Origin of the sequence: Cylindrospermopsis raciborskii Cr2010, from assembly GCF_003367075.2 — a bacterium.
In the GTDB taxonomy this organism is placed as follows: domain Bacteria; phylum Cyanobacteriota; class Cyanobacteriia; order Cyanobacteriales; family Nostocaceae; genus Raphidiopsis; species Raphidiopsis raciborskii.
Genome location: NZ_CP065936.1, coordinates 1,094,356 through 1,152,026, shown reverse-complemented (window position 1 = coordinate 1,152,026; position 57,671 = coordinate 1,094,356). Strand labels below are relative to the sequence as shown.

Genomic DNA, 57,671 nt, shown 5'->3' with positions numbered 1-57,671 from the left:
AATAATACAATGCCTGCTTATACTTAGCTATTTACAGATACATCTCAACAACCTCGTATAAAAACAGACAAAGCCTTCCAATAGGAAGGAGCTTGGGTGGGTAGTCCAGCCAATTATGCTCGTCATGCCATATTGATTGGTTACTCGTTTTAGTTTAAACTTTGAGACCACTGTTTAGGTGAAAAAATCAACTGAGTTATTATAGAGGAAAAAGCAATCTTTAGGAAAGCTAAATTTCCAAATTCCAGTCCCTAGCTTAAGACAGCTTAATTATGGCCATAATCTCGTCAAAAAAGGAGCCCTCCGAATCTGGGGGAAAGCCGAAAAAGCACCGAGGAGTAGCGAAACCGAGGGTAGAAAAAGTTTCCTCCGAGGAAAAGATTCTGCAACAGGAAGCAACCGTGGGTGAAGATGATAAACAGGAGGATAGCATTCGTCCCCGACGTTTTGCAGATTACATTGGACAGCAGGATTTAAAAGATGTACTAGATATTGCCATTAAAGCGGCTAAATCTAGGGGTGATGTGATGGATCACTTGCTATTGTATGGTCCTGCGGGTTTAGGTAAGACCACTATGGCTATGATTTTGGCTTCAGAGATGGGGGTAAACTATAAAATTACTAGTGCGCCAGCTTTAGAGCGTCCCAGAGATATAGTGGGGTTATTGGTGAACCTGAAACCAGGGGATGTGTTATTTATTGACGAAATACATAGACTTTCTCGCATGACTGAAGAAATTTTGTACCCAGCCATGGAGGATTATCGTTTAGACGTGACCATTGGTAAAGGATCCGGAGCCAAAGTACGAACCATACCGCTATCAAAATTTACCTTGGTGGGAGCCACAACTCGCGTGGGAGCTTTAACTTCTCCCCTGCGAGATCGGTTTGGACTGGTGCAAAAACTGCGCTTTTATCAGGTAGAAGAACTGAGTCAAATTGTTTTGCGTAGTGCAGAGGTTTTACAAACTATAGTGAATTTAGAAGGGGCCACGGAAATTGCTAAACGCTCCCGGGGTACACCGAGAATAGCCAATAGATTACTCAAGCGAGTGCGTGATTATGCTATAGTTAAATCCCGTCCTCAAATTGATCAACCTACTGCTGCAGAAGCATTAACCCTATTTCAAGTAGATCCCTGTGGTTTGGACTGGACCGATAGAAAAATGCTCACTGTAATTATTGAAAATTTCCATGGTGGTCCTGTGGGTTTAGAAACCTTGGCCGCTGCTACGGGGGAAGATACACAGACTATAGAAGAGGTTTATGAACCATATTTAATGCAAATAGGGTATTTAAGTCGCACACCACGGGGGAGGGTGGTTACAAGTGCTGCATATCAACATCTTGGTTTCCAACTGAATAGTGAACAGTTATCATTGTTATAACTAGGGAGGCACAATTATTTGTAGGATGGGTTGAGGGTAGGGTAACCCATGGGGGCGTTGGGTTTCATATTAAACTCAACCTGCGTTGATCTTATATTTAATTCCACCTACCCACTTAGATCCCGGTCAACATATTATTGATTTATTGGCAGTGTTGTATATGACAGAAAATTAAATGACTAAGAAAAAGAATACTATTTTGAGTCTGTTAACAATTTTGTTGGTAAGCTTATTACTAACTCTAAGTAATTGCTTACCAGTAGTAGCAGAAACAAGTCACATTACAGCACAAGAGTTAGAGTTGGGAGATGAGTTAGCAACCCAAGCATTTGCTGCAACTGACAAGGGTGATTTTGCCACCGCTGAAAAATATTGGACTGAAATTATTGAGAGATTCCCCACCAATGCGGGTGCATGGAGTAATCGGGGTAATTCCCGGGTTAGTCAAAATAAATTAGAAGCAGCATTAACTGATTATAATCAGGCCATTAAATTAGCTCCCAATGTGACAGATCCTTACCTAAATAGAGGTACAGCTTTAGAAGGATTGGGCAAATGGCAAGAGGCGATCGCTGATTATAATCATGTTTTAGAATTAGACCCCCAAGATGCTATGGCATATAATAATCGCGGTAATGCTAAAACAGGACTAGGAAAATGGCAAGAGGCGATCGCCGATTATCAAAAAGCCACACAAATAGCACCTAACTTTGCCTTTGCTCGTGCAAACTATGCTTTAGCCATGTATGAAATTGGGAAAAAAGAGCAAGCGGAAAGAGAAATGAGAAATATAGTTCGTAAATATCCCCGATTTGCTGATATGCGTGCCGCTTTAACCGCCACCTATTGGGTAGGGGGTAAAAAAGGGGAAGCAGAAAGCAACTGGGTAGCAGCTTACGGATTAGACACCAGATATAAGGATATTAACTGGGTGAGAAATATCCGCAGATGGCCACCAAGTTTAGTAGCAGCGTTGGACAGGTTTTTAAAACTGGATTAGGGCTGGATTAAGTTTAAGTTAGGGGGGAATGGGGAAAAAGGGTTGATTGCAAATCCTCATAACTGCCTTCAAATACGCACTTACCATATAATGGACATCGAGAACAATATACTCCTTTTGTATAGCGTTCTAGATTTTCTCGATTAAAGAAATAGGGCTTGTGACTGAAAGTACTAGCCACCCATTGCCAAGACATATTATTACTTGCTGGGTCTCCATCTAACAAATGCTGCAAAAACCATTTAGCTCCCGCTTGCCATTGAATTTTTCTCCAGTGAATAATATAACTTGCCAACCACATTCTGATATGATTGTGGAGATAACCTGTCACTCGTAATTCTTGACTAAAACTATCAATACAGACCAGTCCAGTTTTACCTTCCTGAATATCTTCCGGGAGGGTATGGGAGTAATCTCCCCTGTGATAACCCGTTTTGTATTCTTCTTGATTTTCCCAAATACCCTTGCCTAACTTCATGTATAATCTTTGCCAGTAGTCCCGCCATCCCAGTTCATTAATTAACTTGCTTCCATCTTCTGAATTTTCCACTGTGTTAAGAATATACTCCCTCACTTCTCGCAAACTCAAAACACCATGACGAATATAGGGTGATAACCTAGTTACTGCTCCAGTCAAGTAATTGCGTGTTTTTGCGTACAATACAGCATTTACCTTTTCTAGTTGTTCCACTGCTGCTTTTCTACCCCCAGAAGTTCCACTGATATAATCACCTGTTTGTGCAGCTTGAGGGAATTGTTCCCGTATATAAGTTACTAACTCTTCTCGATTAGCGAAGTCCCGTAACATAGTTTTTGCCTACTCATTTTGCTTAATTATCCACCATGAGTGATATTCCTCAAATTGGAAAACCCGCACCTGATTTTGCTAAGCTAGACCAAGATGAGAACCTAGTTAGCTTATACCAGATCAATCAGTGGGTGGTTCTATATTTTTACCCGAAAGATGACACCCCGGGATGTACTATGGAAGCCAAGGAGTTTACCGAATTGGCATCAGAATTTATTGATTTGGATGGGAAAGTTATAGGAGTCAGTCCAGACTCCAGTAAGTCCCATTGTAAATTCATCACCAAGCATAACCTGGCAATTACCCTGTTAACAGATCCTGAACATCAGTTAATAGAAACCTACGGTGCGTGGAGAATGAAGAAATTCATGGGAAAAGAATATATGGGGGTTGCTCGTTCCACCTTCTTAATCGCACCCGATAAAATCATTGCCTATTCCTGGCCAAATGCTAAGAGCAAGGGTCATGCCCAAACAGTATTAAAAAAATTGCAAGAACTCAAAAACTAAGACCCAATTTGATGTAGTTTGATTTAATTAATCGTTGAGAGAAAATATGTCCATTCGTCCCATTTACCTGGATTCCCATGCTACTACTCCCCTAGATGAAAGAGTATTAAATGCTATGATTCCGTACTTTACAGAAAAGTTTGGTAATCCTGCTAGTAATAGTCATGTTTACGGTTGGGAAGGTCAAGCAGCAGTAAAAAGGACCAGAGAAGTTTTGTCTACCGCAATTAACTGCACTCCTGAAGAAATAGTCTTCACCAGTGGTGCAACGGAAGCCAATAATTTAGCGATTAAGGGTGTAGCAGAAGCATACTTTTCTAAAGGTCAACATATAGTTACCGTTGCTACAGAGCATAAAGCAGTATTAGACACTTGTGAATATTTAAAAACCATAGGTTTTGAACTAACTATTCTTCCCGTCGAAAAAGATGGACTAATTGATTTAGAAAAATTAGAAAAGTCTTTACGTGCCGATACTATATTAGTGTCTGTTATGGCTGCCAATAATGAAATTGGGGTTTTACAACCATTAAGTGAGATTGGGAGGATTTGTCACCAACAGGGAGTGATATTTCATACTGATGCTGCACAAGCCATTGGCAAGATTTCCTTAGATGTGGAAGCATTGAATATTGATTTAATGTCTTTAACCGCTCATAAGGTTTATGGTCCCAAGGGAATTGGAGCTTTATATTTCCGCAGAAAGAATCCTAGGGTAAAACTAGCACCCCAACAGCACGGTGGAGGTCATGAAAGGGGGATGCGTTCAGGAACCCTCTATACACCCCAAATAGTGGGTTTTGGCAAGGCTATAGAAATTGCCCTGGAAGAACAGGAAACAGAGAATTTTCGCCTGGAAACCCTTAGAGAAAGACTATGGAAACAGATATCTAAAGTGGGGGGAATTCACCTGAATGGACACCCCAGCAAAAGACTAGCAGGAAATTTGAATATTAGTGTGGAAGGTATTGATGGAGCAGCACTGTCCTTAGGACTCCAACCAGTAGTAGCTGTCTCTTCCGGTTCTGCTTGTTCTTCCCATCATGTTGCACCTTCTTATGTTCTTACCGCTTTAGGATACCCGGAAGAATTAGCCCATGCTTCAGTGCGATTTGGTATTGGTAGATTTAATACGGCAGAACAGATAGATGAAGTAGCAGCTCATTTTTTGAAAACTGTGGAAAGTTTAAGATTTAACTCAGTAGTAACTTGCTAAGACTTAAGTGGGTGGGTAGACCCATAAATTATAAAAGCCCCTGTTTTTCAACAAGGGCTAACACTTCAGCTGACACTTCAAATACAAAACTAGGAAATTCTAGTCAAGATCATTCATGTAGTATGCTGGTTCGTTTTCACGGTCCAGTCCTTTCTCAAAACCACCAGCAGCTGCACGAGCGCGTCCTGCGTGCCACAGGTGACCAATGAGGAAGAAGAAACCTAACACAAAGTGAGAAGTAGCCAACCATGCACGAGGAGATACATAGTTAAAAGAGTTGATTTCAGTAGCTACGCCACCTACAGAGTTCAAAGAACCCAAGGGAGCATGGGTCATGTATTCAGCAGCACGACGAGCTTGCCAAGGCTGAATATCATTCTTGATCTTCTCTAGGTCAAGACCATTGGGACCACGAAGGGGTTCTAACCAAGGACCACGGAAATCCCAGAAACGCATGGTTTCACCACCGAAGATGATTTCACCAGTGGGAGAACGCATCAGGTACTTACCTAAACCTGTAGGACCTTGAGCAGAACCTACGTTAGCACCTAACCGTTGGTCACGAATTAGAAATGTTAAAGCTTGTGCTTGAGAAGCTTCAGGACCTGTAGGACCGAAGAACTCACTGGGGTACGCAGTGTTGTTATACCAAACCATAACAGAAGCAATAAAGCCCATCATGGATAAAGCACCTAAACTGTAAGACAGGTAAGCTTCACCAGACCAAATAAAAGCACGACGTGCCCAGGCAAAAGGTTTGGTTAAAATGTGCCAAATACCACCAGAAATACAAATAAAGGCAATCCAGATATGACCACCGATGATGTCTTCCATGTTATCTACGCTGATAATCCAACCTTCACCACCAAAGGGAGCTTTGATTAAATAACCAAAGATCACCGCTGGATTAAGGGTAGGGTTAGTAATTATGCGTACATCTCCACCACCGGGAGCCCAAGTATCATAGACTCCACCAAAGAACATGGCTTTCAGTACCAACAACAACGCTCCACATCCGAGGATGATCAGGTGGAAACCAATGATGTTGGTCATTTTGTTCTTGTCTTTCCAGTCATAACCAAAGAAGGAGGAATACTCCTCTAAGGTTTCAGGACCGCGTACAGCGTGGTAAATACCGCCAAAACCCAAAACAGCAGAAGAAATTAGGTGCAATACCCCAGCTACAAAGTAGGGGAAGGTATCTATAACTTCACCACCGGTGGTCACACCCCAACCCAGGGTAGCTAGGTGAGGTAACAGAATTAGCCCTTGTTCATACATGGGCTTTTCTGGGACAAAGTGAGCAACCTCAAATAAGGTCATTGCTCCGGCCCAGAATACAATCAAACCAGCATGGGCCACATGGGCACCAAGTAGTTTACCGGAAAGGTTGATTAAACGTGCATTACCTGACCACCAAGCAAAACCGCTGCTTTCTTGGTCACGGCCAGCACCTACAACGGATCTATTAGAGAGCGTTACCACGTGGTAGTACCTCCTCTGGGAATACGAACTGTTCGTGGGGTTGGTCTTGAGGCGCCATCCAAGCTCGGATACCCTCGTTTAATAAAATGTTCTTGGTATAGAATGTTTCAAACTCTGGATCTTCTGCTGCCCGTAGTTCTTGGGATACGAAGTCATAAGCTCGCAGGTTTAATGCTAAACCTACAATCCCTACAGCACTCATCCACAATCCGGTAACGGGTACAAACAACATGAAGAAGTGTAACCAGCGCTTGTTGGAAAAAGCAATCCCGAAAATCTGTGACCAGAAACGGTTTGCTGTCACCATGGAGTAGGTTTCTTCCGATTGGGTAGGATTGAATGCGGGGAAGGTGTTGGAACCTTCGCCATCTTCAAATAGGGTGTTTTCTACTGTTGCACCATGGATAGCACATAGTAAAGCTCCACCTAAAATTCCTGCTACACCCATCATGTGGAAGGGATTTAAGGTCCAGTTGTGGAAACCTTGGAGGAATAATAAGAACCGGAATATGGCTGCTACGCCAAAACTGGGTGCAAAGAACCAGCTGGATTGTCCCAATGGGTACATCAAGAAAACGCTGACAAATACGGCAATCGGACCGGAAAATGCCAGGGCGTTATAAGGACGAATACCTACTAGTCTAGCAATTTCAAATTGACGCAACATGAAGCCAATTAATCCAAAGGCACCATGTAAAGCAACAAAGGGCCACAAACCACCTAGTTGACACCAGCGGGTAAAATCACCCTGAGCTTCTGGACCCCACAGGAATAATAGGGAGTGTCCCATACTGTCTGCAGGGGTGGATACTGCTACTGTCAAGAAGTTAGCTCCTTCTAAGTAGGAGGAGGCTAAACCATGGGTGTACCAAGATGTAACAAAAGTAGTACCGGTTAACCAACCGCCTAATGCTAGGAAGGCACAAGGAAACAGTAATACTCCTGACCAACCTACAAATACAAAGCGATCGCGTTTTAACCAGTCGTCTAGTACGTCAAACCACCCTCTAGAGGGGGCGCGTCCAACTGCGATGGTCATGGAAAAATCCTCTTGTTTACTAAAATTGCTACGTTTTTAAGGATGCTGTGGGAAGGGTTATTTCCTCAGCATGGTGAATTAAACGTTTTTTTAGAGTCTTGACTCTACCAGTATACGGTAGAAATTATGAGATTGAACCATTCAATTTGGGTGTTTCTCATAAATTATGCCAGGACTGTTGCCACTACCTGGTTATTTAGGTGATGACAACTTAATGATTCTTAACTTATCACATTATGGAAAATTTTGGGTTGAAAATTTTGTTTTTGATATTGGAGCAATAGGTGGGACATACATAATTATTGTCAGTCGTTGTGTTAAGATGTTTTGTTGGTGAGTTCTGGAAACTGAGCACCTACGTGAGCAACTAGCTTTAAGTATTTCAAATGACATCATCAACAGTGACTGACAAAGGTGAAATTTCCCTACATCAAAACGTTCTCGGTTCCCGACGATTGAGTAATTACTCCTGGGCAACTATTGTTACTTTAGGAGCATCCGGCTTTTCATTAGCCAGCATTTCTAGCTATTTAAAAGTTAATCTACTGATTGTCACTGATGCAACTGAGCTAATATTTGTCCCTCAAGGACTAGTGATGGGAATATATGGAATAGCGGGTATGCTTTTAGCCTTATATTTATGGCTAGTAATTTTGTGGGATGTAGGTGGTGGTTATAATGAATTTAATCAGGAAACTGGTAAGTTCAAAATCTTTCGTTGGGGGTTTCCTGGCAAAGACCGCCAAATTGCCATTGAAAGCTCTATACGAGATATACAGTCTGTTCGCATTTCTATTAAAGAAGGTCTCAATCCTCAACGAGCACTTTATCTCAAGGTCAAGGCGAGAAGGGATATTCCCTTGACTCGTGTTGGTCAACCCCTATCCTTATCAGAGTTGGAAACTCAAGGGGCCCAATTGGCTCGTTTTCTGGGCGTTCCCTTGGAAGGACTCTAATTATTCGTCCTATACTCATACCTTATATATAGTTGAGTTAGTGTCAATGCACTTTCAAATCCCCCAATTTAAATCTTTCAAGTTTCTGTGGTTAGCACTCATCCTTAGCAGTGTCTTATTTACGGGTTGTTCCCCCAGTCAAATAGCTTCTAGTGCTTCCCCAAACTATACAAATTTACCTCGTTTGGTGGGTAAGGCCACTGTGGTAATGACGGTTAAGGGTTCACCTATTACTATTGAAGTGGATGGTGATAACGCTCCTATTACTGCTGGGAATTTCCTAGACCTGGTTCAAAAGGGTGTTTACAATGGACTAATGTTTCATCGCGTTGTGCGTGACCCCCAACCCTTTGTGGCCCAAGGTGGTGATCCTCAAAGCAAAGATCCCAACTTTCCCCAAGCTAGATTGGGAACTGGTGGGTATATGGATCCCCAACTGAACATTGAACGTCTCATCCCCCTGGAAATTAAGCCCCGAGGCCAAAAAGAGCCAGTCTATGGCAAAACAATTTCCGAAAAACCTGTTTTGACCCATAAACTGGGTGCCATAGCTATGGCTAGATCTCAAACTCCTAATTCTGCTTCATCTCAATTTTACTTTGCTTTGGCTGATTTAGGATTTTTAGATGGTGCCTATGCAGTTTTCGGTTATGTCACTGATGGTATTGAGGTGGTTAATCAAATTCAGCAAGGCGATAGAATTGACCAGGCTGAGGTTACAAAGGGATTGGCAAATTTAAAACTTCCACAGTAGTTATTAATATCTCAAATTGCTTAGGGTTTTTGTTACCGGTATTGGTTTAGTTTCCTCTCTGGGTATGAGTTTGCAAGAAAGCTGGCAGAATCTACTCTTGGGTAAAAGTGGCATTCAATTACACCAGCTCTTCCCAGAATTGGCACCTGTTCCCTTGGGTTTAATCCATCACCAACCACTATCTTTGAATATTTTGACCCCCCAAGTTGTAGATCAGGCCCTCAAGGATGCTAAATTGTCCCCCCCTTTACCTGATTGTGCGGTGGTTATCGGTTCTAGTCGCAGTTACCAAGCATCTTGGGAAAAGTTGGCACAACAAATGAATGACACTCCGCCATGGTCAAATCTGGAACATTGGTTGGATAGTTTGCCAGTGATGAATGCTATCACAGTTGCTAGACAAATTTCCTGTCTGGGAACTGTTTTAGCCCCAATGGCAGCCTGCTCTACCGGTATTTGGGCGATCGCTCAAGCTGTAATATTGATTCAAAGTGGTCAATGTCATCAGGCGATCGCCGGTGCTATTGAGTCTCCAATTACACCGTTGACTATTTGTGGATTTCAGCAAATGGGAGCTTTGGCTAAGACGGGTGCTTACCCCTTTGATATTAATCGAGAGGGTTTAGTTTTAGGCGAAGGGGGAGCAGTGTTTGTCTTGGAATCTCAAGAGTCAATAGAACAGCGTCAGTTAACCCCAGAAAATATTTACGGAGAAATCCTAGGTTTTGGCTTGACAGCAGATGCTTTTCATGGTAACAAACCAGAACCACAAGCTAAAAGTGGGATGTTAGCCATCAAGCAATGTTTAGAACGTAGTAATTTGACCGAGGTAGATATAGACTATATTCATGCCCACGGTACGGCCACCAAGATCAATGATCAAATAGAGGGTAAAATCATACAAGAGTTATTTCCCCCCCAGGTAGCGATTAGTTCCACCAAGGGTGCCACTGGTCACACCTTAGGAGCATCAGGGTCATTGGGTGTAGCTTTTTCCCTAATGGCCATCAAAAATCAAATATTACCCCCCAATGTGGGACTAAAGCACAGAGAAATGAACTTAAACTTGGTCACAGCAGCAAAAAAAAGTCGGGTAGAACATGTTCTATGCTGTAGTTTTGGGTTTGGAGGACAAAACGCGGTGATTACCTTGGGAAGGTGGAATTAAATATAAGATGAACGTAGGTTGGGTTGAAGTATGAAACCCAACGCCCCCATGGGCATCCTACAAATAATTGTGCCTCCCTACTTAGTTATTTATGTTATTTATTTAGATAGATGGAGTGAGAAAACTTGTTAGCAGCTTTACTTTACGGAAAGGAAGACATAAGATTAGAGGAGATACCAGACCCAACCCCCGCATTGGGAGAAGTGGTAATTAAAGTGGAGACTGCCACCACTTGTGGTACAGATCTAAAAGTGTGGCGACGTGGCGGTCATGCGCGAATGTTGACACCTCCCACATTATTCGGACATGAAGTCGTGGGTACCATTGTCGCTATTGGATCTGGTGTGGATAATTGGCATGTAGGAGAGCTGGTGGTGGCCAATAACTCCGCCCCCTGCATGAAGTGTTTCTTTTGTCAACGACAAGAATACTCCCTTTGTCCAAATCTTACCTGGAACAATGGTACTTTTGCCCAGTATTTAAAAATACCCGCCCCCATTGTTCAACACAATATGCTGGGAGTCCCTGCAGGATTACCCTTGGCCCTAGTTTCCATGACTGAACCTTTGGCCTGTGTGCTTCATGGATTAGCTCGCTCCCATATTAAACCCCATGACCGAGTGGTTGTTTTGGGTGATGGAGCTATTGGATTGATGTTTGTAGGGGTTTTGGCCCGGGAATTGCAAGCCCAGGTATTTCTCTGGGGTGGCAATAATCACCGTCTACACATTGGTCAACAATTGGGAGCATCCCGGATTTTTAATTATCATCAGGTCACGGATATTCCCACTAAGGTGAGGGAACTCACGGATGGATGGGGAGCAGATGTAGTCATAGAAGCTACTGGTGTTCCCAGTGTGTGGGAAACTGCTATTTCCTGTTCCCGTCCCGGTGGAACCGTTAATTTATTTGGTGGTTGTCCTAAAGACACTAGCATTAATATCAATACCGAACAGCTTCATTATGATGAATTAACTGTAAAAGGTGTTTTTCACAATACTCCTAAATATGTTAGGGATGCTCTCTCTCTTATAGAAAGTCGGAGAATTGCTTTTGAGTTATTAATTAGTAACCAAGCTCCCCTAGAAGATTTAGAACAGGCGCTTAACGATATGAAAGCACGTCTGGCAATTAAGGTAGCTATTGTCCCCCATTGACCTCATTTTTTGGTTTCCCATGTACCGGAAAATATACTTTCAACTGCTAGGGTAATTCTTTGCAAGTCCTCTTTTAACAGTGGGGGCCATTCAGTGTCAGATTTTAGCTCCATTGTCAATATTTCTAAACACTTACTGCCTAGTTTATGCAGTGACCAGGCTAGTTCTTTATCTATAGTATTGACATCCTTTAAGGATTCAAATACAAGTTTTAATGCTAACAAAATAGATGTAATTTGACCCGGTATGGGCAATTTGCCCTTTTGGAGACGGTTTAAGACGGTATCCCGAGCAGTTTCTGTTTGATCTATTAATAGTTTACGTGCTATTTGGTAGTTCATTGGGATATTTGATTGTGGTAGTTGAGAAAAAAGCTCACACTGCAAGAGCATGAGCTGGTATTATCACAAATTACTGCTACAGTTGGGAATTAGTAGCGGTTACGCCCACCACCATAACCACCTCCTCGTCCACCACTACCACCACGATCTTCCTTAGGTTTAGCCTTATTCACTTTTAAATCACGACCCATCCATTCTGCACCATCAAGTGCTTCGATCGCCGCAGTTTCTTCTGCTTCTGAATTCATCTCCACGAAAGCAAAACCACGAACCCGACCCGTTTCCCGATCAGTGGGGATTTGAACCCGTTTAACCGATCCATATTCCGCAAACACAGCTGTCAAGGCATCCTGTGTAACTTCGTAAGAAAGATTTCCTACATAAACCGACATGAATTATATCTCCAAAATCATTAGTTTGTAGAGATTTAGATTTCGGAGAGGAGTCTGTAAATACCACAAGTAAAAAAAGCCTGTCAATACTAACAACAAAATACTAATCGCCGAATTAAGTCTCTTCTTTATCATGACATAGAAATTAATTTTTGGGGTAGTTTGGAAAAGTTTTTTTTGATTTCCTCAAATACATGAATCTAGCTATAACTCTAATTATAGCGCTTAGTAACAATGGGACTAAACTCGTTTCTCTAAGTACTGCCCTATTGTAAGAGGTTTTCCATCACGAGAGATGATGGTTTGTCTTGTGCGGTACTTATCACCGATTAGTTTTATTTCTTCTTCAAAAACTGCGCGGTTGTATTCTGTTCGTAAGCATAGGGTATGAGCTTGGGAAATAATATAATCAGCGGTTACTGGTTTGGTTGTGGCAAACCCCTTGTCTCGATATAAGATTTTGCCCAAAGCACCAAATATGGTTTGACCGTGCACTTTTTTTTCTAGGTTTTCCAAATCCACACTTTGCCAACTGACCTTTGCTCCACAGCTCAAACTATCTAGGTTTGGTAAATTATGTAGTTGGGCCAATGTCAGCAATTCCTCATCCCCTTTGGGTAGAAAATCAATGGTAATCATACTGACTAGTTCTTGGGTTTTTCCTTCTGGTAGGGTATAGTAGCGTCTTTCAGAACGCCATGTACCTGCAGAGTCGCGGAAAAAATCGGCAATCTCTTGCTCATCAGCAATTTGAGTAGTTTTTACCAAAATTGTCATTTTTTGCTTACCTCAAATCGGGAAAAAACTTACGATATCTTTACTATTCTTAATATACAGGAAAAATTTTTTTGGTGATGGTTATTAATGAACATTCTTATGCCAATTTTTACCATAATTTCACAATTCCCGGAAATGTCAGTAATAATTAATATGTAATAGCATTTATAGTGACCTAAAAAAGTAAACTTATGGTTTTAGTCCCAAATGAGTCACGAATAACAGTAAAGGTATTAAGTATCATACCATCTGGGTCATGGCTGAGCCAAATCAGCCATCATAGAGACAAGATATTACTGGTGTCTGTTTTGTTTCTGGGAATTTTGGCAACTGGCTGTGTTTCCACGGTTAAAGAATCAGCAGAAGCTCAATCTCAAAATTCATCCGGAAAAAGAAGTGCTAAACCAATATCCGTAGATGTGGCGATCGCCCGAACGGACTCCCTAAATCAGGAGTTAATTTATACAGGTAGTACAGTTCCTAGGAAAATAATATCCGTGCGATCGCAAGTAGAGGGGAGACTAATTGGTTTAGATTTAGAGATTGGGGATAGGGTAAGCAAGGGACAGAGGGTTGGTAGACTAGATGATATTTTGTTGAAGACGGGATTAGAGCAACAGGAAGCGGAGTTAGGAAATCGTGAATCAGAAGTAGAGCGAGCCAGGATCCAGGTAGGAAATATAGAAGCGGAGGTAGAAAAAGTTAGATTAGAACTGATGCAAGCGAAATCTGACTCAGACAGACAGCAGAAACTATTACAAGAAGGGGCGATTTCCCAACAAGCTGCCCAGCAGGCTGTGACAAAAGTTAAGACATATCAACAGATTTTGAAATCAACCATAGAAAAGCAAAGAACAGAAAACAAAGCAGTAGCAGCGGCGCAAAATAGAGTCTTAGCCCAGAGAGCAGTAGTTAAAGCAGCGAGAGAGCGTCTTTCGTATACTGATTTAATTTCTCCGATTACAGGCGTAGTAACAGAAAAAATCACAGAACCAGGGAACCTTTTACAATCAGGGAACGAAGCTATAAAAATTGCCGATTTAAGTCAGATCAAAGTAGTGGTGAAAGTCTCAGAATTAGAACTGGGGAAAGTGGAAATAGGTCAGAGGGTAGAAGTAAATTTAGATGCTTTTCCCGATGAAAAAATCATAGGTAGAATAGAAAGAATTTCACCAGTAGCAGATAGCACAGCTAGAGTAGTGCCCGTAGAGATAGTCATTCCCAATAGCCAGGGAAAAATTCGTAGTGGAATGTTGGCCAGAGTCAATTTTTCCAGACAAGAATCATCAAGGGTAGTGGTGTTCAAAACAGCAATTAATAATCAAGACCAGGAAACATCATCACCGAATAATAACAGCACCATTTTTGTTATTGAACGGAACGAAAAGAGAGTAAAAGTTAAAGAACAACCAGTTGTGTTGGGTAAAGAAGCTGATGGCAAAATAGAAATTATCTCTGGAATACAACCGGGAGACAGTTATGTAGTTCGGAGCAGTAAACCCCTTCAGGATGGTCAAAGGGTTAAATTATCAGCACTGTCAGAATTACCAAACTAAAGACTTAAAATCAACAGGAATAACCCCTTAAACAAATGTCAAATATCCACAAAAGTTTTAGTATAAGTGCCCTATCTATTCGCCAACATATTGGCACTTTAATGCTAACCCTAGCAGTGATTGTCATGGGTGTATTTTTCACTCTACGATTACCCGTAGACCTATTACCATCTATTACCTATCCTCGGATTGGAGTCAGAATAGAAGCACCGGGGATTTCACCAGAAGTAGCAGTGGATGAAATCACCAAAAACTTAGAGGAAGCCTTTTCCGCGACAGAAGGAGTAATTCAAGTTGTCTCCCGTACTCGAGAAGGACAAGTGAGTTTAGACCTATATTTTCAACCGGGAGGAAATATTGATCAAGCTCTCAATGATGCTACAGCAACTTTTAACCGCACCAGAAATAGATTACCCGAGACCATAGAAGAACCCCGGTTATTTAAGTTTGACCCTTCCCAACTACCCATATATGAATTTGCTCTCACCTCACCCACCCTTAAAGGAGTAGATTTACGAGTTTTTGCCGAAGAAGAATTAGGGCGTGAATTGGGTTTAGTACCAGGAGTCGCACTGGTAGACGTATCTGGGGGAGTGGAAGAAGAGGTAAGGGTAAATATTGATTTAGATCGTTTACAAGCCCTAGGAGTAGGTTTAACAGATGTATTAAACGAACTGAGAAATCGCAATCAAGATATTTCTGGGGGGAGAATTTTAGGAAGTAATTCCGAACCCTTAACTCGCACAGTGGGGAGATTTAAAAATGCCCAGGAGATTAATGATCTTTCCTTAGAAGTATCCACGCCTAATTCCCCCAGTAAAAATCGGGTTTACCTGAGAGATTTTGCCCAAGTTACTGATGGTGCAGCAAAACAGAGAGTTTATGTTTTGCTCAATGGTGAAGAAGCGGTAAAAGTTAGTATTCAAAAACAACCCGATGCTAATACTGTCAATGTTGTTGATGGAATCAAAGAGAAAATAACCCAACTCAAACAAGCTGGTAAAATACCCGAAGAATCAACATTAACACCCACCTTAGATGAATCAATATTTATCAGAAACTCCCTAGCTAATGTTACCACCTCTGGTTTAATAGGTGCAGGATTAGCAGGTTTTGCCGTTCTTTTATTTCTTGGGTCCTTACGACAAACCTTGATAATTGTTATTTCTATTCCCCTAGCTACACTAGCAGCTATTATTTTCATGGGGTTATTTGGTTTATCAATAAATATTTTTAGCTTGGGTGGTTTAGCATTGGGAGTGGGAATTGTGGTAGACAATTCTATTGTTATGTTAGAAAATATCACCACAGGTATTACTCACAATAAAAGGCAAAATCGCCTAGTTAACCTATCAGCAAACACAATTATTGAACAAGCTGAACTTAGCAGTCGAGAAGTAGAATCAGCATTGATAGCTTCCACAAGTACCAACCTGGTAGCAGTCTTACCATTTTTGTTAATTGGTGGTTTTATTTCCTTAATATTTAACGAACTAATTCTCACCATTAGCTTTGCTGTAGCAGCTTCCATTTTAATAGCTGTTACTGTTGTACCCATGTTAACATCTCGATTATTAGGTTGGCCAGTTCCCATTTCCCTAACCAATTTTTGGTTATTTCAACAGTTTAATCAACAATTCGCAGCTGCTACTAGATTATACGGCAAATTTTTAACCGGAATTTTACGTTGGCGGTTATTAACAATTATTATGGCTACTCTCTTATTAGGTGGTGGTAGCTATTGGATAGCACCCCAGCTAAAACAAGAAATTCTCCCCCAAATTAATACCGGACAGGTCAATCTGTTTGCCCAATTTCCCCCCGGTACTCCCCTCAAAACCAATCAAAAAGTCATGGGGTTGGTTGATGAAATTGTCGGTAAACAACCGGAAACTAAATATGTGTTTTCCACTGTTGGTGGATTTCTCTTTGGTAGTAATAGCACAGCCAATCCCCTACGCAGTTCCAGTACAATTACCCTAAAACCAGGTTCAGATATAGAAAGCTATATTGAGCGGGTTAGTAAAAAATTTACCGAACTAAACTTGGTTGATATTCGACTGCGTTTAACCAGAGGACAAGTAAGGGGTTTATTGCTTAGTAACTCACCCGCTCGTGGTGCGGATGTGGATATTATCCTCCAAGGAACCGATGGGGATATCCTAGAAAAAAAAGGTCGTCAGTTATTAGCAATCCTAGAAGAAAAAGTGACCGCCCTGAGATTTCGTCCCGATGGAGATGCTAAACAACCGGAAATCCAAATTCTACCCAACTGGGAGCGAGTGACAAATGTGGGGTTAAACACTAAAGAAATTGGAGAAACAATTCAAACAGCTATTACAGGTAGTGTCCCCACCCAAATACAACGAGATAATCGATTAGTGGATGTGCGAGTGGAATTAAATGAGGATGCGCTAAACACTACTTCCCAGTTGGCAAGACTACCTTTATTCACACAAGGTAATCAACAAGTTAGACTAAGTGATATAGCGACGATCATTACTAGTAAAGCACCGGGAGAAATACAACGGATTAACCAGCGTCAAGTATTTTTAATTGCAGGTAATTTAACCGAAGGAGCTAGTTTAAATCAAGCCTTAGAACAGATTGATCAGGTTTTAAATACTGTAGAGTTCCCCCCAACCGTGAGCGTCTTACCCAGTGCAACAGCAGAGTCTAATCGCCAAATTCAACAATCACTACAAGTCTTAGGTGGTCTGGCCATATTCTTAGTATTTATTGTCATGGCTGTACAATATAATTCCCTTGTAGATCCATTAGTCATTTTATTTACCATACCTCTAGCCCTAGCTGGAGGTGTTTTTGGTCTTTATATTACCAAAACTGCTGTTGGTGCAACCGTAATTGTGGGTGCGGTTTTATTGGTAGGAATCGTGGTAAATAATGCCATTATTATGGTAGAATTGGCTAATCAAATCAGGGAAAGGGAAAGAATAGACCGTCGCACCGCTATTTTAAAAGCAGCACCCCAGCGTCTACGCCCAATTCTAATGACAACAATTACCACGGTTTTAGGCATGTTTCCCCTAGCATTAGGCATTGGCGAAGGATCTGAATTTCTCCAACCCCTGGGCGTAGTGGTGTTTTCTGGTTTGTCTGTAGCCACCTTATTGACCCTATTTATTATCCCATGTTTTTACACCCTTTTACATGATTTAATAGGAGGTGGTTGGAAAAAAGATAAGTGGCTAAAATCATCTATAGCCAGAAATAAAGAAATGGCTGAACAAATTAGCTCAAAGATCTAGACTAGGGGACACCTATAGGTTTATTATTGTTAATTGTGGTTTTTTCTATAAAACAACTGAACTATGAACGCTCAAGAAATTATCCGCTCCATTGAAGCGGAACAGTTAAAGTCCGACCTACCTCAAATCTATGTAGGTGACACAGTGCGGGTGGGAGTAAAAATCAAAGAAGGCGATAAATATCGTGTGCAACCCTACGAAGGGGTAGTCATTGGCAAACGGAATGGGGGGATTAACGAGACTATTACCGTACGTCGGGTATTTCAGGGCGTAGGGGTGGAGCGAGTATTTTTACTGCACTCACCACGGATTGACAATATCAAAATTATGCGTCGCGGTAAAGTTAGACGAGCTAAATTATATTATCTTCGTCAACTATCTGGTAAAGCTACCAGAATTAAACAACGCTTTGACCGTGCTTTGTGATAGAGTGATAATATGGGAATAAGAAGCTAAATTTGATAAATTTAGCTTACCCCTTGACTAGAAAGAAAAATAAGATTAACATGGTGTAAATAACACAAAAGTCGTGCGCTCTTAGTTCAGTTGGTAGAACGTAGGTCTCCAAAACCTAATGTCGGGGGTTCAAGTCCTCCAGGGCGCGCTGAAAGTCATGATAAATAGGTTAACATGAGCTAGCTTGGGTTTCGCATTTTTGAGGCCTTGACTTTTTAGCAAGACTTGGGATAGAATTTGTCGTTATCTCTATGGCATAGGTGTAAATTACCAGAGAGCGGCTAGGGTGTGAAAATCCTAGGTGATACAATGTCGCCAACCGCACCGAGTTAACTCCTCAATTTAGGACTGGCGTGCTAAACTAGGGTGTGAATTCGATAAAGCAACCTAAGAAACGGGGGTATAAAGACCGTGACTAAAAAAAACGAGGCAGAAATGCCAGAAAGTGGTGGTGGGTTTAGCTTCAACAACTTTTTCCAGGGAACAAAAGAAGAACTTGAGAAAGTAGTTTGGCCCAGTCGTAAACAGCTGGTGAGTGAATCAGCAGCCGTTTTATTAATGGTAACCCTATCCGCATCTTTAATATATCTAGTTGATGGACTTTTTGCTTGGGCAGCAAAACAGGTGTTCTGATGAGTTATGCAACAGATGAACCAAGGGATGCTTTCCAGTCAGAAGATACCCTGGAAACAACAGTAAATGAAGCACGTTGGTATGCGGTACAAGTAGCCTCTGGTTGCGAAAAACGTGTAAAAACGACTTTAGAACAGCGTATTCAAACTTTTGATGTGGCTGACAAAATTATTCAGGTAGAAATACCCCACACTCCAGCAGTCAAAATCCGTAAAGACGGCACCCGTCAACAAACAGAAGAGAAAGTTTTTCCCGGATATGTTTTAGTGCGGATGACGATGAGTGATGACACTTGGCAAATAGTAAAAAATACTAGCCATGTGATTAATTTTGTAGGAGCAGAGCAGAAGCATGGTAGCGGGAGAAGTCGCGGTCACGTCAAACCGGTTCCTCTAAGCAACTCAGAAGTAGAGCGTATATTCAAGCAAACCACAGAACAGGAGCCAGTAGTTAAAATTGACATGGCTACGGGTGATAAGATCATGGTACTTTCTGGTCCATTCAAGGATTTTGAGGGTGAGGTGATTGAAGTGTCGCCAGAAAGGAGTAAACTAAAAGCTCTACTCTCGATTTTCGGACGAGATACACCAGTAGAACTGGAATTTAATCAGGTACAAAAACAGAGCTAAATCCAAATGGCGAAGAAATTAGTGGCGGTCATTAAATTGGCCTTAAATGCTGGGAAAGCCAACCCAGCACCACCGGTTGGTCCTGCACTTGGTCAACATGGTGTTAATATCATGATGTTTTGTAAGGAGTACAATGCCAAAACAGCTGACCAAGCTGGTATGGTAATTCCGGTAGAAATTTCCGTATTTGAGGATCGGAGTTTTACCTTTGTACTCAAAACACCCCCAGCATCGGTTTTAATTCGTAAGGCGGCAAAAATTGAGAGAGGTTCGGACCAACCAAACAAGAAAAAGGTTGGTAGCATTACTAGAACCCAGTTAAAAGAAATTGCCCAAACCAAACTTCCTGACCTCAATGCCAACGACATTGAAGCAGCGATGAACATTGTGGAGGGAACAGCCAAAAACATGGGTGTGACCATTAAGGATTAAAATTCCCAATCTCAAATCATATTGGGGGAGAGGTGAGGAACTTCGAAACAACCCCAGGAGGAAAACATGGTAAAGAAAGTATCACGCCGATTACAGGCGTTGCAAGCAAAAGTAGAAGAGCGGGATTACACTCCCTTAGAAGCGTTAGCTCTATTGAAAGAGACTGCTACGGCAAAATTTGCCGAAGCTGCTGAAGCGCATATTCGCCTGGGAATTGACCCTAAGTACACGGATCAACAACTGCGAACCACTGTGGTGTTACCCAAGGGTACAGGTCAGATAGTGCGGGTAGCAGTTATTGCTAGAGGTGAGAAAGTCACAGAAGCCACCAATGCAGGGGCGGACATAGCTGGTTCTGAAGAACTAATTGATGAAATTCAGAAGGGCATGATGGACTTTGATAAGCTAATTGCTACTCCTGATGTGATGCCACAGGTAGCAAAGCTAGGGAAATTATTGGGTCCTCGTGGGTTGATGCCATCTCCTAAAGGTGGTACAGTAACATTTGACATAGCAAGTGCGATTAGTGAATTTAAAGCTGGTAAACTAGAATTTCGTGCTGACCGAACTGGCATTGTTCATGTTATGTTTGGTAAAGCCTCCTTTTCTTCGGAAGACCTGCTGGTCAACCTCAAAGCATTGCAAGAGACCATTGACCGTAATCGTCCTTCAGGAGCAAAAGGTCGGTATTGGCGAACATTCTACATCTCTTCTACCATGGGTCCATCAATTAAAATTGATATTAATGCCCTGAGAGATTTCAAAACAACTGACGTTGCATAATTTGCATAATTAAGCCGGAGACAGCAGGTGCGTATAGCTTAATATCCTGCCGAGGTTGTAATTTTAACTGACTGAAGTAATTCCACATCTGCTAAACAGACGTGGGAACTACAGCATTAAAAATACTACTATGAAACCCCGGCGAAGATCGCTGGGGTTTGTTGTTTTCGGTAAGTCAACATGGCCATAACTAAATTACTCACGACTGAGCATTTACCCTAGGAGGTGACACAAGTATGGGTAGAACGTTAGAAAACAAAAAAGAGATAGTAGCGGACTTAAAGGGGACTCTAAGTCAGTCAACTTTGGCACTGGTAATTGATTATCAAGGTCTAACGGTTGGCGAAATCACCGACTTGAGAAGGCGTTTACGTCCTAGTGGTACGGTCTGTAAGGTGACTAAAAATACCTTTATGGGACTGGCCATTCAGGAGGAAGAAAAATGGCAACCGATGTCAGAGTTGCTCAAGGGTTCTTCTGCTTTCTTGCTAGTTAAGGAAGATTTCTCTTCAGCAATTAAAGCCTACCAAGAATTTCAAAAAGCCACTAAGAAGACCGAACTGCGTGGCGGAGTGATGGAAGGGCGCTTGCTCAAGGATGAGGATGTCAAAGCCTTGGGAGATTTGCCATCCAAGGAACAGCTGATGGCACAAATTGCGGGAGCTATCAACGCATTGGCCACAAAAGTTGCTGTGGGTATCAAGGAGGTTCCCAGTTCTTTGGCTCGTGGTATTCAAGCTATTGCTGACAAAGATAAGGAAGGCGCAACCACACCTGAATAGGAGCGTTTAGCTTTACCTTTCTTATTTCCACTAATCAACAAAAACGACAATTTCTTAGGAGTTATATCAATGTCTACTGCAACCGATCAAATTTTAGAACAGTTAAAATCCTTGACCCTGTTAGAAGCTGCGGAACTGGTTAAGCAGATTGAAGAAGCGTTTGGTGTAAGTGCTGCTGCGCCCGTTGGTGGCATGGCAGTCATAGCTGCACCTGGTGGAGCAGCAGCAGCAGAAGTAGTCGAGGAGCAGACTGAATTCGATGTAATTCTGCAAGAAGTACCTGCTGATAAGAAGATTGCGGTTCTGAAGATTGTGCGTGAAATCACTGGTTTAGGCTTAAAAGAAGCTAAGGAGTTAGTAGAGTCTACTCCTAAAGCGGTTAAAGAGGGTGTCAACAAGGAAGCCGCCGAAGACATTAGTAAGAAGATTACTGAAGCTGGTGGTAAGGTAGCTATTAAGTAGTATTGCGAGCCTACACTGTAATTAGTGTAGGCTTTTGGAGTAAAGCACTTTGAACAAAAAAAATAACCAACTAGGCTTTGGAAGAACGGAAATTATACCTGATGCTGTTAATATTAGGAAAGAATAGTGGATGACAGTCTTAAGATTGCCTATCTTAGTTTTACCCGGTAAATCATTCAAATTCTCAAAAGTGACGACACAAAACCAACTTGGTTCTCCAAATATCATCCGGTCAAAGGATAAGAATGCTCTGGAGCAAAATTCAGATGGGGTTAGCATCCAGGTAGAAAAACTATCCGACAGACAAAGACAAATTACCGCTCGAGTGCAAATCCACCAACCAGTACAAAAGGTATGGAAAATCCTCACCGACTATGAATCCCTGGTGGAGTTTATACCTAACTTGACCAAAAGTTCTTTGATAGAACATCCTGATGGTGGTATACGTTTAGAACAGATAGGGTCTCAGTGCTTGCTGAACTTTAAGTTTTGTGCCCGTGTGGTGCTAGACTTGGAAGAGATTTTTCCTAAATTAATCAAATTTGCAATGGTAGAGGGTGACTTCAAAGGTTTTTCTGGTTTTTGGAGCTTAAAACCTTATAAATTGGGAACTGGAGAGGGAACCGATTTGTGCTACACAATTCGAGTTTGGCCAAAGCTAACCATGCCAATAGGGATCATTGAAAATCGCCTCGCCAATGACCTACAGTGTAACCTTCTAGCAATTCGTCAAAGAGCTAGTTGGTAAGTGAAACAATATTGGGACTCATTTTGGCAATATTTCTTAACTGTGCTACTTATTTTTCCTTATAATTCCCTTATAACTCCATAGTATGGTGTTTACCAACTCAAAAAGTGACATTTGACATTAATTAAGGGGGTAAAAACTATGTCAGTTGACCTAAAAGAGGAGATCACCGAACTTATTGGAGAATATCAGTTTTTAAAAACTAGTTTCAGCGGATGCTGGTGTAAGGATTTAGAACTGGACGACCCACAAGAATATGGGATACAATTAAAGGACTATCCCAGTGATTATAGGGACTATGAGTTCCCAAGTCCAACCACAAATGATTGGGGTGATCCAGAAAGCATCAAATTTAGCACTTACTTGTAAAGTCACCCGGGGGAGTGAGCCAGAACGCTATAGACAGGTTTCATGGGTAAAAGTGATTGCTGGATAAGCGTTCTGGCTAAATATAATTCAACAACTACAAAAAACCTATACTTTAACTGTATGCTGTGCAGTTTCTGCTGCTTGATAGGGATTATTGTTGTTGATAGTTTGTGTCTCTAAAAAAGCTGCTTTACCTGTAATTAATCGAGAGCGACGATTACGAGTAATATAATTCCATGCCCACTGGAAAACCACTACTAATTTAGTGTCAAACTCAATTAGGAAGTAGATATGAACTACTAGCCAAAATACCCAAGCAATAAAACCTTTCAGTTTGATAAAACCTAAATCTACTACAGCTAAATTTTGCCCAATCATGGCCAAACTGCCCACATCATTGTAATTAAATTCTGGCAAAGTTTGACCTTGTAATCTCAGTAAAATTAGAGTACCCACATATTCGCCTTGCTGTTTGGCCACTGGTGCGACACCGGGTAAAGGTTTGCCATTTTGATGGGAGAAGCTGGCTAAATCCCCAATCACAAAAATGTTTTTAAACCCTGGAATGGTCAGATTGGGTTCTACAATTACCCTACCAGAAAAATCTCGCTCAATATCCGCTCTTTCTGCTAGGATTTTGCCTATGGGTGAACCTTGAACACCAGCGGCCCATAATATGGTTTTGGAAGCAATCTGCTGAATCCGTTCCCCAGTTTTGAAGGTAACAATATCATTTTCTAGGTTTGTTACTCTGGTTTGAGTTTGAATCTCTACACCCAACTTTTGTAAGGAGAGTTTTGCCTCTTCTGATAACTCCGGTGCAATATGTGGTAACAGGCGATCGCCCCCTTGTAGTAGTAATATTTTGGTTTCTGATGTATTAATACTACGAAACTCATCCTTCATGGTTTGGTAAGCCAATTCTGCGATCGCACCTGCTAATTCTACTCCTGTAGGACCACCACCTACGATGACAAAGGTCAATAGAGCGCGGCGTTTTGCTGGGTCAGATTCCTTTTCTGCTGCTTCAAAAGCAGAAAATATCCGCCGACGCATTTCTATAGCATCCTCTACGGTTTTTAGACCTGGAGCCAAATCTTTCCAATGGTCTTTACCAAAATAAGAGTGATTAGCACCGGTGGCTAGGACTAGTGTATCGTATTGTACTACTTCTCCACCCAGAAAAACTTTTTGTCCTTTGGGATCAATATCGGTGACTTCTCCTAGCAGCACTTGAGTATTTTTGATGTTTCTAAAAACAGAACGGAGTGGTGCGGAAATGTCAGCGGGTGATAATGTGCCCGTAGCAACTTGATATAAAAGTGGCTGAAATAGATGAAAGTTTCGTTTATCAATAAGAGTGACATTTACGTTGGTATTAGCGAGGGTTTTTGCCGCATAAAGTCCCCCAAATCCTCCTCCAATGATAACAACATGATGTTGTTTATTCTTTGCTGGTGAAACAACCATAAGAATTATTCCCTTTTGTTAAGAATTACGTAACTTTTCTTAACAAATATCTAACAAACTTATTAGAGATTGTGCCGTTTGTTTGAAACCATTGACAAAATTCTAAAAGTGATTAACACTACTCAAGAGAGAAAGGATCTGGAGAATACTGGCTAAAGCTATGCTTCCAATCGTCTAGGATTGGGGATTAGATGATTCGGGAGCGGGTGGTTCAGGAGCGGGTGGTTCGGAAGTGGGTGATTCAGGAGCGGGTGGTTCGGAAGTGGGTGATTCAGGAGCGGGTGGTTCAGGAGCGGGTGGTTCAGGAGTGGGTGGTTCAGGAGTGGGTGACGGGGATATTTTAGTATTTACAGAGGGGTTTTTAAAAACCACTTGCTGAACCTTGACTATAAGACCATTAAACGGCCTAATAATTAATGATGGTAGCTGTTGCAGCTTTTCCAGTAAAGATATCTTAGATACTGGTTGCTGAATCCCCTTAATCTCCGGTTGTGCAGTGGGAACTGACGTTGGCTTTCCCTTGGAGACAAGTTGACCACGCAAAGAAAGAGTTTGCCCACCAAACCATAACAAAAGTGACACACTAGCTACATGACCCAGTAATAGACCCCCGGTAATGCGGGATGCAAAAACCCATAATACCAAAGCATAAAACAAACCAACCCCGCTCCAAATAAAATCGTTTTTGCGGTGAATTTCCGGGAAAAAGAAAGCACTGGCGTAAATAGTTAAACTGGCAATTGCCACTACCAACGATAGAATATAAACAAGCATATTTTGCAACTCCTGTCCTATAAGTTTTATCTGTTCGGGAAAATACAAATCAAAATCAGATTCTAGAGTTTAGTAGTTATGGTTTATTGTCTTACACATCAACTCTTAATGTCTTCTTTAGAAGTGAACCGAAAATCTCGGATTACCCTTAAAGATGAAAGCATCTGCAAGAGTTAGCCAAACCCAAAAACAACTATGACACTACAAAGCTTTGGCGTAATTGGATTAGCCGTTATGGGCGAAAATATTGCCCTCAATGTCGAGCGTAATGGCTTTCCAATTGCAGTTTACAACAGATCTAGAGAAAAAACAGATGCGTTTATGTCAAACCGAGCTGGTGGCAGAAACGTTAAGGCAGCCTTTACCCTAGAAGAATTTGTTGCTTCACTGGAACGTCCTCGTAAAATCTTAGTAATGGTACAAGCTGGCAAACCTGTTGATGCAGTTATTCAACAGCTGAAACCATTACTTCAAGAAGGAGACATCATTATTGATGGTGGTAACTCTTGGTTTGAAGATACGGAAAGACGTACCCAAGAATTAGAACCCACTGGTTTACGCTACATTGGTATGGGTGTAAGTGGTGGTGAAGAGGGAGCATTGAATGGTCCCTCACTCATGCCAGGTGGTACAAAAAGTTCTTATGAGTATCTCTCACCAATTTTTAACAGAATCGCTGCACAAGTTGATGATGGTCCCTGTGTGACTTATATTGGGCCCGGTGGTTCTGGTCACTACGTGAAAATGGTTCATAATGGGATTGAGTATGGCGACATGCAGTTAATTGCAGAGGCTTATGATTTACTCAAGAACGTTGGTGGACTAGATGCTACCCAACTGCATCAGGTATTTACAGAGTGGAATCAAACAGACGAGCTGAACTCATTTTTGATTGAGATTACAGCCAATATTTTCCCCTACGTTGATCCTGGGACTAAACAACCCTTAGTAGATTTAATTGTTGATGCTGCAGGGCAAAAAGGTACTGGTCGTTGGACCGTGCAAACTGCTTTAGAGTTAGGGGTTGCTATTCCTACAATTACTGCTGCGGTGAATTCTCGAATTATTTCCTCTATTAGGGAGGAGAGAATTGCTGCATCTAAACAATTAACAGGTCCTGTTCCCACTCAATTTAAAGACACGAGAACCTTTGTGAACATGGTGCGGGATGCACTTTATTGTTCTAAAATTTGTTCTTATGCTCAGGGTATGGCATTAATTTCCACTGCTTCTAAGACCTATAATTGGGGTCTGAATTTGGGTGAAATGGCTCGAATTTGGAAAGGTGGTTGTATTATTCGTGCTGGTTTCTTGAATAAGATTAAGAAAGCATTTGACGAAAATCCCGCATTACCTAACTTGTTGTTAGCACCTGAATTTAAGCAAACAATTCTGGATAGACAGTCTGCATGGCGGGAAATTATTGTCACAGCTGCTAAGACGGGTATTCCTGTTCCTGCTTTTAGTGCTTCTCTGGATTATTTTGATAGCTACCGTCGGGAGAGATTACCTCAAAACTTAACCCAAGCTCAACGGGATTATTTTGGCGCTCATACTTACAAACGGGTTGATATAGAAGGAACTTTCCATACTGAGTGGGTTCCTATTGCTGAAGCTAAGAAGTAATTCTTGGGAAGTTGACTTTGATTTTGAGCATTTCTAAAGTTTTGTGGGCGGTGAAAAACCCGCCCTTTTTTATAGGATTTTTCCCATGTTGATTATTAACCATTATCTAGGAACTTAGATTTTATTTCTGCTAGTTCTTGATCTATGACATCTGGAATATGGGGTTGATTGGATGTGGGTGGTTTTGGTGGACTAATTATAGTGGTGGGAATATTGACAGTATTTTTGATAGAAATAGAGCTGGGTGTTGAAATAGACTGTAATTTTAAATCTTCTATTACATCTGTAACGGTTTGATAGCGTTGACTGGGAATGATGGCTATCATTTTATCTATTATTTGCCCTAAATCATCAGTTATGGGGGTTTTTAAAAACTTTCTCCATATCCATGTAGCTTCATGACTATAATAACAGTCAAAAGGCGATCGCCTGGTTAACAGGTTAATACAGGTCACGCCCAGTCCATAAATGTCGCTGGCAAATATTGCTTTTCCGCGCATTTGTTCTGGTGCCACATATTCAGGAGTGCCAATGCTCGTTCCTGTACGATTTCTGGTTTCTTCTGTGGTTGATTTTGCTGCTCCAAAATCAACTATAACTAGTTTGTTATCACTAGTGCGACGAATAATATTTTCCGGTTTAATATCTCGATGAATTACCTGGTGGTGATGGCAAAATTGCAAAACCGGTAATAAATCAATGAGTAATTGTCGAATTTTGTCTTCTGTAAATGCACCATTTTGCACCAGTTCCTGTGCTAAATTCAACCCGTTAATAAATTCCTGAACTAAATATTGTCGATCCTCCTGAGTGCAATAAGCCAACAGTTCTGGGATTTGAGGATGGGTACCTAGTTCATCTAAGCGAATAGCCTCCTGATTGAACAATTGTATTGCTTTTTGGAGTGTGTCCTTGCCTGATGATTGAGTATAGAATTGTTTAATTACGCAAAATGGTTTTGAAGGTTTATCCTCATCCACTGCTAAAAAGGTTCTACCAAATCCTCCTTGTCCAATGAGTTTAATTGAGCGATAGCGCTCTTTTAGAAGTAGATTGGCACCACAATTTAGGCAACAATTAACACCTTCTGGGTTTGCGGGTTGATCACAGTGGGGATTGAAACAGTAATTCATGTTTACTTCTTTAAATATTTAACTGATCTTAAATCTTAAGTAATTTGGATTATCTACGGGATGTAGGTGACGCCCAGATTACAATCGTTCAAGAAAGTCCCATTTGTGGAGTGATTCTGGTAACAACTCCCCAACAAGTGGCGATCGCGGATGTGCGACGGAGTGTATACATGTTTCGTCAGGTAGGTGTGCCTGTTTTGGGGATTATTGAGAACATGAGCTATTTACTAAATGAAAATGTAGACAGTTTCCAAGCTCCCCAATACATCTTTGGGAAAGACGGTGGTAAACTCTTGTCAGAAGAACTAGAAGCACCTTTACTGGGACAAATTCCCATTCATCAGCGTATTTGTGAGAGTGGCGATCGCGGATTGCCAATTGTTTTAGGCGATCGCCACTTTTTACCCAGTCGAATTTTGGAACAAATAGCCCAAGGTCTGAGGAAAACATTTAACAACTTATAATACTAAATTCACAAAATCTTCATGCTTGAGCATTTTTCCTATGTTAAGCTAAGCAGCATTAGGATAAATAAAATACGAAATCAGCTAACCAGATCATCGGTGATATCTACACTTGCTCCTGAGTAATTGAGCTTCTACCAGGTCTTAGAGACTTTTGGTAGAAGCACTTCATTCTTGCGTTCAAAAAATAGTGAGGTTTAACAGATGGTTGCTTCCGTAAGAAAAACAGTTCGTGATCTTGTTTTTAAAAACCGACAACTGGCACAGTTATACTACTCCCTAAGTTTAACCCAACCTGTTTTACCACATTGGGTTGGCAATGACTTCTATCGCATCAAATCTTCCTGGGGGTTGCAACCTCATTTGTGTCCATGTGATCTGGAACTAATTGAGTATCTACAAAAGGATGATATTCAGGATCAAACAATTTTTCATTTTGGTACGGGATCTCATCATATACTGGGATTAGAAAATCAAAAGTTAGCAAAACCTAATGAAATTATTGGCATTACTGCTTCAATTCCCGAACATGAAGCATACGTAGAAATGTGTCGTAAAAACCGCCATTTGGCTAAATTCTATAAGGTACTGTGCACAGATATCTACACTCTTAATGACCGTTCCCTACCCATGTTAGATGTGGTAGCACTCTTTCATATTGGTGAATTTTATCTTCCTGAAGATGCTCCCTTTATTCATCACAATGATGAATCCATGGTGGATTTATTCCTCAGAAAAATGAATCCTAATGGAAAAATTCTCTTCTACACCAAATCCGTCGGTTATAGTAAAGCGGAGGAAATCATCAAATCCTTTACAGCACAAGGAAAAATTCACCTAGTTGAAGAATTCAAAACTCTTTTAGTTTACGCTAAAAATAACCCTTAAGAGGGATTAAAAGCCAGAAGCTTAATCAGGATCCCCAGATCCCTTTTCCCTTCTTCTGGGTATGTCATAAACCATAAAATCATGAGCCATGATGGTATTAGGAAAAATTGCACGAGCTTCTTTAAGTAAATCTTTCAACTCAATGTCATTTCCCGGAGTATATCTGGGACTAAAATGGGTCATAATCAGTTGATTTACTCCAGCCACATAAGCTGTTTGTGCTGCCATTGTACTGGTAGAATGTAGTCTTTGGAAAGCCATTTCCGCATCTTGATGGGCAAAAGTAGCTTCATGAATTAATACATCCGCATCCTCAGCTAATTTAACCGCACCATCACAATAAACAGTATCTGTACAATAGGCAAACTTACGTCCAATTTCCGTTGGACCACATAATTCCTTACCATTAATGATTCGACCATCTTCCAATTTGACAGTTTCCCCCCGTTTAAGTTTTCCATAAATTGGTCCAGAAGGTATTTGTAGGGCTTTGGCTTGTTCCACATCAAACCGCCCATATCTGTTTTTTTCCATTACACGATAACCAAAAGCAGTAATGCGGTGATGGAGCATTCCACAAGTGACAGTAAATTCCTCATCTTCGTAAATCACACCAGGTTGAACAGTATGGACTTTGATAGGATAGGAAAAATGGGTGTGGGAATAACGTGAAGCACCTTGCAGGTACTCATTTAATCCAGCAGGTCCATAGATATCAACCCGTTCCACATTACCAGCTAAACCACAACTAGCTAAAAGTCCCATCAAGCCAAAAATGTGGTCACCATGGAGATGGGTGATAAAAATGCGTGACAGTTGACTAATTTTCAGGTCACTGCGCAAAATTTGATGTTGTGTACCTTCACCACAGTCAAATAACCAGAGTTCTGCGCGTTGAGGTAGTCTCAGCGCGACACTGGAAACATTACGTGATCTTGTGGGTACACCAGAACTTGTCCCTAAAAATGTGATCTGCACAGTGTTTTTTAGCCTTCCTTTGAGTCAAAGTTCTACACTCAGCTATTATATTCTCAATATAGCTAAGTTTGATGACTCCCAACCACAGAACTTGTGGGCCAGGATAATTCACAAATAGTTCCTTGGGGATGTTGGGGAATTCTCTGAAATTTACCTTGAATTTGTTGAGCTAAATATTTGAACTGCTTTGTCCCCTCTCCTTCTTTACATGAGTTCACACCTAAACCATCATCGACAATACTAAGTGTGTACCAACCCATAGATGAGAGACCAGTAACTTGAAGACAGGTTACTCCATTTGCATATTTACCCACATTACATAGTGATTCTTCCAAGAAACGACAAATTCCCCGTTTATGTTCCAGGGTTAACCCAGTTTCATCCAGTGGGTCAAAACTGCGGACTTTTAATTTGATAGTTTGAAAACAGGAGAAATTTCGTTCTAGGGTATGGGTATAGACCTGATAGAGGATTTCTGGTAGGGGAGCTTCTAAATTAATGACTAGATTTTTATCTAGGTAGAGGTTAGCGTGTGGAGAGATAGTTTCTCGGTGCCAAAATTCATAGATTCCTCTGAGTTCTTGGTTTAATTTTTCCAGTTCTGTGGTTAATTCTGGAATTGTGGTTTTCATTAATGTATGTGGGGAGAATTCTTGCTGATTGACTTGATTGAGTATTCTTAAAATTCTATCTAGGGTTTGTAGGGGACCATTATGGATGGTTTCAAAAATAATCTCAATGATTGTTTGTCTGGATTTAACTTCTGATTTTAGGTTTTTATCTTTGTGCTGTAGTATTATCAATTCCAGAAGATTGGCAATAATAATATAAACTGCCAAAACAGGAGAGTTTAAATAATGCCAATTTACTATTAGATAAGTAATACTCAGTAAATTAAAAATTGCCAAATAACTGAGAATCTGTTTTTGGTAAATGTTAGATATATAGTTTGATAAATGATTGATTGGTAAAAATGCCCTAATCTTTTTCCAAGGTTTAGACTGCATAATTTTAGCCCTTGATCATAGTCGGTTTTTTCTTCCCCACTTCCTGTTATCGACTAATCAATCAGTCCTTCCTCCCTAGCTTGTTTCTCCGTTTGAATACGAATATTTTTACCGACTTCTGGATAGACATTGAGAGCATCTTGTAACTTATTCCAATAATGACGTACCATTCGTTCAGACACACACATTTCTTGAGCAATGGCTTTATCTTGTAATCCCCGTTCAAAAGCTAAATATAAAACTTTTAACCACTCTGGTTTTACCTCCGTTCCCGAGTTAATTCCCTTAATATCCTTAGTATGAGTTAGTCCTTGTAATGCCCAATCAACCCTGGTCAACATATCCTGAATAGAAACACTTTTATTAGCAATGGTAAAACCTCCTTGATGACTCTCAATATCTAACCGAATTCGCACTAGGGTTTTGCTGTGGGCACTTTGAACAACAATATTCAGATGGGGATGTTGTTTCATCAAGGTCTTTAGTAGTTGAATACCATTATCAGTGCGAGCAGTCATTCCCTGTTTCTCAGGTATGGAAAGATCCATAACTATGAGATCTGGTTGTCTATTAGTTACCTGTTCCACAGTTGTTTGCACATCCGTTGCAGTTATAAATTCAGCACTGGGATAGTTTTTTTGCAAAATGTAAATCGTCCCGTTGAGAACCGATTCGTGGTCATCAATAACTAAGATCTTCAGCAGTTTATTAGTGGATGAGTCAGTTAACTGATTAGGTGATAAATGTTGCATTTGATGTTGCATTCTCAACATTAAGAAATGGTGAACCTTTACCTAATAAATTGTATGGATTCTGTTTAGTTGGGGATGAGGTATTTGACCCCTCATGGGAAAAATTCCTGAACTGTGGAGAAAGATTTAGAACCTATTCTGCTAGTCAGAAAGCTAAGATCTGAATTTTGATTCTGTTAATTTATCTGGATTTACCTCAATTCACCAGCAAAAAAACCAGGCTATTTTGTAGTTACCTTTGTAATTGACTATATGATAAAAACATTTACCAGAAATTAAAAATTCCCAGCTACTACTGAGATATTTTAATTCCGGTAACCCAGAATAAAATAACAAAGTAGAAATATCGGGATAAATAATTTCCAGAGTTAATTCCCGAATATTTTTCCGGTCTTTCAAATTTATATAAATTGACAGAGGATCGGAAAAAGTTGGTACAGTTATAGACATTAATTCCTGAAGAGTTCTTAAAGTCAGCAGACTAAATTGTGCTGACTCCTTCCTCCAAGAACTAGGCATGTCAAAATCAACTGATATGTGAGGATGAGCAAGAAAACAAGAATCTACCAAACACTGAATGGATAAAGGTAGACTCTCTTCAATATAAATTGGAAACAGGCGATCGCTTAACTCAACCAGGGAGTGATGAAAGTTTTCTACCCTGTTGATATGTTCAGAAATTGAAGTATTGAATGATTGGTTAGTTGATTGGTCTAGTGATTCATTATATGGCAAATAATCAGTTAGTAATTGAGAATTTATAGGATAAAAACCTGGGGATGGATAACCTATTACTTGGTTATTTAATAAATCACAATGTTGAATTTTCAATGCTTCCAAACCGCGACGGATAGTAAAAGACTCCTGCAACAGATCATCTCGAATTTTTTCCGATTCCCCATATAACTTTATAGATTGTTTATAGAACAACCAATTTAATGCTAGTTTGACCTTTTTGAGACCCATGAGCTACACCCATTTTTCTAGTCTATTGTCCATTACCTACCTGACAAAAATTACAAATCAGTAATTAACCTTGCTTTCCTGAACATAAATTCCAGAGCAGTTTCCTGTTTAGAAATAATATCAGCTTTCACCTCCATTCCCGATTGGAGATAACATTGATGTCGACCATGACCAAATTGTAAACTTGCTGGTTTAACCGTAGCTTCAAAATAACCATTCCCCATCCTATTAGTCGTTCCTTGATTATTAGATTGATTGGTAATCACATCAGGAGAAATAGTTTGAACCACTCCCTGGAGTGTTCCATAATCAGGATAGGGACAAGCACCAACCCGTAACTGAACTTGTTGACCTATATTGACCTTTTGAATTTCCTCAGTAGGAATTAAAGCTCTAATTAACAGATCCGAACTATCAGGTACAATTTCCGCTATAGATTCACTGGGACGGATCACCTGTCCCGGATTGCGTAAATTGAGTTTGAGAATAATACCATTACTCGTAGCTAAAATCATACTTTTACGCATCTGATTTTCTACCTGCTCTAATTCCTTAATAGATTGTTTAATCTGAGTTTCTAATTGAACTCGACGCTCAATTAAAGCTTGTTTTTCCTTATTGAGACTAGCAATATTAGACACACCCCTAGCAGTTTCTTGAGCGATACGTTCCTGTGCTATCATCACTGCTGCTGGGGTTGGATTAATAGCAACTTGAGCTGACTGAACCTTAATTTTAGCCATTTCCAGAGATTTCCTTTCAGTATCCAGGATTGACTGTGTTTGCTGAACAGTCAAAGCTTTTTGCTCCAATTCCCGTCTACCCACAGCTCCAATTTGGGAGAGTTCCTGATAGCGTTCCTTATCCATTTTGGCAAAACTCAGATCTGCTCGAGCTTTATCTAAAGAAGCTTTAGCCTTTTGCCAATTAGCTTGAGCGGCTAAAAATTCACCCTGGGTGCTAACCTGCTGTTCTTGATATTCCCTTTGATTACGTAACAAATCCACCCTTGCGGAAGTAATAGCATTTTGAGCAACTTGAGTTTCAGCCAAAATTTGCCGATCTAAAATACGAATTTGGGCATAAACTTGCGATATTTGTAAATTACCCTGTTGGATATTACCTTGTAACTGACTTTTTTTGATAAGCAAATCATCCGTATTTAAATAGGCAATTACATCACCTATTTTCACCGTTTGATTTGGTTTGACCAAAATACTTTTAATAGTTCCCTCTACTTCCGGTTGAACTACACGAACTTCCCCTATAGGACGAACCACAGCATCCACTTTTACCGTGACGTTATATTTCACCCAAGAAGCAAGAGCAATAGCACTAGTAACAGTACCAATTAGGAATATTCCTGCTAAAGAAGTCCAACGACTAACAGGAGGGAGGAACTGGGGATTATCCACAGAAGATATGAGTTTAGGTCGATGAGTATAAAACATACTGGGTAGATGGGGTGAAGGGTAATTGGGTAGGGATTAAGTTAAAGCAGAATAAAGTCTTGGTGTTCCCCTCGTCTGAATTTCAATTCTTCTAAAGATCCTTGGGATTGGAGTTTTCCTCCATCCAACATAATGACCCAATCAGCACGATTGATTACCTGGGGACGATGGGTGATTAAAATAGTAGTTTTTCCTTGACGATGTTCAAATAACTGATCTAAAACCTGTGCTTCACTGACCGGGTCTAGTCCCCCGGTAGACTCATCCAAAATTAGAATTGGTGGATCTGTAACAATAGCCCTAGCTATAGCTAATCGTTGTCTTTGACCACCGGAAATATTAGCACCAAATTCACCCAATATAGTTTGATATTTTGCGGGTAATTTACTGACAAATTCATCAGCACCAGCAATTTCACAAGCTCGGACAATCTGCTCAAAACTAACGTGAGGTGCGCCCAACCGAAAGTTTTCCACAATAGAACGACTCCAGAAATGGGGTTCCTGGGGAACTAGAATCACCTGTTGACGTAAAGATTCTAAAGACAAATCTTGTTGGTTATAGAGTCCAATGCGAATATTTCCAGATTGGATGGTATATAACCCAGCGATTAATTTAGCCAAGGTACTTTTACCACATCCTGACTTACCGATTAAAGCCACGACTTGACCACCGGGAATAGTTAAAGAAAAGTCTTCTAATAAGTCAAGTCTCCCAGCATAATGAAAGTTGATATTAGTGCAAGTGATTTTAGCATCATCAGCGATTTTAGCAAAAGGCTTTTTACCATCATAGTCACTTTCTGGAGTGGTATCTATCACTTCCGTCAGTCTTTGCACTGCTGTTTTAGCGCGGGTAAATTCCTGGACAAAACTGATAACAGTAGTTATGAGACCCAGGAAATTAGCATTCATCGAATTAAAAGCCAGTAATTGACCAATACTGAGATTTTCACTGGGATTAATCACTAAATGACCACCAAACCAGAGGAGGATAATACTACCAATAGAGGAGATAAAGCCAGAAAAGGTATTATTAATAATACCAATTTGCATAGTGTCCAAAGTTAAATTAGCCAACTTGCCAAATCGAACTTGGAACTCTTCTAGGAATTGATTACCAGCAGTAGTAGTTTTGAGAGTTAGAGCACCCTTAAAAGTTTCCACCAATACACCCTGAGTTTCCGCATCTTTAACCAGTAGTTCCCGGGTTTTTTGCTGTAATTTAGGTTGAAACACCAAAGGAGTAATAGTCATAACCCCAGCAATTACCATAGCCACCAAAGTTAACTTCCAGCTATAAAAAGCCATCAGACCAAGAGAAATCAGAGCAATAAAAAATTTGCTAGGTAAACTGACAACTACTTGAGTAACCAACTGATTGATTTGCTTAATATCTTGGAGACGACTAGTAATTTCCCCACTGCGACGAGCTTCGTAATAAGACAGGGGTAAGTGCAAAATTTGTCTACCAAATTCCATCACCAGTCCCAATTGGAGACGTTGGGCAAAATGGGCGATTAAATTAGATTGCACCCAAGATAGACTACTGGAAATAAGATTCATCACAACCACAGCAATAACCATAGTTGTGAGTAATTTAGTATCACCCCGTACTAGCACATCATCAGTAAGAATTTGTAATAAAAAGGGGGAAGCTAGAGATAGCAGTCCTAATAATAAATTGAGCGGTAGAGCTTGGGCGAGAATTCCCCGAAAACTCCACACCTGTTTAAAGAAACGCCAAAAGCCACCTATTTTATCTTCTTCTGTTTTTAAAAACTCTTCTGGACTGGGTTCTAGCAATAGCATTAACCAATCATTCCAACCCTCTATAAAGTCTTCTTCACAGAGGTAACGTACCCCTGCTCCTGGGTCAGAGATTATATACTTTTCACCCTTTTTACCATAAAAAACCACCCAGTGATTTCCGTGCCAATGAATGATTGCTGGTAGGGGTGCTTCGTTTAATCTTTTGAGAATTTCTGGTGAAGTTCTGACTGTTGAAGCTTTAAAACCCAAGGTTTTAGCTCCTCTTTGTAGACCTAATAAGGTGGTACCGAATTGGCTTGTACCCACGGATTCTCGGATGCGAGTGATAGTGAAATTTTTGCCATAATATTTGGCGATCGCCGCTAAGCAAGCAGCGCCACAGTCTTCTTCACTGTGTTGGGAAATATGGGGGTATTTCATAGTTATTGAATGTATATCATGTTTGTGGGGTCTAATCCCATTGTTTTTTGATATTGAATCAGCTTTAAATCTTAATGTGGGAAAGACCTATCCTTCCAATTTTCTAATTATCTCTAATTATCTCTAATTATCTTTTGAGAGGTTGCTTGGGTTTGTATTATTATTTTGAGGGAACGATAGCACACCAGTAAGAAATAAAAGCGCTGTATTTATTACCTCTGGACTATACGCAATAAAAGGAAATAGTGATTGCATTACTATGAGATATGCAGCAGCTTCAAGGAATCCACCACCTTTAATAGTTGCAGATTCTTCTTCTGATATTTCAGTAAATAAATTATTTTGTGCCATGTAATTTATTTCTCCATAATTCAATGAATAGACCTCTCCTAAAACTCTATTTCCACCAGTTTATGGGGGATTTGAGCTTCAATTTCGGAGAGGTCTAATGTGTGTATCCCAGTCAACAATAAATATGTTTACTTGAGAAAGAATGACACATTATGTGATTGATATGACTTATTAGATATCTTACACCAGAGGACCAAACAAGATGTTAACTGCTTGGAACTTAATAAGATCAGGATCAACACCAAGAAAAGCTGCTACTATGGCGTATGCAGCGGCATCATAAAACTCTCCAACAGCACCACCACTAACAACAGCAGACTGTTCACCAGAAACTTGAGCGAATAATGAGTTCTTTTCGATTACTTGCATGATACAATACTCCTTGATCTTGTGATTAGATTTGTTTTAAGCTAGAAGTTGATTGCTTCTTTGTAAGTCCCTCAACTGCTTGCTTGTTAATACAATATCCAGAAACCAATAGCCAGATCATTGATATTTCCAACCAACCTAATTACCAACTTGAGGAAAAACAACTTCTCAAAAATACATCCCCCCTTCCTCACAAAAAATCCCCAACTTCCATGAAGAAATTGGGGACCTTATTTTTAAAAACTTGAGGTTGGCAATCTAATTTATAGCTTTAAGTAGGGAGGCACAATTATTTGTAGGATGGGTTAGCGGTAGCGTAACCCATGCGGGTGTTGGGTTTCATACTTCAACCCAACCTACGTTCATCTTATATTTAATTCCACCCACTTAGCTAGAACGCTTAGGAAAGAGTTTATAGGTAAAATTGAGTCTCAGGTAGGCGTTCTCGCAAACACCAATACCTGAAACCCAAATTCAATTACCTTTACTTAAAGATATCCGAGAATCCAATTTTCTAACTGTGATGGTAAATTCTGGAAGTAATTTAGCACGTCATTAGGCAAATTAACTATTTCCAAGAGACCACCACCATTGATACTAACAGATTCTCTATCAACGACCTGGGTGAATAGCACGTTATTGTCGATTAAATTCATAGATAAACTATCCTTAATCTCAATTGAACGGTCACACCCTGATTCAAGCAATTAGGTTCTTAGATTCCTAATTGGTAACTCATACCATATACATAAACCAATAACCAGATCATTAGTCTTTTCAGCCAACTTAATTGCTACTTCCAGAACAGGGGATTTCCTAAAAATCCTTGGGGTTATATTTAACCACGTCTATACCAACATAGTAAATATATAAATGTAACCTGGCTTGGGTTTCCTTCATCAACCGAACCTACAAAAAACTAGGGAAGGGATACCAGGGGGTGAGTCAGAAATTCCTATACTTTTCATTTATGCTTGACAAGTCGAAAAGATTTACAAATTTTGTTAATTATTTTCTATAAACCCCTTGCATATCTGTTCAATTAGTTTTATACTTAAAAGTAAGGTGATCGGGCGGTTCGGCCAAGAATTCCAGATCACCTTACACCCCTTTCTCAGAGGTAATCAAATTATGACACAGACTAAGAATTTTATTGGCAATGTCAACGAAACTAGAGTAGTTGGCCCTACGGTAGTTCCAGAAAGCGATCGCAGGGAACCATTAAAGCACCTGTTAATTGGATCGAAAAAGACAGTTATTAGTACGATTCACTATCTACATGTGCTTGGTTATGCCCATGCAACTGATTGGAGTGATCCGATACCGACTAGTAACCCAGGGGAGGTCATGAGTATTCTGGTAAGACAGATTCTGATTAATTGACCGGTTTATCTATGAATTAGAGGTAGGCGATCGCATTTCGCTCTCAATGGTGAGACAGGGAATGAATTCCCTGTCTGACACCAAAATTCTTTTTCAACGGATTGATCCAAACATACTCCTGTATTCCACCAATTATAATATGGAATATCGTCGAGCAAAAACACCAGGAGCGACCTAATTTATACTAGATTACTATTCTTCATACGGTAACACCAGTTCCCGCAATCATGGGACAACCCCCATGAAAAGTGCGATCGCTTTTTATCAAAGTGCCAATATTGACTTCTTTTAACATAAATTCCTTTGATATAGTCTCGTAGGTTGGGTTGAGGAACGAAACCCAACAAACCAACAGGGAGATACACACATACAGCACTTTCCACTTTCATGAAGTACATCATAACAAAAGAATCTGCTGTATAACCTTGAATAATTATATAGTCCCGTAGGTTGGGTTTTCTCAATCCAACCTACGGTAAATGTTTTTAAAAACAGGCGATCGCTGGAAGTAAAATCAAACCGCTCACCCTATAAGACAAGGAGTTCACATAAACTATAATTAACAGTGGGGTTTGTTGGGTTTTCTCAATCCAACCTACGGTAAATGTTTTTAAAAACAGGCGATCGCTGGAAGTAAAATCAAACCGCCCACCCTATAATACAAGGAGTTCACATAAACTATAATTAACAGTGGGGTTTGTTGGGTTTCGTTCCTCAACCCAACCTACGGGATTATATAATGTTTTAAGGGTATCTGTTTTTCTCTCTGTTGGTTTGTTGGGTTTTCTTAATCCAACCTACGGTAAATATTTTTAAAAACAGGCGATCGCTGGAAGTAAAATCAAACCGCCCACCCTATAATACAAGGAGTTCACATGGACTATAATTAACAGTGGGGTTTGTTGGGTTTCGTTCCTCAACCCAACCTACGGTAAATGTTTTTAAAACAGGCGATCGCTGGAAGTAAAATCAAACCGCCCACCCTATAATACAAGGAGTTCACATAAACTATAATTAACAGTGGGGTTTGTTGGGTTTTCTCAATCCAACCTACGGTAAATGTTTTTAAAGGCGATCGCTGGAAGTAAAATCAAACCGATCACCCTATAAGACAAGGAGTTCACATAGACTATAATTAACGGTGAGGTTTGTTGGGTTTTCTCAATCTAACCTATGGGATTATATAATGTTTTAAGGGTATCTGTTGGTTTGTTGGGTTTCGTTCCTCAACCCAACCTACGGTAAATGTTTTTAAAAACAGGCGATCGCTGGAAGTAAAATCAAACCGCCCACCCTATAAGACAAGGAGTTCACATGGACTATAATTAACAGTGGGGTTTGTTAGGTTTTCTCAACCCAACCTACGGTAAATGTTTTTAAAAACAGGCGATCGCTGGAAGTAAAATCAAACCGCCCACCCTATAATACAAGGAGTTCACATAAACTATAATTAACAGTGGGGTTTGTTGGGTTTTCTCAATCCAACCTACGGTAAATGTTTTTAAAAACAGGCGATCGCTGGAAGTAAAATCAAACCGATCACCCTATAAGACAAGGAGTTCACATAAACTATAATTAACAGTGGGGTTTGTTGGGTTTTCTCAATCCAACCTACGGTAAATGTTTTTAAAAACAGGCGATCGCTGGAAGTAAAATCAAACCGATCACCCTATAAGACAAGGAGTTCACATAGACTATGATTAACAGTGGGGTTTGTTGGGTTTCGTTCCTCAACCCAACCTACGGGATTATATGATGTTTTAAGGGTATCTGTTTTTCTCTCTGTTGGTTTGTTGGGTTTTCTTAATCCAACCTACGGTAAATGTTTTTAAAAACAGGCGATCGCTGGAAGTAAAATCAAACCGCTCACCCTATAAGACAAGGAGTTCACATAAACTATAATTAACAGTGGGGTTTGTTGGGTTTTCTCAATCCAACCTACGGTAAATGTTTTTAAAAACAGGCGATCGCTGGAAGTAAAATCAAACCGCCCACCCTATAAGACAAGGAGTTCACATAGACTATAATTAACGGTGAGGTTTGTTGGGTTTTCTCAATCTAACCTACGGGATTATATAATGTTTTAAGGGTATCTGTTGGTTTGTTGGGTTTCGTTCCTCAACCCAACCTACGGTAAATGTTTTTAAAAACAGGCGATCGCTGGAAGTAAAATCAAACCGCCCACCCTATAATACAAGGAGTTCACATGGACTATAATTAACAGTGGGGTTTGTTGGGTTTTCTCAATCCAACCTACGGTAAATGTTTTTAAAAACAGGCGATCGCTGGAAGTAAAATCAAACCGCCCACCCTATAATACAAGGAGTTCACATAGACTATGATTAACAGTGGGGTTTGTTGGGTTTCGTTCCTCAACCCAACCTACGGGATTATATGATGTTTTAAGGGTATCTGTTTTTCTCTCTGTTGGTTTGTTGGGTTTTCTTAATCCAACCTACGGTAAATGTTTTTAAAAACAGGCGATCGCTGGAAGTAAAATCAAACCGCTCACCCTATAAGACAAGGAGTTCACATAAACTATAATTAACAGTGGGGTTTGTTGGGTTTTCTCAATCCAACCTACGGTAAATGTTTTTAAAAACAGGCGATCGCTGGAAGTAAAATCAAACCGCCCACCCTATAATACAAGGAGTTCACATGGACTATAATTAACAGTGGGGTTTGTTGGGTTTTCTCAATCCAACCTACGGTAAATGTTTTTAAAAACAGGCGATCGCTGGAAGTAAAATCAAACCGCCCACCCTATAATACAAGGAGTTCACATGGACTATAATTAACAGTGGGGTTTGTTGGGTTTCGTTCCTCAACCCAACCTACGGTAAATATTTTTAAAAACAGGCGATCGCTGGAAGTAAAATCAAACCGCTCACCCTATAATACAAGGAGTTCACATGGACTATAATTAACAGTGGGGTTTGTTGGGTTTCGTTCCTCAACCCAACCTACGGGATTATATAATGTTTTAAGGGTATCTGTTTTTCTCTCTGTTGGTTTGTTGGGTTATCCTTTTCTGTTTCATTAATTATAATATGGAATATCGTCGAGCAAAGACACCAGGGGCGACCTATTTTTTCACTCTTGTTACTTATTGTCGTCGTCCCATTTTAGGTAAATCGGAAAATATAGATTTACTAAGGGAAGCGTTTCGATATGTGATGAAAAACTACCAATTTAAAATTGATGCGATCGTTATTTTGCCTGAGCATCTTCATTGTCTTTGGACATTACCTGAAAATGATGGGGATTTTTCGACTCGTTGGCGATTAATTAAAAGTTATTTTAGTCGTAAATGTCAGGTTTCTTGTCAGGGAACAATGACTTTATCTCAGGAGCAAAAAGGTGAAAAGCCAATTTGGCAACGTCGCTTTTGGGAGCATCAAATTCGGGATGATCGAGATTTTATTAATCATGTCGAGTATATTCACTATAATCCGGTTCGTCATGGATTGGTAAATGCACCAAAAGATTGGCAGTATTCAAGTTTTCATCGTTATGTTCAAGCGGGATTTTATGATGTTATGTGGGGAGCGGAAGAAAGGCATGTTTTTGGTGGTCATATTGGGCATGAGTAGATATGGATTCAAATGGTTCGTGGGTTAGATTTGTTATTGAGCTACCTGTTGGTTTGTTGGGTTTCGCTCCTCAACCCAACCTACCTCATCAAGTTGGATATGAGTAGATATGGATTCAAATAGTTTTTGGGTCAGATTTGTTATTGAGATCCCCGTTGATTTTTTGGGTTTTCTCAACCCAACCTAGGTCATCAAATTAATTTTGGGCCCTTAAATTCTGAGCTACTAAATAAACTTTTGTCCACTCACCTATCACTTTATGGGTCTTCAACTCTAATTTCTCCCCTATTCCCGCTAGAGAATCCCCCCCTTTCCTTCTATCAAGAATCTCCCTACCTAGGGGACTTATCTTCTCCCTCAGCTGCTCCCATTGTTTTGGCGTTAAACCTAAACCATCTTCCTTTAAAGACGTTGATAACCAATTCTCTACCAACTCCGGTTTATCCTTGATGGCAAAAACTTTAACAGCATGGTAACTAATTTTCTCCCTTAATCTGTATAACTCCTTAATTGGCTGATTCAGCTTTTTAGCAATCTCCTCTTGACTCTTACCCTCTAAATATAACCTCAACCACTCCACCGCTGTTTCTCCCAGCTTCTCTAATAGGTATTCCTCAAATTTCTCTTGCACTTCCTGACGTAACAATTGTTGCTCCTCTACCTTTTGCGCCTCCTGATACTGGGCGATCGCTTCGTCATCTAAAAGATTTAAGTTGCTTTCCGTATCTTCTGTTAATATTTCGTCAGAAACCAGTCTAATCACGTCCTTACCTGGAATTTGAGTCAATCCCCCTCGCTGAATGCGGCGTAAATAATTGACAAACCGATGTGTCAATAAAGGTTGATTACGCACAGGTCGTAAACAGTATTCTTCTAAGCTGGCAAATAATAACATGTCTCGTAACCTTTTATCCCCAGTTGCGTCGGCAATTAGACTCATTTGCTGCTGCATATAAGAATCACTTTGCAGCATTTCCTGAATTACCTCTTGCAGTACATCTATCACACTACGCTGGCGATCGCGACTTAAAGAGACCCAGGTTTGAATTTTATTTCTAATTGTGGTAACACTTGCCAAGCGAACCATCAAATTACGATAGGCCTGTTCCCTTCCCACACCTAAATATCGCTGTCGTAGAACTCGCCAGCGATATTCCATAGCCTTTTGAGCAATCTCCAATTCTTTGGGTGTGAACCCTGCAAATCTGGTTAAGTCCGACCCCAAAAGCCAAAGCATAATACTATTTCTAGCGTCATCACTGTTTTCAGGAGACTCAGCAGCGAGTCGTTTCCGCCAATATTCTGCTATATTTGCTGCACTTAGTTCCATAGTAAAATCGCCTAAAATATTTGCTGCACCATTTAAGTCGGCATTAACAAAAGCCGTTTGTATTCCAAAAAGATAGGTTGAGATAGTTACCAAAAACTATCTACCACTGGAGGAGCGGACAATGGGGTTTTCCACCGAGTCTCGATATTGCTGGACTTGATCTGTGTAAGCAATAGGTAAGACAGCTTCCACGTTTTCATGGGGACGGGGGATAATTACCCAGGATTCCAGAGTACCACCATAGACATTTTGTGCTGCTTCCACACCAGCGGCCATGGCAGTTTTCACCTCAGAAACATCACCACGAATATTGATTGTAAAGCGGGCGCTACCAACTCGGATATAACCGACCAAAGTTACCCTTCCAGCTTTAACCATAGCATCTGCTGCTGCTAAAACTGCGGGAAAACCCTTTGTTTCTAAAGATCCAACGGCCTGTAGGGACATTACTAATCTCCTGTATAAATAAAATTACCGGTACAAGTTAAAAAATGCGAAAAGGTTCGGACTTAGAAGTGAAATGGATGGGTAGAATTGTCTCCACATTTTCCGGTGGGTTGGGGACTATGTAATGAGTAATCACCTGACCACCATAAACGGTTTCTTCGGAAGCTATTCCAGCTGCAACAGCGGTTTTCACCTCTGCTACCTGTCCTCTAACAGCAACCAACAACCTTCCACTTTCTGCAATGCCATAGTATACGATTGTGACAGCAGCAGACTTAACCATAGCATCTGCTGCGGCTAAAACTGCGGGAAAACCTAAAGTTTCGATAACGCCAACTGCCATTGGCATGGCTTAACTCTCCTGAATTTCTGTATCAGTGATATTTATTGTAGGGGATTTGGTACCATGAATAATAATCTGGCAAAATTTTGATAGAAGGCCCATCTGCTCGGTTATTCGTACAAAAGGTCTTAATTGGGTATTTTAGTAAGCTTTACACAGCGGTAACATCATAATGCCTAATATTCTATCAATTTGGTTAATATAGTACTCTAGGGAATCAATAAAAACAGTCGCGTTTTCCAGACGCAAGAACTTCCAAACCGTCCCCGTAGAAACGACCCCATAAATATAAGTCAAGGGAGTCCCTCCTTGGGAATTAAACAACTGGGCTGCGACCATTTCGGCAATACACTGTCCCAATCCCCCTTTAATATTTTCATTTTTTGCTTCTACCACAGCGATGACTGGCACTGTGATAAAATACTGTTCCTTAGAATGGCTAATTAAATAATCGCAAAATCCCACCAAACCCCTTTCCGGATCTACATTAAACTCAGTACCGGAAAACAGACTGATTTGGTGTTTAGTTTGACGGCGTAGCTCTGCTAACACTGGGGCGATGAGAAATTCGGAACGGGCTTTTTCTGTATTAATGGCAGTTGCTAAGGGCAAATACTCCTGTAGGGTCTGCTGAAGATAATCTGAAGGTTGGAGAGGTTTGACCTCACAAAACAAATTTTGGTCTTCTTCTACCTGCAAGCTAAAGGTTTTTATTACCTTATCTAGGGTGGTGAACTCACTGTAAGCCATGGCGTAACTTTTGTTTATACATCCAGTTGGGTTTTGGTAAGGATATAGGAATTATAGTACAATCGGTGGACTGGAAATGCCATTTAGTCAGCAATTCTAAATTTGGAATGTAGGTTGGGTTGAGGAACGAAACCCAACAGCTCTATTAATTACATGTAATGCTGCGTGATAAAAAATCACTGATTTCAAACTGATGCAACCCAAACGGAGGATATGGGATTTGTAACATTTTGTAACATGCTCATTGTTTTATTTGAGATAGATATGTTATAATCCCTGTTAGGATTGCTACTGTTAACCAAATATTAGAGTTGTTGGAAAATAAGGGATAATAATCAAGCAGACAAGTAGGGTGACATTAATGTTGAAGTTAGACCGCGTCCTGAATCAAGAGCGACTGCTACGAGCAATGACTGGACTTAACCGCCAAGCATTCAACGAGCTGTTATCTCAGTTTGCTGATACCTATGAACGCACCGTGTTCAACTCCTTAGCAAACCGCAAACGTGCGCCCGGGGGCGGACGCAAGCCTACACTCAGAAGTATAGAGGAAAAACTATTTTATATCCTGCTGTACTGCAAATGTTATCCGACGTTTGACTTGCTGAGTGTGTTGTTCAACTTTGACCGCTCCTGTGCTCATGATTGGGTACATCGACTACTGTCTGTGCTAGAAACCACTTTAGGAGAAAAGCAAGTTTTGCCAGCACGCAAACTCAGGAGCAGGAATTCACCAAAAGGTTTCCAGATGTGAAGGAGGTGATTGTGGATGGTACGGAGCGTCCAGTCCAGCGTCCTCAAAACCGAGAACGCCAAAAAGAGTATTACTCTGGCAAGAAAAAGCGGCATACATGCAAGCAGATTACAGTCAGCACAAGGGAGAAACGAGTGATTATTCTGACGAAAACCAGAGCAGGTAAAGTGCATGACAAACGGCTACTCCATGAATCAGAGATAGTGCAATACATTCCTGATGAAGTAGCAATAGAGGGAGATTTGGGTTTTCATGGGTTGGAGAAAGAATTTGTCAATGTCCATTTACCACACAAGAAACCGAAAGGTAAGGAGTTAACACAGCAGCAAAAGGAGGAGAATCGAGAACTCAGTCGTCAGCGAGTTGTGTGTGAGCACGCTCACTCTGGAATTAAGAGATATAACTGTGTACATTCTGTATATAGGAATCGTGTGACCGATTTTGATGATCAATTGATGTTGGTCAGTGCAGGGCTATGGAACTTCTATTTAGATGCAGCATAAATTCAATCGGGATGGGGGAAGTTCTGTCATCCGGAAATATGCTTTTATTTCCCAACAGCTCTATTTTTAAAAACAATTGTGTGAGGTTTTTGGTCGTGGCGAAAATAACTAATCAGGGCTTAAATAGTGCATTGCACCAGCTGTGGGTTTTTTCTTTGTCAGGTGACTTTTGGCAAGTGTTGGATACGGCGTTTGGTACGGAATATAACAGAGAAAATGCCCAAATACTGAGGTTACAGTGGCAAAAAGGGGATTTTAGTCAGTTACCGCAAATGGAGATTGTAGATGGCGGTATTCTAGGCGATGGTAATGGTGCCTACTCGTCAAGTGAGAATAGGATTTATCTGTCTAGCAAGTTAATAGAGAAGGGCACTTTAGGTTTAGTTAGCAAGGTGCTTATAGAAGAAATAGGGCATTATGTAGATGCTTATATTAATACAGTGGATAGTCCCGGAGATGAAGGGGCGATTTTTGCTGCATTGGTGCAGGGTGAAGGATTAAATAAGGATGAGATTAGTCGGTTAAAAGCAGAAGAAGATCTAGCATCAGTAACCATTGATGGCAAAACAGTAGAAGTAGAAAAGAATGGTTCAATCTTGCCCGTAGTAGCTTGGACACGTTTATTAGGAACCAGCGGTATTGATTTTGGTGTGGACTTAACTGTGGGAACTGACGGATCCCTCTACATAGTTGGTTTCACGGAGGGCAATCTGGATGGAAGCAATAGGGGACTTCAAGACGCTTTTATTGCCAAATACGACGACAATGGCACAAATGTTTGGAAAAAACAATTTGGTACTGTTGCAGGTGACATTGCTGATGCAGTAACCATATCTGGTGATGGATTTATCTATGTAGCTGGGGTTACAGGAGGGAACCTTGGTGGTCAGAATAGCACCGGTTTGGGAGCGTTTATTAGAAAATATGATCCAGATGGCAATGAAGTTTGGACCCAGTTGGTAGATATAAATACTGGTAGTCTAAATATTGCCTATGCAGTGGTTGCTGGCAGTGATAGTTCCATATATATCTCAGGAAGCACTATTGACCCAACCCAAACTAGTGTAGGTGGTCAGTTACTTTCCGATGCTTTTGTTAGTAAATATGACTCAAGTGGTACTAAGATTTGGACAAAGTTACTAGGAACACTTAGTGGTAATGAAGAGGCTATTGCTTTAACTGTCGGCAGTGACCAATCAATTTATGTCACAGGTTATACTGAGTGGAAATTGGATGGAGAAAACTACAATGGAGCGACAGATGTATTTGTCAGTAAATATGATCCAAATGGCAACCGGATTTGGACGAGGGTATTAGGAACAATTGAAGATGAAACACCATCGGGGTTAGCTACAGATAGTAGCGGATTTATCTATGTTAGTGGTACGAGCGGTGGAAATTTAGATGGGCAACCTAATAGCGGTTTATCAGATGTATTTATTAGCAAGTACAGTTCAGATGGAAGTAAAGTTTGGACAAAGCTAATAGGTACTAGTGGAGATGATCTAGGATCTTTAAGCATTGGGAATGATAACTCCATTTATCTGGGGGTTTCTCCAGATATCCAGCTTGACCCTAATTCTTACCTTGGATTTCAAGCATCTGAGAGCTTTATCACCAAGTACAGTACGAACGGTGATCAAATCTGGAAAAGTCCCCCCTTGTTGACTGGTAGTAATTATCCAACCACCCTAACCACGGGAAAAGATGGCTCGATCTATTTAGGTGGGATAACTGATAGCAACCTGGATGGACAAAATAATAGTGGATCTTTTGATGTCTTTATCACTAAGTTAGAAGATGATGTTCCCACATTGGCGATCGCTCCTGAAAATGCTAACCAACCTGAGGGAGATAGTGGTAGCAAGGCATTCACATTTATTGTCAACCGGAGTGGCTATATCTTAACTCCAGTCAGTGTTGATTATACAGTACAAAGTCCCGTACTTACAGCTGTTATAGATGGGATGGAATCCGCTATTGGGGATGACTTTGTGGGAGGTGTTTTTCCCTCGGGAAGAGTTAACTTTGTAGGAAATGAAACTAGTAAAGTGATCACAGTGAATGTGCAAGGAGACACTACCCCTGAAGTGGATGGTGATTTCCCCAGCGTGGATGTCTTTACGGTTACCCTCTCTAATGCCACTGGTGGGGCAACTATTACCACTGCAACTGCTGTAGGAACTATCCAAAACGATGATGTTGTTGTTGCTCCTGGACTGGCGATCGCATCTACCGGCGCCACTCAAACGGAAGGGAACTCAGGTACAAAAGCTTTTCCCTTTACTGTTACCCGCAGTGGAGATACCACTAGTAGCAGCAGTGCTAATTGGGCAGTTACTGGATTTGGCACTAACCAAGCAGATGTCACGGATTTTGGTGGAACCCTGCCAACTGGTACAGTGAATTTTACAGCAGGTGAAACTAGTAAAACTATCATAGTAGATGTGTTAGGAGACACCACTGTTGAACCGGATGAAGGGTTTACAGTTACCCTCTCCAACCCGACCAATGCTACCATTACCACTGCTACTGCTGTAGGAACTATCCAAAACGATGATGTTGTTGTTGCTCCTGGACTGGCGATCGCCCCTACCAATGCCATTCAAACGGAAGGAAATATAGGCACAAAAGCCTTTACTTTTACTGTTACCCGCAGTGGAGATACTACTGGCAGTAGCAGTGCTAATTGGGCAGTAACCGGGTCTGGCACTAACCCAGCAGATGTCACGGATTTTGGTGGAACCCTGCCAACTGGTACAGTGAATTTTACAGCAGGTGAAACTAGTAAAACTATCATAGTAGATGTGTTAGGAGACACCACTGTTGAACCAGATGAAGGGTTTACAGTTACCCTCTCCAACCCGACCAATGCTACCATTACCACTGCTACTGCTGTAGGAACTATCCAAAACGATGATGTTGTTGTTGCTCCTGGACTGGCGATCGCCCCTACCAATGCCATTCAAACGGAAGGGAACTTAGGTACAAAAGCCTTTACTTTTACTGTTACCCGCAGTGGAGATACTACTGGCAGTAGCAGTGCTAATTGGGCAGTAACAGGGTCTAGCACTAACCAAGCAGATGTTACGGATTTTGGTGGAACACTACCAAGTGGTATGGTCAGTTTTGCAGCAGGTGAAACCAGTCAAATCATCACAGTGAACGTGTCAGGAGACACCACATTTGAACCGGATGAAGGGTTTACAGTTACCCTCTCCAACCCCATAGGAGCAGTTTTGGGTACATCCTCTGTCGGAACTAATATCCGAGAGTCAGCTTCAGGTGGTTATGGGGTAACCGAGAAGTTTTACAATATTTCATCAGGAGATGGTATCTTTAAGCTGAACTATAATATGTACGCTATTCCAGATAAAGCGGAGATACTTGTCAATAATGTGTTGCAAAACCAAACTAATGGATTTGTCTCTGGAGAGGGATCTTTAGACCTGAATTCAGTCAAATTAAAAGCTGGAGACCAGGTCAAAGTGATAATTACTGGTAATGTTCAAGGAACAGCTTGGGACTACAGCGTGGATTATAGTGGAGGAATAAGTTCTTTGAACTATATTGCCAGTGGTGTTATTATCAATGATGATACCCAAGTCACCCAGGTCAACCTAGCTGTCTCCCCTACCACCGTTACAGAAGATGGAAATAATAACCTAATCTACACCTTCACCCGCACTGGTTCCATCACTAACACTCTAGCTGTAAACTACACCATTGGGGGAACAGCTACCCTAGACACGGATTACACAGGGATTATCAGTGCAGGAACCACAAAGACTGTCACTTTTGCTGCTGGGTCATCCACCGCTACAGTTACTATTGACCCCATAGCTGACACCACAGTAGAAGGGGATGAAACAGTGGAGTTAACTTTGGCTCCTGGCACTGGTTACAACATTGACACCACCAGTGTAGTCACAGGAACAATTACCAATGACGATCGCACCCTCACCCCTATTATTGATTACGCACCCAACGTGAATATATCCACGGGTTTGGTTTTCAGCACCAATGGGGGAGGAAATCTGTCTTTAGACACAAATAGACTATCCATGTCTAATGAAGTTACCGGTGTCCAAAATGGAACAAAGTCCAATTTTAACCACTTATTTGGACTATACGAGGTCTTGAATGCTCAAGGAGAAATTAATACTGAGAAAGGGGTCTTAAAACCGGGAGATAGCGATTATGCGTTTTATGCTCTCACCACTGCTAGAGTCAAGGACTTCATAGTACAAGCAGGTAATAGCGATATTCCCAGCACCGCTACACAATTAGGGTCTGGTGTGTCACTTCAAGGTAATAAGTTTTATGCTCCTTTTGTGATTGCTAACTGTGGAACTTACTTCCCCAATTTACAACAGGGAGTAGAAGATTTCGTCGCTGCTGAAAACGGAGACGTAAACCGGTTTGCCAATGCACCTAAACATGTGCGAGACCTTGTTGCTACGGAAGTAGATAATGAGTTCAATAATGCACCTAGATTCGTACAGGAACCTGTAGCCTATTTTAGCTTTGGGTCAGCTAATCCCGATAAATCTCCCCATCTCCGTTCCTATGGTAATGGAGTCTATGGATTTGAGGATTTACCCGCTACCGCTACCCAATATTCCAACAATGATTTCAATGATGCGGTTTTTGCTCTTTCTTAAACTTGAGTTTGTTGGTTTCTCAACTTCTCCATCCCCGGATGGGGAGGTTGAAACTTTGGTGTTAAGTAGGGAGACACAATTATTTGTAGGATGGGTCGAGTAACGAGACCCATCTGGGTGTTGGGTTTCATACTTCAACCCAACCTACGTTCTCCATCCCCGCATGGGAAGGTTGAAACTCTGTGGATATGTTAGTACATTTTAACTAGTCTGAGTGATGATAAGTGGAGACAGAGGTAGATTGTATTTAGCTCCTAAATTAACTTCGATTTCTAGGGTACTTATTTGTTGTCTCAACCAATTTGTAAATAAATCTCCTATAATTCTCAGACGTATCTGTTCATTCAACTGGGGTTGAATAATCTCTTCTACCATGATGATACGCACTCCTTGAGGTGTGGTGATGGGTTTGAGGATTTGTGGAGGATTAGCAGCAAAAATGGCCGCAGCAATTTCTGGTCTGAAATCTTTTCGCTCACGCATACCTTGATATCCCCCTGCTCTACGGAGTTCTGGATTTTGAATATATTGACGAGCTACTTCATGAAAGCTAATTTCCCCTTCCTGCAGGGCATAAAATATTTCTAGGGCTAAATCTTCATCATCTAATATGACTTCATAAATTGCTGCTGCAATGTATTCCAGTTGATGAGCATAAAAAAATGATTCCACTTGGTCTGCAAATAAATGATTAGCCAATTTGGCAGATAGTAGGTTGGTGTAGGCAATTTCTTCAAAGTTATCTAGGGATAAATAGTGTTTCTTTAACCAGGCCCAGGTGTCTTCTGCTTTGACTAGGTTATTGGCTAATCTCAGATTGTCCGCTGCTTGCTGTAGTTCCGCTGTGGTTATCTGAATATCTTCTTTCATCGCTGTCTGTGTCACTATTTTCCTACTGGCGATCGCATCTAATATGTTGGGCATTTGACAAGATATTTTTAGGTGATACAGAATATCTTGATCACCAACATTGATTTTTTCTAACATGATTTTTTCCTCCTCTAATCTTATAAATCCAAACCATTTTTCTGTAATCTTTTAAATGGATCTAATATCAGATCCATAACTCGACGTTGACGGACAATAAGTTCTGCGGTAGCTGTTTGACCTGGTATTAGGGGAATGGGCTTATCCCCAGATTTGATATAGGGTTTTTCTAAGGCAATTTCTAATTGGTATGTTTCCACAGAAGTGGGTCTATTTGGTGAAACCTTTGCATCAGGTGAAATCCATAAAACCCTTCCCTGAGTTACCCCATACTCCTGGAATGGATAGGCATCAAATTTAATTTTTACTGGCATTCCTACTTTAATAAAACCACTTTGTTGACTTGGTATTTCCGCTTTCAAAATTAAATTGGCATCTTTGGGAGCAATTTGAGCTACCATTTGTCCTACCTGAACAACAGCACCTGGCTTTTTAATCGGTAGCTCGAAGACTATACCATCCACAGGCGATCGCAATGTTCGTTGTTGTAATTGTAATTGCAGGGACTTGATTTGACTTTTAGTTTGGCTAATCTCCGATTTTATGCCACTAATTTGTGTTTGTAAATCTTTGAGTTGCTCTTGATTTTTTAACACTGTTAATTTACCTGCTTGAATAATACTTTGGTAACTACTTTCCTGTTCTTGTAACCGGAGTTTGGCTTGTTGAATTTCTGACCTTAATTGATTCATAACCGAGTTGTATCGGCTTAATTCTTCCCGTAGTTGTAAACTAGCCCTTTGCAGGTTAGAACTAGCTTCCTGTCGTAATCTTTGACTATCTTCTGCTGTTTTTTCTATCTCCACAAATCGGGTTTGAGGAATTATCCCTTCTTCTAACAGTTGGTTATAGCGAGCAACTTCTAGGGAATCTCGACGTAAACGGTTTTCAGCTAATCCATAAGCAATTTGGGTAGACTGGATATTCTGTTTTACTTGTTCTACTTGAGTAAGTCTTTCCAATTTTTGCAATTGATACGCACTCTGTTTAGCATCGAGATTTTCCCTTGCTTGATTTAATTGGGCAAGTTTTTCTAGGGATTGGGATTGATTTTGTTGTTTCTGAATATTAATAGCCAGCAACACCTGATTATATAACAGTTCTATTTGAGTTTGACGATTGACTAAACCCTCTAATTTTGCTTGAGCTTCTTGTAATTGTGTGCGCAGTAATTGAGAGTCAATTTCCATCAAAGGTTGTCCAGCTTGAACCCTGGTACCTTCTTTTACATTAACTGCAACCACACTACCCATGACTGAACTATCTAACTTATGAGTTGCACCTTTTGGTTCCATTCTACCACTAGCACTCCCCGTTTCGTCAATTTGAGAGAACATAATCCATGGTAAAGCAACTGCTGTAAAAGTAACTAGTAAATACAGCATTGATCTGGTCCACACTTTGGGTAAAGCATCTAATAATTCTTCCGTGCCATAAAACCAGTCTTTAACTGAAGTTTCTATCTGGTTGGGATTTTCTTGAGTAATAATTTCGGCAATTGGCGGTTGTTCTGATATCAAAATTGCCGAAGATGAATTATAGGTTGATTGTGGCATAAATTTCCCTTACCTCAAGTTCACTAACTAACTACGGATAACTGTTGTTGATTAAGATAGTAATAATTTCCACGTTTAGCAATCAATTCTTCGTGAGTACCTTGCTCGACTAAAATTCCCCGATCTAATACTAAAATTAAGTCAGCATGACGTACGGTAGATAGACGATGGGCAATTATTAAACTAGTGCGTCCTTTGAGAATTTTCTGCAAGTTTTTTTGAATAATTCTTTCAGATTCTGCATCTAGATGACTGGTGGCTTCATCTAATATTAAAAGGCGCGGATTTCCTAATAATGCTCTAGCTATAGCTAATCGTTGTCTTTGTCCCCCCGATAACATACCTCCTCCCTCACCAATTTGAGTTTCGTAACCCATGGGCATAAATTTAATAAATTCATCTGCACCTGCTAATTGTGCCACGGTAATGATTTCTTCTAAGGTGGATTCTGGATGGGCAATACTGATGTTTTCTCTAATTGTACCACCAAATAAAAATGTGTCCTGGTCCACAACCCCTATTTGAGACCGTAAGGATTTGAGAGCAATACTTGTCACATCTTGATTGTCTATTAAAATTCTACCATCTGTCGCAGGATATAATCCTAAAATTAGTTTGGATAGAGTTGTCTTACCAGATCCACTTCTTCCTACTACTGCTACGGTTTGTTCAGGTTTAATGTGAAAGTTGATGTTTTCTAAAATGTTAATATCGCTGTCTTTGTGATAACGAAAGGTGACATTTTCAAAGCAAATTTCTCCCCTTAGTTTTGATAGACTTTGCCGAGGTTGGATGACTAAATCTTCTTCTACTTCTGCTTCTAATACATCATTAATGCGCTCGGTAGAAACTATAACTTCTTGAAGTTGATTCCACAACACGATTAACCTTTGAAAAGGCTGGATAATGTTGCCTAATAACATATTAAAGGCTACTAGTTGACCAATAGTCAACTGATTGTGAATTACTAACCAAGCGCCAAACCAGAGTAAGCCTGTTGTTGCTAAAGATTGAATGGTGGCACTAATTATTTGTAACTTATTACTAATAATTTGAACGGCAAAGTTTTTCTTGGTCAAATTATGTAGTAATTCTTCCCAGCGCCATCTTACAGTTTGTTCTATAGCTAAGGAACGAATTGAAGAAATGCCACTTAAAGCCTGAATTAAATAGCTATTCTCTTTGGCTAATGCTCCAAATACTTCTCGACTAATACGTCTCAAAAAAGGTGTGGCAAATAATGCTAGAAAAACAAATGGTGGGACAATTGCTAAAACAAACAATGCTAGAGGTGGACTATACCAAAACATCAAGCCTACATAAATAAATACCGTTAGTAAATCTAGAATAATAGATAGGGCTTCCCCCGTGAGGAATCGCTGAATTTTTTGGTTTTCTTGTACGCGAGAAACAATGTCACCCACATAACGAGACTCAAAAAAAGACAAGGGTAGTAAAAATGTATGTTTGATAAATCCCACCAATAATGCTACGCTAATTTTATTAGCTGTGTGGTCTAATAAATATTGTCTAAGTCCATTAATCACTACTCTAAATAATCCGAAAATTAGTAAACCAAACCCAACTGTATTTAGGGTTATTGTGCTACCCTGAACTATAACCCGATCCAACAAAAGTTGGGTAAATAGGGGTGTTACCAAACCAAAGATCTGAATTAAAATCGAAGCCACCAAAACTTCTACAAGTATCTGAAAGTGAGGTTTCACTAACTCAAATAACTGCCAAAATGGGCTGTTAGCTTCTATGCTCTCTTGAAAAGATTTTGTAGGTTCTAATAATAGTGCATAACCAGTCCACCCAGCTTTAAATTCCTCAACTGTTAAAGTTCGTTGTCCAATAGCGGGATCTCCTACAATTACCTGTTTTTTGCTAATCTCATAGACTACTATATAATGTTTTCCCTCCCAATGGGCGATCGCGGGTAATGGTTGCTGAGCAAATTTATCTAAACTGGCTTTTACTGGACGGGTGGCAAAACCAATACTTTCAGCAGCACTGGTTAAACTTTTCATTGATGCACCAGAACGGTTAACATTAGCCAGTTCTCGCAGACGATTAATACTGAAATTTTTCCCCCAATAACGGCTAATCATTACTAAACAAGCTGCGCCACAGTCGGAAGCACTTTGTTGTTCAAAATATGGGTATCGTTTACTAATTTTATGCCACCAATTACTAACTGTAACTGTGGGAGTAGGGAAGTATTTTTGTGATTTTTTCCGTTCTGGTTTAGCTGGTTTAACTGGTTTCCTCTCTGGAGGAAATTGAATGATATTCTGACTTGTGGTAGAGATTGGTGTTTCTAGGTGTGTTTTTAAAAAGCTATCCCAATTCTTGGCTTGGAGTAGCAGACGCTCTAGAACACTAGGCAATTGATTAATTACTTCCTGGGGAAGATAACCAATCTTTAAATCTACGGAAGCTCTAACAACATAATTGGCAAAATCATATTCGGGAAATAATGTCAACTCCCCAAAGCATGCTCCCAATGTTAAAGTGCTAACTAAATTGTTCCTACTATCTAATATTCTCGCTCGACCTGATAATACTAAATAAATTCCTGGGCGGGCGGTTTCAGATTGCCAAAATTGTTTCCCCACAATAGGTTCAATGATTTCCAATTTTTGCAAACAATTTTCTAAATCCTTTTGATCCAGGGATTTACCTAAAATATGACTAATTTGGGCAGATATATGTTCTTGAGAAAGGGCTGAAATCATTTCCTAAACTCCTATAAGTAGGGAGGCACAATTATTTGTAGGATGCTCATGGGGGCGTTGGGTTTCGTTCCTCAACCCAACCTACGTTCTTATCAGTGATTATTCGCCGGAGATCATTGATGATTTGGAAGTAGACTAAATGACCAATTAAAACTAGGTTCTAAGTTGGATGGTAAATCACAAATTGAAATACTTTTATCCTGATTTGCTGGATCTTTTATGGCACAGGGGTTTTTAGCTCTAGTGGAAAGTCCCATTTGCTTGAGTAACCGATTAATATGGCGATCGCTAATGGTAATACCCAATTCCTTAGCTAGATGTTTACTCAACCATTGAGCGGTCCAATTGCTAAAAGCATAGCCATATTCCCGAGGACTATGATTAACTAGGTCTTTCAATCTTTCTAAGTACTGATTATTAACGGTTTTTGGTCTCCCTATCTTTCGCTCTTTCCATTTGTGTGCCATTCCTGCTTCTGCTATACCCATCCAATATCTGGCCATTTCCTGGGAACAGTCGATAATCTCACAGATCTGAGATTGGGATTTTCCCATATCAGCTAATAAGATAATTTCAATTCTGCGGCGATACTCTGGGTGGGAATTGGTTTGCAAATTTTTTAACAGTGTTTTACGTTCAAAGGGGGTTAAAAACTTGCTCTCGTGTTTATCGTAAGTTTCATAAATATTATTGGTACTATTGGCATCAAGACTAGAAGACATAATTATCACCATTTTATCAAATACTACAAGGTCTTAGAGTGACAATCAACTAAACTCAAATTAGTTCAAATTATTAAATTCAATATTTTTTCCCCCATCATAATCCATTCAAAAATCATCCAATCTGCCATAAATTAATATTGGCAAGATTGACTGTTTATTTAATCCTATTGCTTATCTTATATTAAATTTTTGTTGAATGTGACAATACTTTAGATTGATGAATTGTGTTAATCTGACTAAATTCAGTGAATAGTTGCTCTAGATGTAACATAATCTCAGTTATTATGACGGACAAAAGTTCATTCGAGAGAGTGCTACTTCGGGTTTTACCTATTTTGATGATAATAGTTTGATAAGCTGTTTTC

General features: G+C 40.4%; 53 protein-coding genes, 1 tRNA gene and 1 other annotated feature. Of the genes, 28 read left to right on the top strand and 26 right to left on the bottom strand.

Annotated elements, in window-relative coordinates; genetic code table 11:
- Window positions 1-272 precede the first annotated feature (272 nt).
- Window positions 273-1,388 carry a Holliday junction branch migration DNA helicase RuvB gene (gene ruvB, locus C6N34_RS05250; RefSeq protein WP_115539102.1) on the top strand — a complete coding sequence of 372 codons (1,116 nt, stop codon included), beginning with the start codon at window positions 273-275 and terminating at the stop codon, window positions 1,386-1,388.
- Between the two features lie 175 nt (window positions 1,389-1,563).
- Entirely contained in the window at window positions 1,564-2,388 is an 825-nt protein-coding gene (locus tag C6N34_RS05245; RefSeq protein WP_369806387.1) for a tetratricopeptide repeat protein, read from the top strand.
- A 13-nt stretch (window positions 2,389-2,401) separates the two neighbouring features.
- Here the strand turns inward: C6N34_RS05245 and C6N34_RS05240 are convergent, their stop codons facing one another.
- Entirely contained in the window at window positions 2,402-3,196 is a 795-nt protein-coding gene (locus C6N34_RS05240) for an FAD-binding domain-containing protein (protein ID WP_057177640.1), read from the bottom strand.
- A 35-nt stretch (window positions 3,197-3,231) separates the two neighbouring features.
- Here C6N34_RS05240 and C6N34_RS05235 point away from each other — a divergent pair, with 35 nt between their 5' ends.
- On the top strand, window positions 3,232-3,705 hold the full coding sequence (locus C6N34_RS05235) for a peroxiredoxin (RefSeq protein ID WP_057177641.1): 474 nt from the start codon (window positions 3,232-3,234) through the stop codon (window positions 3,703-3,705).
- Between the two features lie 46 nt (window positions 3,706-3,751).
- On the top strand, window positions 3,752-4,921 hold the full coding sequence (locus C6N34_RS05230; protein ID WP_115539101.1) for a cysteine desulfurase family protein: 1,170 nt from the start codon (window positions 3,752-3,754) through the stop codon (window positions 4,919-4,921).
- 99 nt (window positions 4,922-5,020) lie between these two features.
- Here C6N34_RS05230 and psbC read toward each other — a convergent pair whose 3' ends face one another.
- On the bottom strand, window positions 5,021-6,406 hold the full coding sequence (gene psbC / locus C6N34_RS05225) for a photosystem II reaction center protein CP43 (RefSeq protein WP_115539100.1): 1,386 nt from the start codon (window positions 6,404-6,406) through the stop codon (window positions 5,021-5,023).
- Window positions 6,390-7,445 carry a photosystem II D2 protein (photosystem q(a) protein) gene (gene psbD, locus C6N34_RS05220; RefSeq protein WP_006276274.1) on the bottom strand — a complete coding sequence of 352 codons (1,056 nt, stop codon included), beginning with the start codon at window positions 7,443-7,445 and terminating at the stop codon, window positions 6,390-6,392. The genes psbC and psbD overlap by 17 nt, the downstream gene beginning before the upstream one ends.
- A gap of 386 nt (window positions 7,446-7,831) precedes the next feature.
- Between psbD and C6N34_RS05215 the strand changes: the two genes are divergently transcribed.
- From C6N34_RS05215 to C6N34_RS05200, 4 genes are all read left to right on the top strand, one after another.
- Window positions 7,832-8,401 carry a photosystem I assembly protein Ycf4 gene (locus C6N34_RS05215; protein ID WP_006278219.1) on the top strand — a complete coding sequence of 190 codons (570 nt, stop codon included), beginning with the start codon at window positions 7,832-7,834 and terminating at the stop codon, window positions 8,399-8,401.
- Window positions 8,402-8,447: 46 nt separating this feature from the next.
- Complete coding sequence (locus tag C6N34_RS05210; protein WP_057177646.1) at window positions 8,448-9,155, top strand: peptidylprolyl isomerase; 708 nt, start codon at window positions 8,448-8,450, stop codon at window positions 9,153-9,155.
- Window positions 9,156-9,171: 16 nt separating this feature from the next.
- Window positions 9,172-10,323 (top strand): beta-ketoacyl-ACP synthase, encoded by a 1,152-nt coding sequence (locus tag C6N34_RS05205; RefSeq protein WP_115539099.1) that lies wholly within the window; start codon window positions 9,172-9,174, stop codon window positions 10,321-10,323.
- A 125-nt stretch (window positions 10,324-10,448) separates the two neighbouring features.
- Window positions 10,449-11,480, top strand: a complete 1,032-nt coding sequence (locus tag C6N34_RS05200; protein ID WP_006278216.1) for a zinc-dependent alcohol dehydrogenase — start codon at window positions 10,449-10,451, stop codon at window positions 11,478-11,480.
- Window positions 11,481-11,482: 2 nt separating this feature from the next.
- On the opposite strand, the gene C6N34_RS05195 is transcribed toward C6N34_RS05200, so the two are convergent.
- The 3 genes from C6N34_RS05195 to C6N34_RS05185 form a co-directional block, all read right to left on the bottom strand.
- A complete protein-coding gene (locus tag C6N34_RS05195) occupies window positions 11,483-11,821 on the bottom strand; it encodes a Dethiobiotin synthetase (RefSeq protein ID WP_115539098.1) in 339 nt (112 codons plus the stop codon).
- An 89-nt stretch (window positions 11,822-11,910) separates the two neighbouring features.
- Window positions 11,911-12,213, bottom strand: a complete 303-nt coding sequence (locus C6N34_RS05190; protein WP_057177649.1) for an RNA recognition motif domain-containing protein — start codon at window positions 12,211-12,213, stop codon at window positions 11,911-11,913.
- 240 nt (window positions 12,214-12,453) lie between these two features.
- Window positions 12,454-12,990, bottom strand: a complete 537-nt coding sequence (locus C6N34_RS05185) for a phycobiliprotein lyase (protein WP_057177650.1) — start codon at window positions 12,988-12,990, stop codon at window positions 12,454-12,456.
- Window positions 12,991-13,181: 191 nt separating this feature from the next.
- Between C6N34_RS05185 and C6N34_RS05180 the strand changes: the two genes are divergently transcribed.
- From C6N34_RS05180 to C6N34_RS05125, 12 genes are all read left to right on the top strand, one after another.
- Complete coding sequence (locus C6N34_RS05180) at window positions 13,182-14,546, top strand: efflux RND transporter periplasmic adaptor subunit (RefSeq protein ID WP_181884046.1); 1,365 nt, start codon at window positions 13,182-13,184, stop codon at window positions 14,544-14,546.
- Between the two features lie 35 nt (window positions 14,547-14,581).
- Window positions 14,582-17,815, top strand: a complete 3,234-nt coding sequence (locus tag C6N34_RS05175; protein ID WP_115539096.1) for an efflux RND transporter permease subunit — start codon at window positions 14,582-14,584, stop codon at window positions 17,813-17,815.
- A 63-nt stretch (window positions 17,816-17,878) separates the two neighbouring features.
- Window positions 17,879-18,241 (top strand): 50S ribosomal protein L19, encoded by a 363-nt coding sequence (gene rplS, locus C6N34_RS05170; protein ID WP_006278210.1) that lies wholly within the window; start codon window positions 17,879-17,881, stop codon window positions 18,239-18,241.
- 105 nt (window positions 18,242-18,346) lie between these two features.
- Window positions 18,347-18,419: transfer RNA gene (locus C6N34_RS05165), tRNA-Trp, on the top strand.
- A 263-nt stretch (window positions 18,420-18,682) separates the two neighbouring features.
- Window positions 18,683-18,904, top strand: a complete 222-nt coding sequence (gene secE, locus C6N34_RS05160; protein WP_006276210.1) for a preprotein translocase subunit SecE — start codon at window positions 18,683-18,685, stop codon at window positions 18,902-18,904.
- Window positions 18,904-19,533 (top strand): transcription termination/antitermination protein NusG, encoded by a 630-nt coding sequence (nusG, locus tag C6N34_RS05155; RefSeq protein ID WP_057177653.1) that lies wholly within the window; start codon window positions 18,904-18,906, stop codon window positions 19,531-19,533. Before secE ends, nusG begins: the two co-directional genes overlap by 1 nt.
- A gap of 6 nt (window positions 19,534-19,539) precedes the next feature.
- The gene (gene rplK / locus C6N34_RS05150; RefSeq protein WP_115539095.1) at window positions 19,540-19,965 is read left to right on the top strand and encodes a 50S ribosomal protein L11; all 426 of its coding nucleotides are present in this window, start codon (window positions 19,540-19,542) and stop codon (window positions 19,963-19,965) included.
- A gap of 66 nt (window positions 19,966-20,031) precedes the next feature.
- The gene (rplA, locus tag C6N34_RS05145; protein WP_006276213.1) at window positions 20,032-20,748 is read left to right on the top strand and encodes a 50S ribosomal protein L1; all 717 of its coding nucleotides are present in this window, start codon (window positions 20,032-20,034) and stop codon (window positions 20,746-20,748) included.
- Window positions 20,745-20,920 (top strand) — a sequence feature (ribosomal protein L10 leader region). (Overlaps the previous gene by 4 nt.)
- A gap of 64 nt (window positions 20,921-20,984) precedes the next feature.
- Window positions 20,985-21,530, top strand: coding sequence for a 50S ribosomal protein L10 (gene rplJ, locus C6N34_RS05140; RefSeq protein WP_006276214.1), 546 nt, complete (start codon window positions 20,985-20,987; stop codon window positions 21,528-21,530).
- A gap of 69 nt (window positions 21,531-21,599) precedes the next feature.
- Window positions 21,600-21,992, top strand: a complete 393-nt coding sequence (rplL, locus tag C6N34_RS05135) for a 50S ribosomal protein L7/L12 (RefSeq protein WP_006276215.1) — start codon at window positions 21,600-21,602, stop codon at window positions 21,990-21,992.
- Window positions 21,993-22,122: 130 nt separating this feature from the next.
- Complete coding sequence (locus tag C6N34_RS05130; RefSeq protein ID WP_115539094.1) at window positions 22,123-22,740, top strand: SRPBCC family protein; 618 nt, start codon at window positions 22,123-22,125, stop codon at window positions 22,738-22,740.
- 141 nt (window positions 22,741-22,881) lie between these two features.
- A complete protein-coding gene (locus C6N34_RS05125) occupies window positions 22,882-23,109 on the top strand; it encodes a hypothetical protein (protein WP_115539093.1) in 228 nt (75 codons plus the stop codon).
- A gap of 105 nt (window positions 23,110-23,214) precedes the next feature.
- On the opposite strand, the gene C6N34_RS05120 is transcribed toward C6N34_RS05125, so the two are convergent.
- Entirely contained in the window at window positions 23,215-24,579 is a 1,365-nt protein-coding gene (locus C6N34_RS05120) for an NAD(P)/FAD-dependent oxidoreductase (protein ID WP_057177657.1), read from the bottom strand.
- Between the two features lie 174 nt (window positions 24,580-24,753).
- A complete protein-coding gene (locus C6N34_RS05115; RefSeq protein WP_115539092.1) occupies window positions 24,754-25,353 on the bottom strand; it encodes a Ycf66 family protein in 600 nt (199 codons plus the stop codon).
- Between the two features lie 195 nt (window positions 25,354-25,548).
- On the opposite strand from C6N34_RS05115, the gene gndA reads away from it, so the two are divergent.
- Window positions 25,549-26,979 (top strand): NADP-dependent phosphogluconate dehydrogenase, encoded by a 1,431-nt coding sequence (gndA, locus tag C6N34_RS05110; RefSeq protein ID WP_057177659.1) that lies wholly within the window; start codon window positions 25,549-25,551, stop codon window positions 26,977-26,979.
- Between the two features lie 95 nt (window positions 26,980-27,074).
- On the opposite strand, the gene C6N34_RS05105 is transcribed toward gndA, so the two are convergent.
- Window positions 27,075-28,112: a serine/threonine-protein kinase gene (locus C6N34_RS05105; protein ID WP_115539091.1), complete on the bottom strand. Its 1,038-nt coding sequence runs from the start codon at window positions 28,110-28,112 to the stop codon at window positions 27,075-27,077.
- Window positions 28,113-28,156: 44 nt separating this feature from the next.
- Here C6N34_RS05105 and C6N34_RS05100 point away from each other — a divergent pair, with 44 nt between their 5' ends.
- Together C6N34_RS05100 and C6N34_RS05095 are read left to right on the top strand one after the other, a co-directional pair.
- On the top strand, window positions 28,157-28,576 hold the full coding sequence (locus C6N34_RS05100; RefSeq protein ID WP_115539090.1) for a P-loop NTPase: 420 nt from the start codon (window positions 28,157-28,159) through the stop codon (window positions 28,574-28,576).
- A 204-nt stretch (window positions 28,577-28,780) separates the two neighbouring features.
- Window positions 28,781-29,464: a hypothetical protein gene (locus tag C6N34_RS05095; RefSeq protein WP_006276224.1), complete on the top strand. Its 684-nt coding sequence runs from the start codon at window positions 28,781-28,783 to the stop codon at window positions 29,462-29,464.
- A 21-nt stretch (window positions 29,465-29,485) separates the two neighbouring features.
- On the opposite strand, the gene C6N34_RS05090 is transcribed toward C6N34_RS05095, so the two are convergent.
- The 9 genes from C6N34_RS05090 to C6N34_RS05050 form a co-directional block, all read right to left on the bottom strand.
- A complete protein-coding gene (locus tag C6N34_RS05090; RefSeq protein WP_057177666.1) occupies window positions 29,486-30,442 on the bottom strand; it encodes a ribonuclease Z in 957 nt (318 codons plus the stop codon).
- A gap of 62 nt (window positions 30,443-30,504) precedes the next feature.
- Window positions 30,505-31,449 (bottom strand): sensor histidine kinase, encoded by a 945-nt coding sequence (locus C6N34_RS05085; protein WP_115539089.1) that lies wholly within the window; start codon window positions 31,447-31,449, stop codon window positions 30,505-30,507.
- Window positions 31,450-31,502: 53 nt separating this feature from the next.
- On the bottom strand, window positions 31,503-32,213 hold the full coding sequence (locus C6N34_RS05080; RefSeq protein WP_235528937.1) for a response regulator: 711 nt from the start codon (window positions 32,211-32,213) through the stop codon (window positions 31,503-31,505).
- 189 nt (window positions 32,214-32,402) lie between these two features.
- Entirely contained in the window at window positions 32,403-33,167 is a 765-nt protein-coding gene (locus tag C6N34_RS05075; RefSeq protein ID WP_057177668.1) for a hypothetical protein, read from the bottom strand.
- Between the two features lie 50 nt (window positions 33,168-33,217).
- Entirely contained in the window at window positions 33,218-34,618 is a 1,401-nt protein-coding gene (locus tag C6N34_RS05070; protein ID WP_057177669.1) for an HlyD family secretion protein, read from the bottom strand.
- 41 nt (window positions 34,619-34,659) lie between these two features.
- Window positions 34,660-36,810: a peptidase domain-containing ABC transporter gene (locus C6N34_RS05065; protein WP_115539088.1), complete on the bottom strand. Its 2,151-nt coding sequence runs from the start codon at window positions 36,808-36,810 to the stop codon at window positions 34,660-34,662.
- 123 nt (window positions 36,811-36,933) lie between these two features.
- Entirely contained in the window at window positions 36,934-37,161 is a 228-nt protein-coding gene (locus tag C6N34_RS05060) for a hypothetical protein (RefSeq protein WP_115539087.1), read from the bottom strand.
- 180 nt (window positions 37,162-37,341) lie between these two features.
- Window positions 37,342-37,530 carry a hypothetical protein gene (locus C6N34_RS05055; RefSeq protein WP_115539086.1) on the bottom strand — a complete coding sequence of 63 codons (189 nt, stop codon included), beginning with the start codon at window positions 37,528-37,530 and terminating at the stop codon, window positions 37,342-37,344.
- Between the two features lie 488 nt (window positions 37,531-38,018).
- Window positions 38,019-38,186 carry a hypothetical protein gene (locus C6N34_RS05050; RefSeq protein ID WP_181884045.1) on the bottom strand — a complete coding sequence of 56 codons (168 nt, stop codon included), beginning with the start codon at window positions 38,184-38,186 and terminating at the stop codon, window positions 38,019-38,021.
- A 475-nt stretch (window positions 38,187-38,661) separates the two neighbouring features.
- On the opposite strand from C6N34_RS05050, the gene C6N34_RS05045 reads away from it, so the two are divergent.
- Entirely contained in the window at window positions 38,662-38,913 is a 252-nt protein-coding gene (locus C6N34_RS05045; RefSeq protein WP_006276235.1) for a hypothetical protein, read from the top strand.
- A gap of 3,050 nt (window positions 38,914-41,963) precedes the next feature.
- Window positions 41,964-42,506, top strand: coding sequence for an REP-associated tyrosine transposase (locus tag C6N34_RS05040; RefSeq protein WP_057177409.1), 543 nt, complete (start codon window positions 41,964-41,966; stop codon window positions 42,504-42,506).
- A gap of 196 nt (window positions 42,507-42,702) precedes the next feature.
- On the opposite strand, the gene C6N34_RS05035 is transcribed toward C6N34_RS05040, so the two are convergent.
- The 4 genes from C6N34_RS05035 to C6N34_RS05020 all read right to left on the bottom strand — a co-directional run bounded on the left by C6N34_RS05035 (window position 42,703) and on the right by C6N34_RS05020 (window position 45,376).
- A complete protein-coding gene (locus tag C6N34_RS05035) occupies window positions 42,703-43,836 on the bottom strand; it encodes a HetZ-related protein 2 (protein WP_115539116.1) in 1,134 nt (377 codons plus the stop codon).
- 96 nt (window positions 43,837-43,932) lie between these two features.
- A complete protein-coding gene (locus tag C6N34_RS05030) occupies window positions 43,933-44,283 on the bottom strand; it encodes a carbon dioxide-concentrating mechanism protein CcmK (protein WP_006278594.1) in 351 nt (116 codons plus the stop codon).
- A 37-nt stretch (window positions 44,284-44,320) separates the two neighbouring features.
- Window positions 44,321-44,632: a carbon dioxide-concentrating mechanism protein CcmK gene (locus tag C6N34_RS05025; protein WP_006278595.1), complete on the bottom strand. Its 312-nt coding sequence runs from the start codon at window positions 44,630-44,632 to the stop codon at window positions 44,321-44,323.
- A 135-nt stretch (window positions 44,633-44,767) separates the two neighbouring features.
- Window positions 44,768-45,376 carry a hypothetical protein gene (locus C6N34_RS05020; protein WP_057177410.1) on the bottom strand — a complete coding sequence of 203 codons (609 nt, stop codon included), beginning with the start codon at window positions 45,374-45,376 and terminating at the stop codon, window positions 44,768-44,770.
- A 361-nt stretch (window positions 45,377-45,737) separates the two neighbouring features.
- Between C6N34_RS05020 and C6N34_RS05015 the strand changes: the two genes are divergently transcribed.
- The 3 genes from C6N34_RS05015 to C6N34_RS05005 all read left to right on the top strand — a co-directional run bounded on the left by C6N34_RS05015 (window position 45,738) and on the right by C6N34_RS05005 (window position 51,297).
- Window positions 45,738-46,130 (top strand): helix-turn-helix domain-containing protein, encoded by a 393-nt coding sequence (locus C6N34_RS05015; RefSeq protein ID WP_072149145.1) that lies wholly within the window; start codon window positions 45,738-45,740, stop codon window positions 46,128-46,130.
- Window positions 46,127-46,633, top strand: a complete 507-nt coding sequence (locus C6N34_RS05010) for a transposase family protein (RefSeq protein ID WP_006279026.1) — start codon at window positions 46,127-46,129, stop codon at window positions 46,631-46,633. Before C6N34_RS05015 ends, C6N34_RS05010 begins: the two co-directional genes overlap by 4 nt.
- A 95-nt stretch (window positions 46,634-46,728) precedes the next feature.
- The gene (locus tag C6N34_RS05005; protein ID WP_181884009.1) at window positions 46,729-51,297 is read left to right on the top strand and encodes a Calx-beta domain-containing protein; all 4,569 of its coding nucleotides are present in this window, start codon (window positions 46,729-46,731) and stop codon (window positions 51,295-51,297) included.
- 201 nt (window positions 51,298-51,498) lie between these two features.
- Here C6N34_RS05005 and C6N34_RS05000 read toward each other — a convergent pair whose 3' ends face one another.
- From C6N34_RS05000 to C6N34_RS04985, 4 genes are all read right to left on the bottom strand, one after another.
- Window positions 51,499-52,284 (bottom strand): peptidylprolyl isomerase, encoded by a 786-nt coding sequence (locus tag C6N34_RS05000; RefSeq protein ID WP_115538339.1) that lies wholly within the window; start codon window positions 52,282-52,284, stop codon window positions 51,499-51,501.
- A gap of 20 nt (window positions 52,285-52,304) precedes the next feature.
- A complete protein-coding gene (locus tag C6N34_RS04995) occupies window positions 52,305-53,840 on the bottom strand; it encodes an HlyD family efflux transporter periplasmic adaptor subunit (RefSeq protein WP_115538338.1) in 1,536 nt (511 codons plus the stop codon).
- 23 nt (window positions 53,841-53,863) lie between these two features.
- Complete coding sequence (locus C6N34_RS04990) at window positions 53,864-56,581, bottom strand: ABC transporter transmembrane domain-containing protein (RefSeq protein WP_115538337.1); 2,718 nt, start codon at window positions 56,579-56,581, stop codon at window positions 53,864-53,866.
- Between the two features lie 113 nt (window positions 56,582-56,694).
- Window positions 56,695-57,303, bottom strand: a complete 609-nt coding sequence (locus tag C6N34_RS04985; RefSeq protein WP_057177316.1) for a helix-turn-helix domain-containing protein — start codon at window positions 57,301-57,303, stop codon at window positions 56,695-56,697.
- Window positions 57,304-57,671 lie beyond the last annotated feature (368 nt).

Bases quoted from the DNA above. Each gene is read 5' to 3' on its own strand.
- C6N34_RS05240 (WP_057177640.1), bottom strand. From the start codon at position 3,196: ATGTTACGGGACTTCGCTAATCGAGAAGAGTTAGTAACTTATATACGG.
- psbD (WP_006276274.1), bottom strand. From the start codon at position 7,445: ATGACCATCGCAGTTGGACGCGCCCCCTCTAGAGGGTGGTTTGACGTA.
- C6N34_RS05105 (WP_115539091.1), bottom strand. From the start codon at position 28,112: ATGAATTACTGTTTCAATCCCCACTGTGATCAACCCGCAAACCCAGAA.
- C6N34_RS05030 (WP_006278594.1), bottom strand. From the start codon at position 44,283: ATGTCCCTACAGGCCGTTGGATCTTTAGAAACAAAGGGTTTTCCCGCA.
- C6N34_RS05065 (WP_115539088.1), bottom strand. From the start codon at position 36,810: ATGAAATACCCCCATATTTCCCAACACAGTGAAGAAGACTGTGGCGCT.
- C6N34_RS05080 (WP_235528937.1), bottom strand. From the start codon at position 32,213: ATGCAACATCAAATGCAACATTTATCACCTAATCAGTTAACTGACTCA.
- C6N34_RS05185 (WP_057177650.1), bottom strand. From the start codon at position 12,990: ATGACAATTTTGGTAAAAACTACTCAAATTGCTGATGAGCAAGAGATT.
- C6N34_RS05195 (WP_115539098.1), bottom strand. From the start codon at position 11,821: ATGAACTACCAAATAGCACGTAAACTATTAATAGATCAAACAGAAACT.
- C6N34_RS04985 (WP_057177316.1), bottom strand. From the start codon at position 57,303: ATGTCTTCTAGTCTTGATGCCAATAGTACCAATAATATTTATGAAACT.
- rplL (WP_006276215.1), top strand. From the start codon at position 21,600: ATGTCTACTGCAACCGATCAAATTTTAGAACAGTTAAAATCCTTGACC.
- C6N34_RS05015 (WP_072149145.1), top strand. From the start codon at position 45,738: ATGTTGAAGTTAGACCGCGTCCTGAATCAAGAGCGACTGCTACGAGCA.
- C6N34_RS05050 (WP_181884045.1), bottom strand. From the start codon at position 38,186: ATGAATTTAATCGACAATAACGTGCTATTCACCCAGGTCGTTGATAGA.
- C6N34_RS05180 (WP_181884046.1), top strand. From the start codon at position 13,182: ATGGTTTTAGTCCCAAATGAGTCACGAATAACAGTAAAGGTATTAAGT.
- C6N34_RS05045 (WP_006276235.1), top strand. From the start codon at position 38,662: ATGACACAGACTAAGAATTTTATTGGCAATGTCAACGAAACTAGAGTA.
- C6N34_RS05125 (WP_115539093.1), top strand. From the start codon at position 22,882: ATGTCAGTTGACCTAAAAGAGGAGATCACCGAACTTATTGGAGAATAT.
- C6N34_RS05070 (WP_057177669.1), bottom strand. From the start codon at position 34,618: ATGTTTTATACTCATCGACCTAAACTCATATCTTCTGTGGATAATCCC.
- C6N34_RS05040 (WP_057177409.1), top strand. From the start codon at position 41,964: ATGGAATATCGTCGAGCAAAGACACCAGGGGCGACCTATTTTTTCACT.
- ruvB (WP_115539102.1), top strand. From the start codon at position 273: ATGGCCATAATCTCGTCAAAAAAGGAGCCCTCCGAATCTGGGGGAAAG.
- C6N34_RS05215 (WP_006278219.1), top strand. From the start codon at position 7,832: ATGACATCATCAACAGTGACTGACAAAGGTGAAATTTCCCTACATCAA.
- C6N34_RS05060 (WP_115539087.1), bottom strand. From the start codon at position 37,161: ATGGCACAAAATAATTTATTTACTGAAATATCAGAAGAAGAATCTGCA.
- C6N34_RS05000 (WP_115538339.1), bottom strand. From the start codon at position 52,284: ATGTTAGAAAAAATCAATGTTGGTGATCAAGATATTCTGTATCACCTA.
- rplK (WP_115539095.1), top strand. From the start codon at position 19,540: ATGGCGAAGAAATTAGTGGCGGTCATTAAATTGGCCTTAAATGCTGGG.
- rplA (WP_006276213.1), top strand. From the start codon at position 20,032: ATGGTAAAGAAAGTATCACGCCGATTACAGGCGTTGCAAGCAAAAGTA.
- C6N34_RS05035 (WP_115539116.1), bottom strand. From the start codon at position 43,836: ATGGAACTAAGTGCAGCAAATATAGCAGAATATTGGCGGAAACGACTC.
- gndA (WP_057177659.1), top strand. From the start codon at position 25,549: ATGACACTACAAAGCTTTGGCGTAATTGGATTAGCCGTTATGGGCGAA.
- C6N34_RS05130 (WP_115539094.1), top strand. From the start codon at position 22,123: ATGACAGTCTTAAGATTGCCTATCTTAGTTTTACCCGGTAAATCATTC.
- C6N34_RS05190 (WP_057177649.1), bottom strand. From the start codon at position 12,213: ATGTCGGTTTATGTAGGAAATCTTTCTTACGAAGTTACACAGGATGCC.
- C6N34_RS05085 (WP_115539089.1), bottom strand. From the start codon at position 31,449: ATGCAGTCTAAACCTTGGAAAAAGATTAGGGCATTTTTACCAATCAAT.
- rplS (WP_006278210.1), top strand. From the start codon at position 17,879: ATGAACGCTCAAGAAATTATCCGCTCCATTGAAGCGGAACAGTTAAAG.
- nusG (WP_057177653.1), top strand. From the start codon at position 18,904: ATGAGTTATGCAACAGATGAACCAAGGGATGCTTTCCAGTCAGAAGAT.
- C6N34_RS05230 (WP_115539101.1), top strand. From the start codon at position 3,752: ATGTCCATTCGTCCCATTTACCTGGATTCCCATGCTACTACTCCCCTA.
- C6N34_RS05175 (WP_115539096.1), top strand. From the start codon at position 14,582: ATGTCAAATATCCACAAAAGTTTTAGTATAAGTGCCCTATCTATTCGC.
- C6N34_RS05245 (WP_369806387.1), top strand. From the start codon at position 1,564: ATGACTAAGAAAAAGAATACTATTTTGAGTCTGTTAACAATTTTGTTG.
- C6N34_RS05020 (WP_057177410.1), bottom strand. From the start codon at position 45,376: ATGGCTTACAGTGAGTTCACCACCCTAGATAAGGTAATAAAAACCTTT.
- C6N34_RS05210 (WP_057177646.1), top strand. From the start codon at position 8,448: ATGCACTTTCAAATCCCCCAATTTAAATCTTTCAAGTTTCTGTGGTTA.
- C6N34_RS05115 (WP_115539092.1), bottom strand. From the start codon at position 25,353: ATGCTTGTTTATATTCTATCGTTGGTAGTGGCAATTGCCAGTTTAACT.
- C6N34_RS04990 (WP_115538337.1), bottom strand. From the start codon at position 56,581: ATGATTTCAGCCCTTTCTCAAGAACATATATCTGCCCAAATTAGTCAT.
- C6N34_RS05120 (WP_057177657.1), bottom strand. From the start codon at position 24,579: ATGGTTGTTTCACCAGCAAAGAATAAACAACATCATGTTGTTATCATT.
- C6N34_RS05235 (WP_057177641.1), top strand. From the start codon at position 3,232: ATGAGTGATATTCCTCAAATTGGAAAACCCGCACCTGATTTTGCTAAG.
- C6N34_RS04995 (WP_115538338.1), bottom strand. From the start codon at position 53,840: ATGCCACAATCAACCTATAATTCATCTTCGGCAATTTTGATATCAGAA.
- C6N34_RS05095 (WP_006276224.1), top strand. From the start codon at position 28,781: ATGGTTGCTTCCGTAAGAAAAACAGTTCGTGATCTTGTTTTTAAAAAC.
- C6N34_RS05025 (WP_006278595.1), bottom strand. From the start codon at position 44,632: ATGCCAATGGCAGTTGGCGTTATCGAAACTTTAGGTTTTCCCGCAGTT.
- C6N34_RS05055 (WP_115539086.1), bottom strand. From the start codon at position 37,530: ATGCAAGTAATCGAAAAGAACTCATTATTCGCTCAAGTTTCTGGTGAA.
- C6N34_RS05075 (WP_057177668.1), bottom strand. From the start codon at position 33,167: ATGGGTCTCAAAAAGGTCAAACTAGCATTAAATTGGTTGTTCTATAAA.
- rplJ (WP_006276214.1), top strand. From the start codon at position 20,985: ATGGGTAGAACGTTAGAAAACAAAAAAGAGATAGTAGCGGACTTAAAG.